This window comes from Sphaerisporangium sp. NPDC051017, assembly GCF_040683095.1.
Classification (GTDB): domain Bacteria; phylum Actinomycetota; class Actinomycetes; order Streptosporangiales; family Streptosporangiaceae; genus Sphaerisporangium.
Genome location: NZ_JBFBCI010000067.1, coordinates 1 through 43907, shown reverse-complemented (window position 1 = coordinate 43907; position 43907 = coordinate 1). Strand labels below are relative to the sequence as shown.

The 43907-nt window shown below is 71.5% G+C and carries 41 protein-coding genes and 1 pseudogene; 15 read left to right on the top strand and 27 right to left on the bottom strand.

Going from position 1 to position 43907, the window contains the following annotated elements; translation table 11 throughout:
• Window positions 1-369: 369 nt before the first annotated feature.
• Window positions 370-1407, bottom strand: coding sequence for an amidohydrolase family protein (locus AB0M95_RS34780; protein ID WP_363774070.1), 1038 nt, complete (start codon window positions 1405-1407; stop codon window positions 370-372).
• A 126-nt stretch (window positions 1408-1533) separates the two neighbouring features.
• Between AB0M95_RS34780 and AB0M95_RS34775 the strand changes: the two genes are divergently transcribed.
• A complete protein-coding gene (locus tag AB0M95_RS34775; RefSeq protein WP_363774067.1) occupies window positions 1534-2262 on the top strand; it encodes a TetR/AcrR family transcriptional regulator in 729 nt (242 codons plus the stop codon).
• 140 nt (window positions 2263-2402) lie between these two features.
• Here AB0M95_RS34775 and AB0M95_RS34770 read toward each other — a convergent pair.
• Together AB0M95_RS34770 and AB0M95_RS34765 are read right to left on the bottom strand one after the other, a co-directional pair.
• Window positions 2403-3000, bottom strand: a pseudogene (locus AB0M95_RS34770) (DUF4158 domain-containing protein).
• A 361-nt stretch (window positions 3001-3361) separates the two neighbouring features.
• Window positions 3362-3967: an ATP-binding protein gene (locus AB0M95_RS34765; protein WP_363774064.1), complete on the bottom strand. Its 606-nt coding sequence runs from the start codon at window positions 3965-3967 to the stop codon at window positions 3362-3364.
• 420 nt (window positions 3968-4387) lie between these two features.
• Here AB0M95_RS34765 and AB0M95_RS34760 point away from each other — a divergent pair, with 420 nt between their 5' ends.
• The 4 genes from AB0M95_RS34760 (at window position 4388) to AB0M95_RS34745 (ending at window position 6557) form a co-directional block, all read left to right on the top strand.
• Window positions 4388-5209, top strand: coding sequence for a helix-turn-helix transcriptional regulator (locus AB0M95_RS34760; protein WP_363774061.1), 822 nt, complete (start codon window positions 4388-4390; stop codon window positions 5207-5209).
• Window positions 5200-5412 carry a DUF397 domain-containing protein gene (locus AB0M95_RS34755; protein WP_363774058.1) on the top strand — a complete coding sequence of 71 codons (213 nt, stop codon included), beginning with the start codon at window positions 5200-5202 and terminating at the stop codon, window positions 5410-5412. Before AB0M95_RS34760 ends, AB0M95_RS34755 begins: the two co-directional genes overlap by 10 nt.
• Before the next feature lie 147 nt (window positions 5413-5559).
• Window positions 5560-5979 carry an SRPBCC family protein gene (locus AB0M95_RS34750; RefSeq protein ID WP_363774055.1) on the top strand — a complete coding sequence of 140 codons (420 nt, stop codon included), beginning with the start codon at window positions 5560-5562 and terminating at the stop codon, window positions 5977-5979.
• The gene (locus AB0M95_RS34745; RefSeq protein WP_363774052.1) at window positions 5976-6557 is read left to right on the top strand and encodes a TetR/AcrR family transcriptional regulator; all 582 of its coding nucleotides are present in this window, start codon (window positions 5976-5978) and stop codon (window positions 6555-6557) included. Before AB0M95_RS34750 ends, AB0M95_RS34745 begins: the two co-directional genes overlap by 4 nt.
• 43 nt (window positions 6558-6600) lie before the next feature.
• On the opposite strand, the gene AB0M95_RS34740 is transcribed toward AB0M95_RS34745, so the two are convergent.
• The 5 genes from AB0M95_RS34740 to AB0M95_RS34720 all read right to left on the bottom strand — a co-directional run bounded on the left by AB0M95_RS34740 (window position 6601) and on the right by AB0M95_RS34720 (window position 13314).
• Complete coding sequence (locus AB0M95_RS34740; RefSeq protein ID WP_363774049.1) at window positions 6601-9207, bottom strand: LuxR C-terminal-related transcriptional regulator; 2607 nt, start codon at window positions 9205-9207, stop codon at window positions 6601-6603.
• A 120-nt stretch (window positions 9208-9327) separates the two neighbouring features.
• Window positions 9328-10239 carry a BTAD domain-containing putative transcriptional regulator gene (locus tag AB0M95_RS34735; RefSeq protein ID WP_363774046.1) on the bottom strand — a complete coding sequence of 304 codons (912 nt, stop codon included), beginning with the start codon at window positions 10237-10239 and terminating at the stop codon, window positions 9328-9330.
• Window positions 10240-10398: 159 nt separating this feature from the next.
• On the bottom strand, window positions 10399-10647 hold the full coding sequence (locus AB0M95_RS34730) for a hypothetical protein (protein WP_363774043.1): 249 nt from the start codon (window positions 10645-10647) through the stop codon (window positions 10399-10401).
• Between the two features lie 490 nt (window positions 10648-11137).
• The gene (locus AB0M95_RS34725) at window positions 11138-11953 is read right to left on the bottom strand and encodes a response regulator transcription factor (RefSeq protein WP_363774040.1); all 816 of its coding nucleotides are present in this window, start codon (window positions 11951-11953) and stop codon (window positions 11138-11140) included.
• Complete coding sequence (locus tag AB0M95_RS34720) at window positions 11947-13314, bottom strand: histidine kinase (RefSeq protein ID WP_363774037.1); 1368 nt, start codon at window positions 13312-13314, stop codon at window positions 11947-11949. Before AB0M95_RS34720 ends, AB0M95_RS34725 begins: the two co-directional genes overlap by 7 nt.
• A gap of 542 nt (window positions 13315-13856) precedes the next feature.
• Here AB0M95_RS34720 and AB0M95_RS34715 point away from each other — a divergent pair.
• Window positions 13857-14711: a DUF998 domain-containing protein gene (locus AB0M95_RS34715; RefSeq protein WP_363774034.1), complete on the top strand. Its 855-nt coding sequence runs from the start codon at window positions 13857-13859 to the stop codon at window positions 14709-14711.
• A 236-nt stretch (window positions 14712-14947) separates the two neighbouring features.
• On the opposite strand, the gene AB0M95_RS34710 is transcribed toward AB0M95_RS34715, so the two are convergent.
• The 7 genes from AB0M95_RS34710 to AB0M95_RS34680 form a co-directional block, all read right to left on the bottom strand.
• A complete protein-coding gene (locus tag AB0M95_RS34710; RefSeq protein ID WP_363774032.1) occupies window positions 14948-15556 on the bottom strand; it encodes a hypothetical protein in 609 nt (202 codons plus the stop codon).
• Window positions 15553-16599 carry a PASTA domain-containing protein gene (locus AB0M95_RS34705; RefSeq protein ID WP_363774029.1) on the bottom strand — a complete coding sequence of 349 codons (1047 nt, stop codon included), beginning with the start codon at window positions 16597-16599 and terminating at the stop codon, window positions 15553-15555. The genes AB0M95_RS34710 and AB0M95_RS34705 overlap by 4 nt, the downstream gene beginning before the upstream one ends.
• A 207-nt stretch (window positions 16600-16806) precedes the next feature.
• Entirely contained in the window at window positions 16807-17958 is a 1152-nt protein-coding gene (locus AB0M95_RS34700; protein WP_363774026.1) for a hypothetical protein, read from the bottom strand.
• Entirely contained in the window at window positions 17955-19838 is a 1884-nt protein-coding gene (locus AB0M95_RS34695) for a protein phosphatase 2C domain-containing protein (protein ID WP_363774023.1), read from the bottom strand. The genes AB0M95_RS34700 and AB0M95_RS34695 overlap by 4 nt, the downstream gene beginning before the upstream one ends.
• The gene (locus AB0M95_RS34690) at window positions 19838-20503 is read right to left on the bottom strand and encodes a vWA domain-containing protein (RefSeq protein ID WP_363774020.1); all 666 of its coding nucleotides are present in this window, start codon (window positions 20501-20503) and stop codon (window positions 19838-19840) included. The genes AB0M95_RS34695 and AB0M95_RS34690 overlap by 1 nt, the downstream gene beginning before the upstream one ends.
• Before the next feature lie 277 nt (window positions 20504-20780).
• Window positions 20781-20933, bottom strand: a complete 153-nt coding sequence (locus tag AB0M95_RS34685) for a hypothetical protein (RefSeq protein ID WP_363774017.1) — start codon at window positions 20931-20933, stop codon at window positions 20781-20783.
• Window positions 20934-21292: 359 nt separating this feature from the next.
• A complete protein-coding gene (locus tag AB0M95_RS34680) occupies window positions 21293-22534 on the bottom strand; it encodes an NAD(P)/FAD-dependent oxidoreductase (protein WP_363774014.1) in 1242 nt (413 codons plus the stop codon).
• Between the two features lie 192 nt (window positions 22535-22726).
• Between AB0M95_RS34680 and AB0M95_RS34675 the strand changes: the two genes are divergently transcribed.
• The 4 genes from AB0M95_RS34675 to AB0M95_RS34660 all read left to right on the top strand — a co-directional run bounded on the left by AB0M95_RS34675 (window position 22727) and on the right by AB0M95_RS34660 (window position 26061).
• Complete coding sequence (locus tag AB0M95_RS34675; protein WP_363774012.1) at window positions 22727-23161, top strand: pyridoxamine 5'-phosphate oxidase family protein; 435 nt, start codon at window positions 22727-22729, stop codon at window positions 23159-23161.
• Window positions 23162-23622: 461 nt separating this feature from the next.
• A complete protein-coding gene (locus tag AB0M95_RS34670; RefSeq protein WP_363774010.1) occupies window positions 23623-23850 on the top strand; it encodes a hypothetical protein in 228 nt (75 codons plus the stop codon).
• Entirely contained in the window at window positions 23847-24875 is a 1029-nt protein-coding gene (locus AB0M95_RS34665) for a hypothetical protein (protein ID WP_363774008.1), read from the top strand. Before AB0M95_RS34670 ends, AB0M95_RS34665 begins: the two co-directional genes overlap by 4 nt.
• A 310-nt stretch (window positions 24876-25185) precedes the next feature.
• Window positions 25186-26061, top strand: coding sequence for a putative protein N(5)-glutamine methyltransferase (locus AB0M95_RS34660; protein WP_363774005.1), 876 nt, complete (start codon window positions 25186-25188; stop codon window positions 26059-26061).
• Between the two features lie 49 nt (window positions 26062-26110).
• On the opposite strand, the gene AB0M95_RS34655 is transcribed toward AB0M95_RS34660, so the two are convergent.
• The gene (locus AB0M95_RS34655; protein WP_363774002.1) at window positions 26111-27661 is read right to left on the bottom strand and encodes a glycoside hydrolase family 13 protein; all 1551 of its coding nucleotides are present in this window, start codon (window positions 27659-27661) and stop codon (window positions 26111-26113) included.
• A gap of 228 nt (window positions 27662-27889) precedes the next feature.
• On the opposite strand from AB0M95_RS34655, the gene AB0M95_RS34650 reads away from it, so the two are divergent.
• Complete coding sequence (locus tag AB0M95_RS34650) at window positions 27890-28579, top strand: GNAT family N-acetyltransferase (protein ID WP_363773999.1); 690 nt, start codon at window positions 27890-27892, stop codon at window positions 28577-28579.
• A 51-nt stretch (window positions 28580-28630) separates the two neighbouring features.
• Here AB0M95_RS34650 and AB0M95_RS34645 read toward each other — a convergent pair whose 3' ends face one another.
• The 9 genes from AB0M95_RS34645 to AB0M95_RS34605 form a co-directional block, all read right to left on the bottom strand.
• Window positions 28631-29404 carry a DUF427 domain-containing protein gene (locus AB0M95_RS34645; RefSeq protein ID WP_363773996.1) on the bottom strand — a complete coding sequence of 258 codons (774 nt, stop codon included), beginning with the start codon at window positions 29402-29404 and terminating at the stop codon, window positions 28631-28633.
• Between the two features lie 3 nt (window positions 29405-29407).
• The gene (locus tag AB0M95_RS34640) at window positions 29408-30442 is read right to left on the bottom strand and encodes a 2-oxoglutarate and iron-dependent oxygenase domain-containing protein (RefSeq protein ID WP_363773993.1); all 1035 of its coding nucleotides are present in this window, start codon (window positions 30440-30442) and stop codon (window positions 29408-29410) included.
• Window positions 30439-31308 carry an alpha/beta hydrolase gene (locus tag AB0M95_RS34635; protein ID WP_363773990.1) on the bottom strand — a complete coding sequence of 290 codons (870 nt, stop codon included), beginning with the start codon at window positions 31306-31308 and terminating at the stop codon, window positions 30439-30441. Before AB0M95_RS34635 ends, AB0M95_RS34640 begins: the two co-directional genes overlap by 4 nt.
• A gap of 29 nt (window positions 31309-31337) precedes the next feature.
• Complete coding sequence (locus AB0M95_RS34630) at window positions 31338-33416, bottom strand: ABC transporter ATP-binding protein (RefSeq protein WP_363773987.1); 2079 nt, start codon at window positions 33414-33416, stop codon at window positions 31338-31340.
• Complete coding sequence (locus AB0M95_RS34625) at window positions 33413-34246, bottom strand: ABC transporter permease (protein ID WP_363773984.1); 834 nt, start codon at window positions 34244-34246, stop codon at window positions 33413-33415. The genes AB0M95_RS34630 and AB0M95_RS34625 overlap by 4 nt, the downstream gene beginning before the upstream one ends.
• Window positions 34243-35196: an ABC transporter permease gene (locus AB0M95_RS34620; protein ID WP_363773981.1), complete on the bottom strand. Its 954-nt coding sequence runs from the start codon at window positions 35194-35196 to the stop codon at window positions 34243-34245. Before AB0M95_RS34620 ends, AB0M95_RS34625 begins: the two co-directional genes overlap by 4 nt.
• Before the next feature lie 6 nt (window positions 35197-35202).
• Window positions 35203-36864 (bottom strand): ABC transporter substrate-binding protein, encoded by a 1662-nt coding sequence (locus tag AB0M95_RS34615; RefSeq protein ID WP_363773978.1) that lies wholly within the window; start codon window positions 36862-36864, stop codon window positions 35203-35205.
• Between the two features lie 378 nt (window positions 36865-37242).
• Entirely contained in the window at window positions 37243-38568 is a 1326-nt protein-coding gene (locus AB0M95_RS34610) for an Nramp family divalent metal transporter (RefSeq protein ID WP_363773975.1), read from the bottom strand.
• 378 nt (window positions 38569-38946) lie between these two features.
• Window positions 38947-39522, bottom strand: a complete 576-nt coding sequence (locus AB0M95_RS34605; protein WP_358521128.1) for a helix-turn-helix domain-containing protein — start codon at window positions 39520-39522, stop codon at window positions 38947-38949.
• Between the two features lie 117 nt (window positions 39523-39639).
• Here AB0M95_RS34605 and AB0M95_RS34600 point away from each other — a divergent pair, with 117 nt between their 5' ends.
• Window positions 39640-40575: an SDR family oxidoreductase gene (locus AB0M95_RS34600; RefSeq protein ID WP_363773971.1), complete on the top strand. Its 936-nt coding sequence runs from the start codon at window positions 39640-39642 to the stop codon at window positions 40573-40575.
• Between the two features lie 497 nt (window positions 40576-41072).
• Here the strand turns inward: AB0M95_RS34600 and AB0M95_RS34595 are convergent, their stop codons facing one another.
• A complete protein-coding gene (locus tag AB0M95_RS34595) occupies window positions 41073-41636 on the bottom strand; it encodes a helix-turn-helix domain-containing protein (protein WP_363773968.1) in 564 nt (187 codons plus the stop codon).
• Between the two features lie 89 nt (window positions 41637-41725).
• Here AB0M95_RS34595 and AB0M95_RS34590 point away from each other — a divergent pair, with 89 nt between their 5' ends.
• Together AB0M95_RS34590 and AB0M95_RS34585 are read left to right on the top strand one after the other, a co-directional pair.
• Window positions 41726-42382 carry a DsbA family oxidoreductase gene (locus AB0M95_RS34590; RefSeq protein ID WP_363773965.1) on the top strand — a complete coding sequence of 219 codons (657 nt, stop codon included), beginning with the start codon at window positions 41726-41728 and terminating at the stop codon, window positions 42380-42382.
• A gap of 134 nt (window positions 42383-42516) precedes the next feature.
• The gene (locus AB0M95_RS34585) at window positions 42517-42810 is read left to right on the top strand and encodes a sulfurtransferase TusA family protein (protein ID WP_363773962.1); all 294 of its coding nucleotides are present in this window, start codon (window positions 42517-42519) and stop codon (window positions 42808-42810) included.
• An 84-nt stretch (window positions 42811-42894) separates the two neighbouring features.
• Here the strand turns inward: AB0M95_RS34585 and AB0M95_RS34580 are convergent, their stop codons facing one another.
• On the bottom strand, window positions 42895-43419 hold the full coding sequence (locus AB0M95_RS34580; protein ID WP_363773959.1) for a carboxymuconolactone decarboxylase family protein: 525 nt from the start codon (window positions 43417-43419) through the stop codon (window positions 42895-42897).
• A 255-nt stretch (window positions 43420-43674) separates the two neighbouring features.
• Between AB0M95_RS34580 and AB0M95_RS34575 the strand changes: the two genes are divergently transcribed.
• On the top strand, window positions 43675-43907 hold a 233-nt coding region (locus AB0M95_RS34575; protein WP_363773956.1), incomplete at its 3' end, for a sigma factor.

The window sequence follows — 43907 nt, the reverse complement described above, 5'->3', positions numbered from 1 at the left end:
CCTGGCGAACAAGATGACAAGAGCCCGGTGAACCGAGAGGTTCACGCCGGGATCCGTGGGGGCCGGGAGGGGAAGTTCCTCCCGGCTACCCGACCAGCAATCACCATCGGATCTGATTGGATTCGAGCCGCCGCGAACCCCCGGATTGCATGGGTTCGTTGGACGCGTCGGCCGTCTGTCGGCAAACGATCGTTTGCCGACAGACGGGGGGCGACTGTCCTGGCCCCAGAGCGCGGGAAGCCGTCAGGCGGGGATGGTGGGGACCGCGTTCGCCGCGGATCCGGCGTGCGCCGAGGTCCGCCTCGGTGGGGCCGCGAGGGCCGGCCGGAGCGCGCGGTGGCGTCCCGGCCGGCCACTGTAGGTGGCGCTTCAGGCCGTCGGGCGCTTGGCGCGGGCGGTGAGGCGTTCCCAGTTGCGGTGGCCGATGTCGGCCTTCTGCTCGTCGGTGAACGGTGAGTTCTCCAGGAAGGAGCGGGCTTCGCCGTTGCTGGTGTCGACGTAGGGGAAGCCGCCGGGGCGGAAGCCGTAGGTGAAGGGGTAGTCGGTGGAGTACAGCATCCGGTCGGTGCCCATCACTTCGGCGGTCCAGCGCAGGTAGCGGGGGCTGTTGGTGCCGCTGCCGGCGACCCAGAAGTTGTTTTTGAAGTAGTCCGCCAGGGGCTGGCGCAGGCGGCCTGCCTCGCCGTAGAAGCCGGTGTGGTCGAGGTAGAACATCACGACCTCGCCCCAGTGCCCGGCGATCACCTGCAGGTCGGGGAACCGGTCGAAGACCCCCGAGAAGATCATGCGCAGGTACTGGACGCCGAGGTCGTAGTACCAGCCGAGTCCGGCTCCGGCCAGTACGGGGCCCATGGGCTCGGGGAGGTCGGAGTAGTAGGCGTCGATGACGGGCTGGACCGGTGTCTGCGGGTGGAAGTGCAGCGGCACGGCGAGGCGCTCGGCCATCGCGTACAGCTCGTCGTTGTCCGGGTGGTCGGCCGGCTTGTCCCCGGTGCGGCCGTACAGCATGGCTCCGGGAAAGCCCAGCTCGCACACGGCGCGCTCCAGCTCGGCCGCGGCCGCGGCCGGCGACTGGGTGGGAATCGCGGCGAACGCCTGGAAGCGGTCGGGCCGGGAGGCGACGATCGCGGCAAGCTGGTCATTGGCCTCGCGCGCCACCGCCACGGCGTCGGCCTCCGGCAGGTCCTGCACGCCCGGAGTCGACAGGGACAGTACAGCGACATCGATTCCCTGATCGTTCATGTGCGCCAGCCGCTGCTCACCGACGTCGTGCAGGTTCTTCGCGATCGGGCTGTCCCCGAAGCCCCGCGAGAAGATCTGCGGCGATCCGGCCCGCTGGTACGCCTCGTAGACGGCGGGCACGACGACGGTCTCTTCCACCCCGATGATCCGCAAACGGTCGGACATGTCAGTTCTCCTCGTTCTTCTGTTTCCGTTGGAACTCTACCCACGATACCGCTGATATTTTCGACGGCAACATGAAGCCGATAACATCGATAGCACCTCAGTTCCGAGGCCGCTATCGTTGCTTCTATGCCTGTTGAACCGACCCTCACCCGGGGCGCCGCGGAGCCCGGCGCCGTCGCGCGAGAGCAGACGCGCTGCCGGATCATCGACGCCGCGACGGGCCTGCTGGAGCGCGGGGGCCGCGACGCGGTCACCACCCGGGCGGTCGCCGACGCCGCCGGACTGCAGCCGCCGGCCCTCTACCGGCTGTTCGGCGACAAGAAGGGGCTGCTGGACGCGGTGGCCGAGCACGGCTTCACCCGGTTCCTGGCAGCCAAGCAGCAGATCGAACCCACACCGGAGGACCCGGTCAAGGAACTGCGCGACGGCTGGGACACCGTGGTCGAGTTCGGACTGACCAACCCCGCGCTGTACACACTGATGTACGGCGAGCCCGCCCGGTCCACGACCGTGTTCCGGATCGGCCTCGAACTCCTTATGGACCGAATCCGTCGCATCGCCGGCGCGGGGCTCCTGCGCGTGGAAGAGGGACTCGCGGCCCAGATCGTCCACGCCACCGCCAGCGGCGCCGTCCTGACCTGGCAGTCCGTCCCCGAGCCCGAGCGAGACCCCGCGCTCCTTGTCGCCCTGCGCGAATCGATGATCACCACCATCACCACCCAGGAACCGGCTGTGGAGGAACCGGGGCCGGGCGGCGCTGCCCGTGCCCTGCGCGCAGCACTGCCCGGCCAGAAGGCCCTCAGCCAGGCCGAACAGCAACTTCTGACGGAATGGCTCCAGCGACTGTCCGCATAACCGCGCCCCACGACCGGACTCAAGTCCATGATCGTCGGATTGGCGGCAACCGCTGTTCCGCAAGGCCGATGTCGTCCGTGTCGGCGGCCGGCGCAGCCGCTCCAGCTCCGAGAGTCGGGAACCCTCCGGCGTCTTCAGCGTCACCACCAGGTCGCCCGGCAACACGGGGTCCGCACGGCGGGCGGCCCCCGCGACCGTGGCGTGCAGCCGCTTCTCCGCGACCTTCCGCACCTCCGACACCTGCCGGGCCAGCACCGACCCCCGGGCAGCAGAACCCGGTGACGGCGCAGCCAGCCCACCGCGTGGTCGAACAGCGCCTTCGGGCCCTCGGCGTGCGTCCACGCCCGCCCATGCAGGAACGTACGGAACCGCCGGCCCCTCTCGGCGTCCTCGTAGAGGTGGTAGCCGTAGGTGTCCCGGATCTCCCACGCGTGGTCGTACAGCGTCTGACGCCGTTCGACGTACCTTGACCACCGACGGGTCCTCGATGCCAAGCTGCGCGGCCAGGTGCTCGACCACCGGCCACGGCACCGCGAGCGGGTCCTCCAGGAACAGACCGACGTACCGCACCGTGCACATCTGGAGTGCGAACCCGAGCCGGTGATGCTTCGTCCGCCGCAGGGCGATCAGATCCCGGTCCACGTCGTCCAGGAAGAAGAACCGCTCCAGCTCGGGCCTCGTCGGTTCCTCGGCGAATGTCCCGTACGCCTCAGCCTGCTCATCACTCAGAAATTCCACCGGCACGAGCCGGACCGTAACCAGCCCTGGAGCAGGCCCGGAGTCGTTTCACCGAACCACAGCGGCGAAGTGGATCACTGTGCTAGCTGCCCATGATCGTTCTCACCGATAACCGCTGTACCGATGTTCCCCGAGGCCGGCCTACGGCTTCCGCAACCCGGAGAACCAGCGATTACGGACCCGATGCGCTACCACCCGGCGAGCCCGTGGATGCCTCAATCCCGATTAACTTCGAAGAGCCCGAAGAAGTCGATGTTCTCGCTATGGGCAGGGAGACTACCTCTCGGCTGATCCGGTGCGCCCGCGATGCACGTCGGCTCGCGGCGGTCTCGCCTGTGTTCACGCTGACCCCGTTCAACTGTCAGAGGGGCGGGGCAGACCCCAGCGAGCCCAGACGGTCTTGCCCCGGGGACTCCGGGAAAGGGATGACGCCCGATCGGTCGGCGAGGGCGTCGACGATCGTCAGGCCGCGACCATGTACGGCCTCGGCCCCGAGGTCGAGACGACGGGGTAGCCCCGGCCCGTGATCGGCCACCTCGATGACGAGCTCGCCACCCTCGTCCCGCAGCGAGACCCGCACGGGCGGCTCACCGTGGCTGATCGCGTTCGCGAGTAGCTCTGCGGCGGCCAGCACCACGTCGTCGGCCAGGGCGTGCAACGCCCAAAGACGCAGCACGTCGTGCATCATGCTGCGGGTCTTACCGACCATCGCGGGATCCTGCGGGAGGTCCCAGCTCACGGTACGCGCGTCGTCATCGGCTCGGGCCACGGTGGCTCCTGGGGAGTGCGGGGACTGCGGGGGTGAAGGGGGCGCGGGCCGCTCGGCCTCGCGCATCAGGTCACGCAGCTCGTCGGTGGTGCGGGCCTTGACGAGCAGGGGTTTCGGGGCGGTCCAGGTGGCGACGGCGTAGAAGTGCCGCGCCCCGACGCCGTACCACACGCACCAGACGGGTTCGGTCAGATCCACGTGCCTCGCCTCGGCCCGCTCGGCCGGGTCCCACCGCCGCGGCTCGACGTGGATGGCAGGCCCACCTCGCCGATGCCGCCCCTGTCGGCGTATCGGTTCGTCGCGGCCCGTCATACCGCCGCCCCAACTCGAACTCGCCCACGGAACCGGCAGTCTGTGTCGGAATTTTTCGTATTTGCGACGCCCACCTGTCACCTCTTATCCGGACTTTGTTGACGACTTAAAAGACGGTCGTGCCGAGCATTGGTGAATGAACAGGACTAATCGCCCGGCTTGCCTTGACTTTCTCGATCCACTTCACAGCTTGCCTTCAAGCGGCTACGTTGTGCATCGAAAGGCCCGCACATTGGCGGACAGTCTGTGGCGATTCCGTGTTAGGTGTGCGGGCGGTGTAGTGATCTCTTATCGGACGGAGTTGAAATGTCCGCGACCCCCGAGCCTGGCCCGAACATCAAGCCTCTGATCCTCTTTGGCGCAGAGCTGCGCAAACACCGAAAAAATGCTGATTTATCGCAAGAGCGACTGGCTGAGCTGATTCGATTCAGTCCGAGCCTGCTCGGTTTCGTCGAAAGAGGTCAGCGGACGCCAAGCCGGAACTTCGTGCAACGCTGTGACGGCGCGCTGGAACTGGACGGTGCGCTCCTCCGTCTATGGGCCAAGCTCACTGGTGAAGTGACTCCGGGCTGGTTTCGCGGGTGGCTCGGTATCGAGCAGGAAGCCCACACCCTGCACACTTGGCAACCGTTGTACGTACCGGGGCTGCTGCAAACAGAGGACTACGCGCGAGTCGTCATCCGAGGGGAGCCGGGAATCACGGACGAACAGGTAGAAAAACTCGTCGAGGGACGGTTGGAGCGACAGGCGATCCTTGCGAGCGATGGCGCCCCGCTCTTCCGTGCTGTGCTCGACGAGGGCATCCTTCACCGCCCGATCGGTGGTAAGGATGTAATGCGCGAACAACTGGGTCGGCTGCTGGAGGCGGTCAAGTCCCCCCGCATCGGTATCCAAATCGTGCCCTTGGCTGTCGGAGCCACTACTGGGCTCCTGGGCGGATTTGTCATCGCGCAACTACCAGATGGTGCGGATACGGTATATATCGACTCGGCAACTCACGGACATGTGACGGATCGGTTAGAAGATGTTCGGGCTGTTCACAGCCGATACGACACGATTCGAGCCGAGGCGTTGCCTCAGCATGTTTCGATCGAGCTGATCAGAGAGGCGGAGAAGCTATGGACCTGAGCGACGAGCTGGAAGCCGCGGCCTGGCGTAAGGCCACCAAGAGCGGATCAAATGGGGGTGACTGTCTGGAGGTGGCTCCGTTGTCCGGCGGGCGGGTGGGGCTGCGGGATACGGAGGCTCCTGAGAAGGCTCCGTTCGTGGTCAGCACCAGTGTCTGGGACGCCTTCATCGACGGGGCGAAGAAAGGTGAGTTCGACTTCTGACCCTGGACAGACGCTACGGGAGCGTCCTGGTGTGCAGGACGGGAGCCCCGGAGTGCCGGCTCCGGAGGGCTCCCTGCCCCGCAGACCCGGACGCTCTCGTGGTGGAGGACGGAGGCGTCCCCTGCCGGCGCATGTACCATTTGGTACATGCGGTTTGAATCTGCGATCACGATCGCCGCCGGCCCGCAGCGCGTGTGGGAGGTGTTCAGCGACGTGGAACGCTGGCCCGAATGGGCCGAGACCGTCACGTCGGTGGCGCTCGCCGAGCCGGGGCCGCTGAAGGTCGGGTCCCGGGCGAAGATCAAGCAGCCGAAGCTGCGGACGGCGGTCTGGGAGGTGACCGAGCTGGTGGAAGGGGAGTACTTCGTCTGGGTGAGCAGGAGCCCGGGGGTACGGGTCACCGGAGGCCACTGGGTGGAGGCGACCCCGGACGGTACGGTCGCCCGGTCGACCATCGACCAGGAGGGGCCGCTCAGCCCGCTCATCGCGCGGCTGACCGGCAAGCTCACCACCCGCTACCTCGCGCTGGAGGCCCAGGGCCTCAAGGCGCGCAGCGAGCGGGCGTGACCCCCAGGGAGAAGTGGCTGGCCCAGGCGATCGAGTACTTCGCCGCCAACGGGATCGGGGACGCCAGCCTCCGTTCCATCGCGGCCGGCCTCGGCACCAGCCACCGCGTGCTGATCCACCACTTCGGATCGCGGGAAGGGCTGCTCGCCGAGGTCGTACGAGCGGTCGAGGCGCGGCAGCGGGCGAGCCTCGCGGACCTGGCCGGGGACGAGTCGCCGCTGCGGGAGACCTGGCTGCGTTTCCGGGAGAAGGTGGTCGAGGCCGCCCTGGTCTACGGGCGTCTGTTCTTCGAGCTCTCGGCGCACGCGATGCAGGACCGTCCGTACGCGCGGGCTCTGCGGAACGATCTCATCGACGGCTGGCTGCCCCCGCTGACCGAGATCTGCCTGCGGAGCGGGATGGGCCCGGCGGAGGCCCGCGCGTACGCCCGGCTGAGCCTGGCCGCCACCCGCGGCCTCCTTTTCGACCTGCTGCTGACCGGCGACCGGACGGGCGTGGACGAGGCGTTCCTGCTGCTCGACCGGCTCCACCAGGAGCTGGTCGACCACCCGGCGGACAGCCCGCAGCTGTCATCGTGACCGCGAACCGCCGTGCGCCGGACGGAATCGTGGAGCGGTGGCCTCAGCGTGGGTCTCTTCCGGCTTCGCCATCCCCCAGGTTCATGCGGTGTGCGGCGGCTGCCGCCTGTGCGCGGTTGGCCACGCCGAGCTTGTGCAGTACCGCGGAGACATGATGCTCGACCGTCTTGGCCGACAGCGTCAGGCGCTGCGCGATCTGCGCGTTCGACAGCCCGTCGGCGAGCAGCGCGAGCACGTCGACCTGCCGCGCGGTCAGGCCGGCCACGTTGGCGGCGGTCGCCCGCCGGGGACCGCGCGGAATCCGGGAGAGTCCGCGCACGCGCAGCTCCGCCCGCAAATGCTCGGCGGCCACGGTGGCGCCGAGCCCGTCAAGGATCCGTAGCGCTTCGACCGCCGCGCTCCGGTCACCGCCCGAGAGCGCCTTGGCCCGTAAGAACACGGCGCCGCGCCGAGCCCATTCCTTGGCCGCGCCGTCCCAGTCGCCCGTGATCATCATCTGGTACGGCGCGGCGATGGTGGCCGGGAGCGGATCGGTGCCACCGGCCCGCCACAGGGCGTAGGCGATCCTCCCGATGACGAACGGCTGGCGGCTCACCGACAGTGCCAGGGCCAGCCCGCGACGGGCCTCTTCCTGGGCGCGTTCGACGTCGCCGTACCACAGGAAGTACTCCGATCGGGCTGCCGCGACGGGGAGGACGAACTGTGCGTCGCGGATCCCCGCCGCCTGGCGTGCCGCTTCGTCGAGCGTGGACAGCGCCTCGGGGTGGCCGCCGGCGGCCTGGATCCGGCCACGTACGATGAGCGGCCACACCGCGCCGACGCCGAGCAGACCCATTCGCCTCAGCGCCGCGTCGGCATCGGCCAGGGCGCCGCTCCAATCGCCGCGTTCCATGCGGATCCTGGCTCTCGTCCCGAGTATGTGGTGGATCCACCCATCGAGGTCGTGCCGCTTGGCGTATTCGAGCACGCGATCGATCGGCGAGGCCGCCGCGGCATACTGGGCGAGCTCGTCGGCCGCGATGTTGCCCAGATTGCTCAACGCGCGAGCGCCGTGTTCGAAGAACCCGTGCGCGGCCGCCCTCTCGTGTGTCTGTTCCATCGCCGTCCAGGCGTCGGTGTCGCCGTCGGCGAGCCGGGCGGTGTTCACATTGATCGTCACGTGGATGGCGGTGTCCAGATCGCCGAGCCGTTCGGCGAGCTCGCGGGCCCGCTCTCCCCATGTGACGGCCTGGTCGAACTTGTAAGCGAGCATGTAGAGCTGCGACTGATTGCTGTATGCCATGGCGAGCCGCCGGCTCGGGGGCCCGGCTTCGAGGAGGGTCACGGCCCGGGCCGCCGTCTCCCAGGCCAGCGCGGCGCGCCCGGTCAGCCACGCCAGCCGGGAGATCCAGCGCAGGTTCTCCCCGGCTTCTTCCGGTTGTCCGAGCGCCTCCCGGATGGCCAGGGCGGTCTGCCGCGCCTGCAGACCTTCCTTGTACAGCCCGGTCAGGTGGGCCTCGACCGCGTACGCTTCGAGTAACTCGGCCCGCTGCGGTTCCGGTAATCGGTCGGCGGTCGCCGCCGCGGCCTGGTAGTGCGCGGCCGCCTCCCGGTGTGCGCCCTGCCTGGCCGCGTCCGCTCCCGCGGTCCGCGCGTGCCGGAGTACGGCGGCGGAGTCTCCCGCGAGCCTCGCGTGGTGGACCAGCCGGGACGGGTCGATCCCGGTGACCTGACTCAGGATGCCCAGCGCCCGCTGGTGCAGAGAGGCCCGCCGCGCCGGTGACAGCGAGTCCTCCACCGCGTTGCGTAACAGCTCATGCCGGTACGACACGCCGTCGCCGGCCGGTACGAGCACCCCGGCGCCGATGCAAAGATCTACGAGTTCCGACGCGCCGGCCACGATGGCGGCATCCGCGCGGGTCGGAATCACCGCCACCAGCTGGGCCAGCTCCCGTGCGGGCGACGGCAGGGCTCGCAGCCGATCCAGAATGAGATCCTGCACGGCCTCGGGCACCGCATCGCCATCGGTCTTGAGCAACTCGGTGACCAGTAGCGGGTTTCCGCCGGTCAGCCTGTGGATCGTTCCGGCGTCTCGTCCCATCCGGCGCGCCTGTTCGGCCACGCACGCCTCCGACAGCGGCGGCAGCGTCACCCGTCGCACGATGGTGCTGGGCAAGGACGCGAGAGTGCCCCGCAGCGGGTGCTCGACCCCCACTTCGTCGTCGCGGTAGGTCACCACCAGCAAGGCCGAGAGTCGGCCGATACGCCGGCCGAGGAAGGCGAGCCAATCGAGCGTGGCCCCGTCGGCCCAGTGCGCGTCCTCCACCACGACCACCGGCCGGGGTCGCTGCCGCGGCCCGGTGAGCTCGTCCAGGAACGCCGTGAAGATCTCTTCCTGAGCCCCGTAGGCGTTCAGCCGGTCGGCGAGGAGTCCTCCCGTCTGCCGGCCGATGTCATGCAGAGGGCCGAGCGCGCGCGGCGTGACCATTCGATCGCAACCGCCCCAGAGCACGCGGGCTCGCGTGCCGCATCTCCTCGCGAACTCGGTGACGAGCGAGGACTTCCCCAGGCCGGCCTCGCCCGCAACGAGCGCGATGCGACCACCCCCGGAGCTGCCTCGCAGAAGATCATCAAGAACGTCCAATACCGAGGTGCGTTCCCACAGCTCCACGATCAGTGATGATATTGGCGTCCAGTGCCCGATCCAATCCAGCGTCGTGTAGTGCCCGGTCAGGATCCCCGCATCGGCGAGCGGTACGAATCGCCGCCGGACTCATCGAGCCGGACCACGTCATCTGCGGAGTGCGCCTCGGCTTGTGCGTTGAGGCAGGACATTGAGGATCCTCCAGTCCTCACTGCGGGCCGGATCACGAGACCAGCGGCTCAGCGTGCCGCTCGCCACGGGCAGGCGCGGGGACTGGAGGCCGACGTCGACGGCGCCCGCCACGATGGCGGCGCTGCCCGCTTCGAGTTGGGCGGAGGCCGCCGCCCGGCCGCCCAGCGGCAGCCCCCGGGGGGAGCCCGGGATCGCGGTCGCCATTTCTCGAAGCGCCGCGGAGACCTCGATGCCGAGTTCACGTCGCAGGATGTCTTGGCATACCGTGATCTGCCGCAGGGCCGCGGTTCGGTTCCCCGCCGCCGCAAGGGTCCGGACCAGCAACTCGTGATTGCCTTCGTCGAGCGGGTTGCAGGCCACCGCACGCGAGGCGTACGCGATCGCCTCGCGTGGCAGGCCGGCTGCCAGCAGGGCGACCGCCGCGTGGCGCAGCCGCGCCTCCAGCGTGGCCGAGACGCGGTGCCGCTCCACCAGCAGCCACGACTCGAATTCTGGGCTTGAGGCCAAGCTGACGCCTTCGAGCAGCTCGCCACCGAGGCCCAGGAGCGCGGCGGGGGCGGTGTGCTTGTCGGTGAGCCGGCGGACATCGACCACGACATCCTCATCGAGCGTTGTGACCAAGGGGTCGCCGTTGAGCATGTCGGGGAGGCCGAACGCCCGGCGTAGCTCGGCGAGTGTCCACCGCAGCGCTCCCAGCGGGTCGTTGGCGTCCCCGAAGAGCAGTTCGGCAAGGCGCTTGCGGCTGGGTGGCCGCTCCGCCAGCAGCAGGTAGCTGAGCAGAGCCCATGCCTTGCGGCCCCTGGGCGGACGGACCGGCCGGCCGTCCCGGAAGATGGCCGGTGGTCCCAGCAGCCGGATCGTCAACATGTACCGACCCCCTCAGTGTGATCGGCGTCCGACCATCTGGACGGACCCCGGCCGATCGATGCCCCGAGCGGCGGCCCACCATCGGCGTCCAGGGTGGAGAAGAGGGGGGTGGTGTCGACGCCGTCGCGCATCCGCTCGTTGACGGTGGCGGTCATTGCTTTAGTTGCCTTTCGGTGTGGTGATGCGCGGGCGTGCGGGCTTGCCGAGGCGCGCGATGAAAGTGCGGTCAGGCGCGAGCGAAGTCCCGATCGCCTGGAACGGGCGGGCGGCCATCTCCGCCGCCTCGACCTCGATGGCCATGCTGAGCCGCTTCCGCGGTTCGACGAACTTCGGTATGGCGACGAACTTCGGTATGGCGGATAGCCGGCCGACGACCACGACGACGTCGTGGTGGCTGTCGATAGGCACTGGGTGAGCTCCAGGACTGCTGGTCAGAAAGGACTGCTGGTCAGAGAGGAGGAGATCAGGCATGTGAATGGTCGGAGTGGCATGCAGTAGCTTCGGTGAAGCTCCGTTTTGGGACCCCACGTGCGAAACCATCTGTCAGAGCGACCAGATGGTTCCCGTACCGAGATAGGTCACGATTTCCTTCAGTGAGAGCCGTTCACAGGGAACGGTAAATCCACTGCCAGTCGCGACAAATGGGGGGATCTACCTAAATTCTGGCTTCCCCGTCCCTCAGGCTAATGCGGTGCGCGGCGGCTGCCAAGCAGTTAATGCGGTGTGCGGCGGCTGCCAGGCCGCGGTCAATGAACGGCCCGAACGTTGCCGGTAGAGGGTGAGGCGTTCGACGGCTTCTCCTCGCCGGTCTGCCGCCGCTTCGATCGGGTTCACGGCTTCCGCGAGACCATGCGGCAGGCGTGCACGAACGACGACCGGCAGGTACGCGGGCAGGCGTTCACGCGGGCAGGCGTGGCGGGTCGTTCGCCGCGACCGGTTTCACTAGGCCGGTCTCGTAGGCCAGGACGACGGCCTGGACGCGGTCACGGAGGCCTAGTTTGCCCAGAATGTGGCCGACGTGAGTCTTGATCGTGTGCTCGGACAGGACCAGCTCGGCGGCGATGGCCGCGTTCGTGAGCCCTCTCGCGACCAAAGTGAGGACCTCCGTCTCACGCGGGGTGAGCTCCGCCAGCCGTTCCGGGCGGACCGGCGGCGTCGTGCGGTCGGCGCGGAGAAAGTCCGCTATCAGCCGCTTCGTCACGCCCGGGGCCAGCAGAGAGTCCCCCGCCGCGACCACGCGCACGGCGTTGACCAACTCGCCGGCAGTGGCGTCCTTCAGCAGGAACCCGCTCGCCCCCGCCCGAAGCGCCTGGTAGACGTACTTGTCCAGATCGAAGGTGGTCAACACCAGCACCCTGAGCGGCCGCTTGTCATACGACGGCTCGGCACCCACCACGTGCCGGAACGACACTGCCAGGCGCCGGTCCGGTTCGACCTGGTCCGCAGTCGGCCGTGGTGGCGGCGGCAGTTGTCCGGATGACGGCGCGAGCAGGCGGCGGGTCGCCTCCAGGCCGTCCAGTTTGGGCATGCGGATGTCCATCATCACCACGTCGGGCCGCTCGCCCCGCAGGCTCAGCTCGGCGATCTTCGCCAGCGCCTCCGCGCCGTCCCCGGCCGTCCCCACCACCGAGAGATCCGGCTGCGCGTCCAGCAGGAACGTGAACCCCTCGCGCACCATGGCCTGGTCGTCCACGACGAACACCCGCGTCACCACGACGTGCCACCTCGCTCGCCCGTGAGCGGCACCGCGACGCTGACGGTGAACCCGCCGTCGGGCCGCGGCCCCGCGCGTAACTCGCCGCTCACGATGGCCGTTCGCTCCCGCATGCCCGCCAGGCCGTGACCAGGCCCTGCCGCCTCCTCCCGTAGGGCCACCAGGTCGCGGCCCGGCCCCGCCGTCCGGGCGGGACGGGGCGGCGGGTCGTTGTCCACCTCGACGCGCACCTGGTCATCCGAGTACCGCAGCTCCAACCGGACGGGCGCGCCGGGGGCGTGGCGACGTGCGTTGGTCAGGGCCTCCTGCGCCACCCGGTAGAGGACCAGGCCGACCGTGGACGGCACCGTCCGAGGGGCGCCGCACACGGTCAGCGTCACGGGCGCGCTGGAGGAACCGGCCTCGGCGACCAGGTCCTCGATGTCGGCCAGGCCGGGCTGCGGCGCGAGTTCCACCTCGTCGTCGTCCCGGCGCAGCACGCCGAGGAGCCTGCGGGTGTCGTTGAGCGCCTGGCGGGTGGCGTCGCCCACCGCGGCCAGTTCGGCGCGCACCGGATCGTCCTGCGGGGCCTGCCGCAGCGCCGCCAGCCGGTACGGCGCGGTCTCCGTCCGCACGGCGATGAGGGACAGATGGTGGGCTATGACGTCGTGCAGTTCGCCGACGATGCGGGCCCGCTCCTCCAGGACGGCCCGCCTGACCTGCTCCTCGGCCACCGACCGGCTCACCGTGTCGAGCCGCTGCTCGATGCGGTCCTGCCGCCCGACGCCGAGGCCGGCCAGCGTCGCCGCGCCCACCGCCAGAACCCCCGCCGCAGCGGCCCCGGACAGCGGCCCAGCCCCGGCCATCAGCCCGGCCGGGAGGACCAGGGCGAGGCTCAACCCGGCGATGGCCATGTCACACGGCAGCGGGGCGCGCGCGACCGCCATCATCACGACCGGGAGGTATAGCAGCATTCCGGGTGTCCAGGGCGAACCGATGGGGTACCCGGCGTCCCCGTGCGCGAGCATCGCCGCGAGGGCCATGGTCAGCACGGTGCCCGCCACGGTGAGCCGCCAGGCCGTCAGCGGCAGGCGCCGCATGAGCAGGACAGGGACCATGTGCAGCAGGATGACGACCGGGACGAGCGCGCCGCCCCGGTCGGGGAGCCAGCCGTTGCCGATCTCCCCGCTGAACAGAGCCGCCACCGCCACCACGAGCAGCACCCGCTGCGCGTACCGCCTGCGTCCGGTGCCCCACGCGGACGGCGGCAGGTCGCGGTCGCGCCCGGATACCAGGACGTACCAGACCGCCCGCGAGACCCGGGCGGTGAACCCGCCGACACCGGCCCGGGCGGTGAATCCGCTGGCATCGCCCTGGGGCATAAATCCACTGACACCGGCCTGGGTGGTGAAACCATCGACACCGACCTCTGGGGCCAACGCGCCGAGACCGGACTGTGGGGCGACCCCACCGAGCCCATCCCCGGCCGCCGTGCTATTCATATCGGCCCACGCTATTCGACCCGAAGGCCCTCCACATCGCTCTACGGAGTGATCCTGGGCATCACCGCGAGGTCGCGGATTCGCCTTCCGGCGGGAGGAAAGGGCCAGTCCGGAAATCGACCGGCTTACCGACGCGAACCAGCGGCCGTACCGTCCAGCCTGGGCACATGAACACCACCAAACCGCCCTCCTCAGCCACCGCGAGCCAGGCACCCGAAACCACCCCCGCGCGTGAGACCACCCCCGCGCCCGAGACCGCGGTGGCCGAGATTGAGGGGGCCACTGTGATTCCGATCGGGAGGACCGTCGGAACCGTGACGGCCAAGCCCTCGGCAGGAACCGCGTCCGCCACCCCTGCCACTGGAAGTGGCCCGACCGAGCCTGCGGCCGGAAACGGACCCGCCAGGCTCGCGGCCGGGAACGTGTCCGCAAAACCTGCCATCGGAAGTAGGTCGGCCAAGCCTGCGACCGGGACTACGATCAACTGCCCGACCGGGACCGCCGGTCGGACCCCGACCGTCAACTGGACTCCGTTCGTCGACCCGACCGAGACCTCCGACCCGACTTCGATCACGGGCCGGATCCGGATCGCCGGCCCGGCCCAGACCGCCGAACCCGCTGTCGGGGACCGGCTAGCACGGATGCTCGCCCGTGCTGGAGGGCTGTGGCTCGCGTGCGGGGTCGGTACCGCCGTCGCCAGCGAGCTGGGCCGCAGAGGCGGAATCGACCTGATCCGTCCCACGTTCAGCGAGCTGATCTTCACGAACCCCGGCACCCGCCTCGTCGGTCTCAGCATGGTGTCGCTCGCCTTCGCGGCCGTCTGCGTCGCCTTGGCGCTGGACGGCCTGCGGGCCCCAGCGGACCGCCTGACCTGGACGCTCGTCGGGGGATGGAGCGGCACCCTGATCGTGGCCGCGATCTTCCCGATGACGTCCGCCGGAGCCCCGCCCGCATGGCACGACTCGCTGCACCGCTACGCCGCGCTGGCCGGGCTTCTCTGTCTCCCCTTGGCGGGGCTGCGGCTGGCCCGCCGTTCCAAGGCCGATCCCCGCAGGTTGCCCGCGATGCCGCTGGTCCGGCTGCTCTGCGTGGCGAGCATGCTCGGCGTTGCCGCCTTCCTGGCCACGTTCGTTCCCGTGGGCCACCCGCTGTGGCTGCTCGGCGCGCGTCAGTACAGCGGCGTCACCGAGCGCGTGGCTCTGGTCGCCGACGTCGCGCTGCTCGCCACCCTGATGGCGGCGGCGCTACGTACGTCCGCTCGGTCCCGGCGCGGTTGACCCAGCTGGCGGGCCGCCGTCCGTCACGGCAGGAAGCACCTGCCGGGGGCGCGGACGACGCGGCCGTCGCTGGTCAGGCGCTTTGGGCGATCCGGCACTGTGAGTGATCGACCCAGGTCAGTGATGGGCGATGTGCGGAAAACGGGGCTAGGTGGGTCTGCAGTAGAGGTGGGGCGTCGTGCCGCCGACGTTATGCCCGGCGCCCTCCGCGGATTCGATGCCGTACGGTGACGCGGTCATGGTCGCGGTGCGTCCGCTCCATAGAGGAGGATCCCGTCACCGAGCCTGAGCTGGAGCGGCATGGTGAGTCTCGCCGTGTTCTGGGCCACAGGAAAGCCCTCGATGCTCCACGTTATGCTCGCCGTGCAGTCGCCCGTGCGCAGGCTCATCAGGCGACCGTTGCGAATGCTCGCCTGGAGCAGGACGATGTCGAACTCCAGGTCGATGCCGAAGTCGACGCGGGCCACGTGCTGGCCCTCGACGTACACGTCGACGTAGGGGGCGTGCTTCGACGTGATCGTGTGTCCGGCCAGCCGCACCATTTCAGTGCTTCCGGGTTGTTCGACGCTCCTGCGTGCGGCCAGCCTCAGTTCCCGGTACCGCTGCCAGCCGCCGAGCAGTACCGCACCCAGGTCGATGCCGCGTAGCAGTTCGCCGCCCGCTTCGGCGACCCTGCCGTTGAGCGCGTCGCGGAAGACCGAGCCCGCCCGCTGGGCGCCGTCCTCGACCCGCTCGAGCGTGCGGCGCGCGTCGAGGACCCGCGACAGCTCCGCCGCCGCGTTCCTCGGGTCCGCGAAGAGCAGGAGATCAGCGGTGCCCGGCTCGGTTTCGATGTGAACTGTCACGATATGACCTCTCTCAGTTCCTGGCGGCCGGGGTCCGCGAACAGCTCCACCCGAATGTCCGGCACCGGGGCGGACGGGGCCGCGCCCGGCGGGGGAGAGCCGGTCAGGCGGATCTCCAGGCGTGGGGCGGGATCGGGGTGCGGATCGCAGTGGATCGACGGCACCTGCTGGGGCTGGGTTTGGGATGGGAACTGGGGATACGGCTTGGTTTGGGACGGGGACTGGAACTGGGCCTGGTGCGGGTCGCTCGTTGGCACGGGACGGCGGGCCCGCAGGGTCCGGGCGACGAGGACGAGGGGGATGGCCAGTCCCACGAGAATGACCCATATGATCCCTGTGGGGACCGGCGGCGAAGAGGAGCCACTGTCGGTCACCGCAGGGCCCGTTTCGCCCCCGTCTCCACCGCCGCCCGGGTTCGGCGGCGGCTCCGTCACCGCCTCCCGTAGTGACACCGTCACGGTCGCGCCCTCGGGGACCTGGCTACCGGCCGCGGGATCCTGACTGCCGATCTCTCCCGTCTCGGGCGAATCGGGATCCACGCGGAGCACCAGGCCGACCTCCGAGAGCCGCCGCCTGGCCGCTGCCGGGCCGAGTCCGATCAGCGGCGGCACGGTCACTTGGGGCGACTTGACGGGTGCAGGAGTGGTGATCTCGGGCGAGGGCGGATTCGGGGAGACCAGGTCTAATCGCACGGTCGTGCCGAAGCTCACCAGTCGGCCCGCGGGCGGATCCTGTCCGGCGACCTTCCAGTCGGCGCTCGCGCTCGCCGGCTGCGGGTCCTTGCCCAGGCCGGCGGCGTCGAGGTCGGTTTCGGCGCGGGCGCGGGAAAGGCCTTGCACATCGGGGACCTTCGGGCCGACCTCGAGGATGACCGTGTAGACCACGTCGTCCGGGATGTTGCCGTTGATGCCCTGGGCCGCCGGCGGGCAGTTCTCCACCACGTAGTCGATGACGTAGGACGTCGAGGTCGGCAGGAGGGTCTCGGGAATCACCTGGACGTCGATGTCCGCGCCCGGCACGCTCAGAAGCGTGTCTTTCGCCACCTGGAGCTCCTGACCCCGTACGTCGGGTGGCTCACAGCCGCCGGGCACGATCGGCGTGGGGGACGGTGGCACCGGGCTTAGGAACACGGCCAATGACACGGCGAGTGTCGAGAGGTGGCGGAACATCGGCTACTCCGCGGGGGATCCGGTCATGACGCCCGGAACACGGCTGGTGCTTGGCATTTGATTCACTCCCCTTGAACGAGGTCACTTACCCAGGGCGATGATGAGGAAGAAGAGAACGATCAGCACGACCCCCGCCACGACCGCCCACTTCACTTTTCCTGCCGAACCTGCCGAACCTGCCGAACCTGCCGAACCTGCCGAGGTGATCGGCACCGAAGGCGTGGCCGGCCCCGGAGGCGTGGCAGTGATCGGGGCCGCCGGTGTCACGGCCGACTCGCCCGTGGGCCAGGGCTTCTTGATGAAGCCGTCCACGTTGACGTAGAGCCGCTCCCCGATGACCATCCTCGGCCACACCGCAGCCGCCTCTCGGAGTCGCTCCCGCACACCGGGCGGCGGCAGGGTACGGCTGCACTCGATGAGCGTGTCGGCGAGGGCCGACGGCATGACCCTCCGCAGGACCACCGGATCCGGCTGCCAGGTTTCGACCGTCTCCTGGACGCAGCGCACCACCGCCCAGGCGAACTTGTAGTAGTCCGAGGTCACGTCGAAGGGCACCCCACGTTGCTCCACCGGAAGCTTCCACTGCTCCGGGTCGACGGGAGGCATCGCGCCCTCGCCCAGGAGCGGCACGCAGGAGTCGCAGTCGAGGAGGTACGCCTTGGGACGCGGATCGATCGTGAAGACGGCGTTGCGCAATTGCAGATCCCCCACCGCGTACCCGTGCTGGTGCAGCCAGGTGACGGTGTCCAGCAGCTCACCGAGCACGGCCAGCTTGTACGGCGGCTCGTAGTACGCCTTCTTCACCTCGTACCGTTGCGCGATCCGCCTCGCACGGTCCGGGCTCCGCGTGAGTTCGTCGAGGTGACGCGGCGTCTCGGTCGTCTCGCCCAAGCCGGAGGTCCGCTGTTCGAACATCGACCCTTCGGCGAGCCTGATCAGTATGCCCTCGGCCCTGGCGGGCGTGCCCACGGCGGCGATCGGCCAGGCGCACCTCTCGTCCAGCACCGCACGCTCCTCGTCCGGGAGCTCTCTGCGCCAGCGGATCATGGAGTGCAGCGCGGTGACGCGCACCTCGTCGGCGGTCTCGGACTTGTACCTCTTGAACAGGTAGGTGCGCTGGTCGGGGGCGATGCAGAGCCGCAGCCCGTCCGTCTGCCCTCCGTCACGGAGCACCGGCCCCTCCCCGGTGAATGTCAGCTCGCCCATGCGGACGATCATCGGAAGATCCGTCATGGTACGGCCGTATCGTGGCGTCCGGCCCAGATCGCGACCACCGTCCGGTCGTCGTCGAAGGTGGAGAGGCGGAAGTCGACCTCCCGGACGAAGTCCACCAGGCTCGGCGGCGTGCGCCATGTCTGGGACAGCCGCTGGGTCAGCGGGGTCCGGCCGCCCGCGACGCCCCCGGCGAAGCCGTCGCTGCTGAGCACCAGCAGGTCACCCGCGCGCCACGAGAACACCTGGACCTGGATGTCGGCGAGGTCGCCCGGGATCGCCGCCGTCACGTTGTCGCCGCCTCCTCCCGCGCCCGCCAACGCCTGCCACTGGCCGCCGGTGACGAGGATGGCCGGGGAGTCGCCGACGGCGGCGCACACGGCTTGCCCCTCTCCCTCCGAAGGGAGGACGGCCACGGTCAGAGTGGTCCCGGGCCGTGCGGAAGGGACGCGTTCGGTATTCGTGCCAGGCCGCGGCGCGCCCAGGGACTCGGTGGTCCGCCGGACCGTGTCGGACACGTAGGCGAACACGGATTTCCAGTCCCAGCTCTGCGGGCGTTCACCGGACCGCAGAGCGGAGTCGATGCCGTCCAGCGCGGCCCTGACAGCGACCGTGGACGCGATCTCCGCGTGGCGCGCGCTGCCCAGGCCGTCGGCCACGACCGCGATGACCCACCGCTCGTCGCTGCTGAGCCGCACGCCGTATGCGTCCTGCCGGGTCTCGCCGCGGAAGCTGTGCGTGCGGCCCCGTACCGTGGCGGCGCGTACTGTCGTGCCCTTGACCAGGCCTCCGTCGAGCGCAAGCCCGGCATCGGCCGAGGTGGTGCTCCAGGGCAGGTGCACGGCGATCCGCCTGGGCTCGGGGCCGACGACCACGCGGGTGTCCTGCGTGGCAGCGGACTGCGGCGCATCGGTTGTCGCCACGTCCGGCTGCCTCCCCCCACGCACGGCGGTCGTCGCGGGACGCCAGCCGAGGCGGTAGAGCGCGGTGAACGCCACCGCCCCGCCCAGCAACAGGGCCAGGATCATCTGTGCCAGAGGGAACCCGGACGACGTCGGCACGTTGTCGCCCGCCCAGTCCCTCGCCACGTCGGCCGGCCTCTTCCCGTTGTTCTTCACCTCGGTGAGCAGACGGTCGACGACCTGCGAGGTGAGCGTGTCCGTCACCTCCTGGAGCACCCGCTCGGCCTCCGGATCCGCCTTGGCGACCTGGTCGCCGGCGAACACGCTCAGCGTCCGGGGGGGCAGGATATCGTCCGGGTCTTCGAGCGGGACGAGGTTCCCCTTCTTCGAGCCGGCCGGGACGATCGCGCCTCCCATGAAACCGGACCGTGTCAGGGCGGCGTCGAAGGCGGCCTGGTCGGCCTGATTGCTGACGGCGAGTCCCCGGTCGGTCAGCGCCCGGTTGAACACACCGAACTCTGGCGGGATCAGGACAGTGACGCGGGCCGTGTCGTTCTGGTACTTCTGCGCGAATTCGGCGATCGTCCGGACGTCCCGCCGCAGCGAGGGGGACACGGCGAGCACCGCGCTGCTCTGGATCGCCGCCCTGCCCACGAGTGTGTGCCCGGGGAGGGCGGTGGGGAGTCGCTGGTCGTCCGGCGTCGACGGGGCCGGCGACGCGGCCGCGAGCACGTCGAGATCGTAGTCGACGGCGACCCGTGCGTCGTCCGGCTGCTTGGCGTAGTCCGCGACCTCGGCCACCTTCTTGGCGACGCCGTCGGCGCCGGCCCGGTCGAGCGCGGCGGCGTAGATCTCGGCGACGAGCTGCTCACGCTCTCCCGCCCGCGCGTTGACGATGATCTGCCGCCCCGAGTCGCCGGACCCGCTGCAGCCCGCGACGGCGAACCCGATGACGAGGGCGGCGACCGCGCTGGTACGGACCCGGCCCGGCGGGCCCATCAGGAGCCTCCGCACGAGAGCCGGCGCATGCCGGCCGGAATCGGGATCACGAAGTCGGAACTCCTGATCGAGCTGCCAATGCTGTCCTGGACCGCCTGGGCTATCGCCGCCACCACCTTGACCGCCTGGATCGACTCGTCCGCGACGTACGCCAACGGGTTGTTCCGGAAGGATGTCGCCACCTGGCAGAGGGTCTGCTCGGTGACCTGGCCGAAGCCCATCGCCGTGATGTGCGGGCGGTGCGGGAACGCGGGGTCGGTCAGCCAGGCACGGGCGGGCAGCCAGACCTCGGCAGGCTGGCGGCCATTTCCGACGAAGGGCTCGCCGTCGGTGATGAAGAAGACCACCGGGGTCTTGAGCTGGTACTGCCCGGCCAGGCGGGCGCAGTCGGCCTGGATGAGGTGCCGCAGGGCCAGGAACACCTGCTCGTAATTGGTCTGACCACCCTTCGGCAGCGCGGGGATGTTGCTCGCGTCACAGGGCCGGGTGAGCGGGAGCACCACGTCGGCCCTGTCATGGAAGGCCACGATGGACACATGCGCGGCCTCGCTCACCCCCGGATCACCGGCCTCGAGCTGAAAGAGCAGCTCCCCGACACAGTTGGAAAGGATGTCGAACGGAGTCTGCCTGCCGTCCTCGCGGGGGGCGTGCATCGAGTGGGACACGTCGCACGTGATGTAGAAGGGAAATGCCCTCGGAAGGGCAAATGCCCTCGGAGGGGCATAATTGTAGACAGGCTCCGGAGAATGCGACACGGTGACTACTCTCCTCAAGATCGCTGACGCGGACGGCCCGAGGCGCGCGATACGGGCCCCCAGGGCGGGCCCCCTCACCCATTAGATACGCCGTGAAGGCCCCGGTATTACTCATTTTCGGGAATTCATAGCCGCGGCACGGTGACAGACTCTGACGACGCCGGTCTGAAAATTACTCAAGTTGAGGTCAGGTGGCGGTGGCAGGGGTGGGGAAGGCGAACATGTCAATGCCGTTCTTGATCAGGAAGAAGTGGACCATCGCGGTGTTGAACTCCAGTCGGCGGCCCGCGGGGACGCTGACGGCGTCGATGCCGTAGCACATTAGATGTCCCTTCATCATGATGCCGCCACTGTGAAATGAAGCCTCTAACTCGCTTCAAGTCGATGACCCGGCCACGCGGTGGAGCTGCACCTGGCCGACGGTGCGAAATCGCGACCTAGAGCGTGTCTGATAAATGATCAAGGTGGGTGCGGTTAGATGATCCCTCGTGGTGAGGCGTGGTGAGCTGACTGATAAGGCCTGGCAGCGGATCGAGCCGCTGTTGTACAGAGCCGAATGCGAGTGCAGGTTCGCAGCCGTCACAGGACGGATACGCCGTTCTATCCGGCGCGAACCTCGCGGCGGTCCTGCTCGCCCTGGCGGCGGCGGCCGCCGCGCACCTGTCATGGCGAAACAGGCGAGGCCCGGGGCCCGCCGCGTCAGCGCGCGTTCGTGAGGGCGCCGGACAGCCAGCGGCGCGCGACCGCGTAGGCCAGGGGGAGGGGGACGGTGCCGGCGCCCAGGCCGACGTCGACCAGGAGGTCGAAGACTTCGCGGCGGCGGGCGGCGGTGGCGATGGCGGCGTCGATGAACCCGGGGGACTGCGCGGCGCGTGACAGCAGGTCGGTGGTGCGCAGGTGGCGTCCGAGGGCGGCTCGCAGGCCACGCCGGTACGCGCGGAGCGGGTCCCCGGGCGCGGTGACGGCCGCCTCGCCCGCCAGCCGACCGGACAGCAGCGCGTAGTAGATGCCCTCACCGGTGAGCGGGTTGATCAGGCCCGCGGCGTCGCCGGCGAGCAGCACGCGGCCCGCGCCCGGCCTCGGCCGCCCGGGGGACAGGGGCAGGTGGTGGGCGCGCAGGTCGCGGGCGGGCAGGTGGGGGAGCAGCTCGGCCAGGCGGCCGTGCAGCACCTGGCGGCCGGGCAGGCCGGTGGCGCGCAGCCGGGGCAGCAGCATGCCGAACCCGACGTTGGCCGTCCCGTCGCCGACCGGGAACGACCAGGCGTACGCGGGCCAGCCGTCCCGCTGCATCGCGATGAACTGCACGTCGTCGTCGGCGGGCACGTCGGCGTACCCGCGTACCGCGATCGCGGTGTGCCGCTCCGGGCTCGGCGGCAGGCCGGCGAGGCGACGGACGACGGAGTTCGCGCCGTCGGCCCCGATGACCACCCGGGCGGCGAGCCCGCTGAAACCGTCCCCGAGGCCAGGGGAACCGCGGCCGTCCCTGGCGGCCGGCGTGTCGTCCGCGGGGCGGGGGCCGTCGGCGGCCGGTGTGCCGTCCAGCACGACGCGGTCGCCTTGGACGTGCAGCGCTCGGACGTTGTGCCTGCGCACCACCACCCCGCGCTCGCGTGCGGCCTCGACCAGGCGGGCGTCGAAGACCATGCGGGGGACGACGTAGTTGGGCCGGGCCACGGTGGCGTGGACGCGCGCACCGCCGGGGGAGATGACCTCCAGGTGCCGGGCCGGGCGGTGGTCGTCGATGAGGTCGGGGACGCCGAGCAGCGCCAGCTCGTCCCGGCCGTGGGCGGCGATGCCGTCGCCGCAGGCCTTGTCGCGAGGGAAGTCCGCCTTGTCCAGCAGGAGCACCCGCGCGTCCGGCCGGAGCCGCTTGGCGCGCAGGGCGGCCGCGGACCCCGCGGGACCGCCTCCGACGATGATCAGATCCCAGACGTCGTCCACGCGGCCCAGCCTCCCACGCCGCGGCCCACCGGGAACGCGCCGCGTGGCGAAGATCACCTCCGCGAACCGGGGAGGCGGGCCGCCGGGCGGGAGAGGGAGTTGTGGGCGCGTCGTGGCCGGGTAGGGCGTCAGAGGACGGGGTTTTCCCAGGCCAGGGCATTGGCCGGGCAGGATGTCGCGGAGGGGGAGCGCATGGACGACCGGAGCGGGGCGCCCGTGCCGGAGGAGATCGGCGCCGAGGAGTGCATGACGCTGATCTCCCCGGGAGGCGTCGGCCGGGTGGGCTTCTGCACGTCGGCGGGGCCGCTGGTGCTCCCCGTCAACTACACGACGCACCAGGGCGGCGTGCTGTTCCGCACCGCGTTCGGCGGCCCGATGGACGAACAGCTCGACACCGGGGTCCGGGGCGTCGAGTTCAAGGTCGCCTTCGAGGTGGATCGGATCGACACGTCGACCCGGGAGGGGTGGAGCGTCCTCGTCCAGGGGGGCGCGCACCGGATCGCCGGCGAGGACGAACTCACGGCCGCCAAGGCCGCCGCCGTCGAACCGTGGGCGGGCGGCGAGCGGCGGCTGTACATCCGGATCGACCCCGTGGAGATCACCGGCCGCCGCATCCGCAACCCCTGAGCCGAACTCACCGAGCGCGGTCACACCGGACGCGCGGGCGGTGGCGGGGTCGCGGGGACCCGGCACCGGTCGAGGGTGGCGTCAGGGCGGGACATGGGCGCGTGCCTGTGGGGAACGGGCCATTCCCTCGCGTTCCCGCCGGTGCCGGGGGCGAACGGGCCGGGGCCTGCTCGCAGCGTGCCGCACCGGGTCCCGTCGTGGCAATGAGCGGGCGCGATCGCGCCGACCCTCAGGCCGGTTCGGTATGACGGTCATCCACCGCAAGGTCCAATTCGAATGGAAGGCGGCCTCTCGTCGCGTCCTCGCCCGAACCCGGCGGCCATGGCCGGGATGGGATGGACGGAAGTCGTCGCAGGCCGCGACTTTCGTCCACGGCGCCGCCACCGGAACGCGACGACGGTCACCGCGCGAGATCCCCGAGCCCGATCCGCGCCCGGGCCCGCGGTTCCTAGCGTCGGAGCATGCGCAAACCCATCCAGTTCGCCGGGCTTTTCATGATCCTCCAGGGCGTCAGCGGGATCATCGACCACCTGTGGGTCCAGCCCTTCTTCGGCGTGGTGCTGAACTTCTTCAACCGCGTCGTCATCCCCCGTGTCGCCTTCCTGTCCGGCCATGAGATCTTCGCGAACCTGATCCTCGCGGCCCTGGGCGTGGTCGTGGTCGTGGCCGCCGAGCGGGCGGGGTCGTGACGGCGGACGGCGGGCCGGCGTGGTGGCGGCGCCTGGCCCCGGCGGCCGGGCTGTTCCTCCTCGCGCCGCTGATCGGCGAGTTCGTCCTCGGCAACGTCCCGCTCTCGGGCATCATCGTGCTGCCCTTCTACGCCCTGCTGTACGGCACCGGCGCGCTGCTGGTCCGGGAGGTGGCGCGCCGGACCGGTGGCGGGTGGCCGTCGATCGTCCTGCTGGCGGCGGCGTACGCGGTGATCGAGGAGGGCCCGGTCGACCAGTTGCTGTGGAACGACTCCTACGCCGGGCACGACTACCTGCACACCGCGTCCTACATCCCCGCGCTGGGGACGAGCGTCGCGGCCGTCCAGACGATCCTGTCGCTGCACACGATCTGGAGCATCTGCGTCCCGATCGCGATCGCCGATGCGTTCGTCCCGCGCCGGGACACCGTCCCGTGGCTGGGCCGCGCCGGCCTCGCCGTCGTCGCCGCGGTGTTCGTCCTCGACGCGGCCCTGGTGTTCTGGGCGACCTACGAGGAAGAGCGCTTCCTCGCCTCGCCGGCGCAGTTCGCGGGCGCGGGGGTCGTCATCGCGGGCCTGGTGGCGGCGGCGCTGCGCCTGCGCCGGCTCCGGCTCGGCCGGGTCGCGGGGGAGGCGCCGCCGGCGTGGGCGGCCGGGGCGGCGGCCCTGGCGGTGACCAGCCTGTGGTGGGGGCCCGCCGTGCTCGTGGCGGACGATCGGTACGAGTGGGCCGGCGTGGCGGTGTGGGGCGCGCTGGTGGTCGCCGGAGCCCTCGTCGTGTCCCGCTGGTCCCGGCGGCGGAGCTGGGGCGCGCGGCACCGCTTCGCACTGGCGGCGGGCGCGGCCCTCACGTACGTGTGGGCCGCGTTCCCGAACGTCCCGGAGGTGGGCGCGGGCACCCCGGCCGAGCAACTGGCCGGAGACGTGGTGTTCGGCGCGGTCACGGTCGTGATCCTCCTGGCGGCGTGGCTCCGGGTACGCGCACACGACCGCGACGCCGCGTTCGGCGGCCGTGACCCCCACTGACCCGCCGCGCCCCAGGACCATCACGCGGCGACCTGCCCGTCGTGGTCCGGCGAGTCGCCGAGACAGCCGGCGGAACCCTCACCATCGAGGACGGCCCGCGCGGCGCCCGATTCGTCCTGCGGGTGCCGCCGGCCCCCGAGATGCGGACGGAGCCCCGGCTCGGGTAATGTGCGTTTCCAGCGACGGACCTACCGGGGAGGTGAGACCCATTACCGCCAGATCAGGCTGGGTGCTCTCGCCTCACGGCCGTGCGGTCCACCGGCAGTAGTCCGGCCCGACGGAGCGCCCATCGGCACTCCGAAGGACTTACATGTCGGTTTCCCCTGCTTCTCTTCCTGAACTTCCCGAGCTTCCCGGACTCCCCGAGCCCTCCGAAGCAGTGATCGTCTCCACGCTCCGGGCCGCCGGCTGCGTCTTCGCCGAGGACGAGGCACGGCTGCTCGTCGAGACGGCCCGCACACCCGCGCACCTGGCCGGCATGGTCGAGCGCCGCGTGGCCGGGCTTCCCCTGGAGCACGTCCTCGGCTGGGCCGAGTTCTGCGGCCTGCGCGTGACCGTCGCCCCCGGCGTTTTCGTCCCCCGCCGCCGCACCGAGCTCCTCGTCACCCAGGCCGTCGAACACGCCCGGCGGGCCGCGTACGCGCCGGGGGCGATCCCGCGGCGGCCGGTGGTCGTCGACCTGTGCTGTGGCACGGGGGCCCTCGGCGTCGCGCTGGCCGCGGCGCTCGGCCCGGTGGAACTGCACGCGGCGGACATCGACCCCGTCGCCGTGGAGTGCGCCCGCCACAACCTCGCCGTCGTGGGCGGGCACGTCCACGCCGGTGACCTGTACGCGCCGCTGCCGGTCACGCTGCGGGGCCGCGTCGACGTCCTGATGGCCAACGCGCCCTACGTCCCGACCGGCGCGGTGGGCCTGCTCCCGTCCGAGGCCCGCGACCACGAGCCGAGGGTCGCGCTGGACGGCGGCGAGGACGGGCTGGACGTCCTGCGGCGGGTGATCGCCGAGGCTCCGGGCTGGCTGGCTCCGGGCGGCGTGCTGCTGGTGGAGACCAGCGAGCGCCAGGCGCCGCTGCTGGCCGAGATGGCCCGGGGCGACGGGCTGGCCGCCCGCGTCGTGGAGGACGACGAGATGGACGCCACCGCCGTCATGTTCGTCCGGCCCGGGGGCCGCCGGACACCAGCTTGAGTCGGCCTCGCCGCGTGGCCGCCCGGGGCGAGGACCGGGCGGCCGGAGGTCAGACCCTGAACCAGGCGGTGGAGGACGGGGCGACCGTGCCCGGCCCGGCGTCGGCCGAGGCGAGGAGCGGCTCGCCCCACGGCACGGCGTACGGCTCGTCGCCGAAGACCGTGACGCTGGCCAGATCGCCCCGCCGGAACGCGACGACGTCCCGGCGATCGGCCGGAATCCACTCCAGCGGCCCGCCGATGCCCCGGCGGATCTCCAGGGCCCGGCGGTGCAGCTCCCAGGTGGACCCGGGCCGGCCGATCTGCGGCTCGATGGCGAACTCACCGAACCAGTCCGGCTGCGGCAGCCACGTCCGTTCCGAGGAGGAGAAGCCGAAGGACGGCCCCGAGGCGGTCCACGGCAGCGGGACGCGGCAGCCGTCGCGCCCGTAGTCGGCCGTGCCCGAGCGCAGCCAGGTCGGGTCCTGGCGGGCCTCGTCCGGCAGGTCGAGCACCTCGGGAAGGCCCGCCTCCTCGCCCTGGTAGAGGTAGACCGAACCCGGCAGGGCCAGCAGCAGCATCATCGCGGCCCGCGCGCGCCGCACCCCGAGGGCGACGTCGACCGTGCCCCGGGGGCGCGTGGGCGGGCCGTCGGTGTAGGAGACCAGGCCGTACCGGCTGACGGTGCGGTGGACGTCGTGGTTGGCCAGCGTCCAGGTGAGGGTCGCGCCGGTGGCGGCGATCTGCTCCAGGCCGCCGCCGATCGAGGTGCGGAACCGGGCGGCGTCCCAGGGGCACAGCAGCAGGTCGAAGTAGAACGCCTGGGGCAGTTCGTCGGGCCGCAGGTAGAGCGCCAGGTCGTCGATCGTGGGCACCCAGACCTCGCCCACCAGCGTGAGGTCGCGGCCGTACCCGTCGGCGATCTTGCGCCAGCGGCGCAGCACGTCGTGCACCTCGGGCTGGTTCTGGGCGAGGATGTTGTACTCCGCGTGGTCCGGCCAGTCGGGCAGGTCGGCGTGCTTGAACATCATGTGCGCGACGTCGATGCGGATGCCGTCCACCCCGCGGTCGAACCAGAACCGCAGCACCTCCTCGAAGTAGGCGGCGACCTCGGGGTTGCGCCAGTTGAAGTCCGGCTGCCCGGCGTCGAAGCTGTGCAGGTACCACTCGTCCCCCGCCTTCGACCAGGCGGGGCCGCCGAAGGCCGACCGCCAGTTGTTCGGCGGCCGGTCGCCGGGACGGAAGATGAACCGCTCTCGGGCCGCGGGGTCGCCCGCGAGCGCCGCCTGGAACCAGGGGTGCGCCGCCGAGCAATGGTTGGGCACCAGGTCCATCAGCACCCTGAGGTCGCGGGCGTGCGCGTCGGCGAGCAGGCGGTCGAAGGCGGGCAGGCCGCCGTACCGGGCGTCGATGTCGGTGTAGTCGGACACGTCGTAGCCGTGGTCGGCGCCCGGCGAGGGATAGATGGGATTGAGCCAGAGCCCGTCCACGCCGAGGTCGCGCAGGTAGCCCAGGCGCAGGCGCAGCCCTTCCAGGTCGCCGACGCCGTCACCGTCGGTGTCGGCGAAGGAGCGCAGGTACACCTGGTAGACGACGGCGTCCTGCCACCACGATCCGTTCACTCGGCCTCCTCGGGAAGTCCTCGGGAAGATGGATGACGTGCCCGCGCGGGACGCGGCCACGGTACGTCCTTGCCCACCCGCCGCCTCCCTGCACGCCCCCGAGTGCGAGGGATGGGACACCACAGATTTGCCCGGGCCCCCGAGACGCCCGCGCGGCGGAGGAATACGGTGACCGTGGCGCGGATTCTCCCTGTTATTCCCGCCGGAATATCGTGGAAAGAGGTTCGGATGCACCCGCTGGACAACCCCGCGTGGGCCTCGCTCACGGGGCCCCACGCGCACTTCGCCGAGCGGCGCGGCAACGCGTTGCGCTACCCGGCCGAGGTCTCCCCGTTCGTGGCGCTGCCGACGACGCCCGAGGTCGCGGACTGGGAGGACATGGCCGCGCTGGCCGGTCCTGGGGGACTTGTCCCGTTCGCGGCCGTCGCGGCCACGCCCCCGGACGGCTGGGAGGTCGTGGACAGCTTGGACGGCGTCCAGTTGTCCGGCGAGGACGTGACCGGCAGGCCGGACCCCGAGGCGGTCGTGCTCGGCCCCGGCGACGTGCCCGACATGCTGGCCCTCGTCGCGCGCACCAAACCCGGCCCTTTCGCCCCGCGCACGTTCGAGATGGGCACGTACCTGGGCATCCGCCGCGACGGCGTGCTGGTGGCGATGGCCGGCGAGCGCCTGCACCCGCCGGGGTGGACGGAGGTCAGCGCCGTGTGCACCGACGAGGCGTTCCGCGGCCAGGGGCTCGGCTCCCGGCTCGTGCTCGCCGTCGCCGCCGGGATCCGGAGCCGCGGGGAGATCCCGTTCCTGCACGCCGCGTCCTTCAACACCACCGCGATCCGCCTGTACCAGGCTCTCGGTTTCCGGCTGCGCCGACCGGCGATGTTCCCCGCCGTGCGCGTGCCCGCCGATGTCCCGGTCGCGTAGACGCACGGCCGCCGCGACGGGCACGGGGCCCGCCGCGGCGGTCATCGGGCGTCAGGACGCGGCCAGGCGCTCGCTGAACACGGTGACCGGCCGGGCGAGCTTCACCCCGTCCACGATGATGTCGACGGCCTCGTTGTAGAAGGCGACGTGGTCCCTGATGCGCGCCGCCGCCGGGATCGGGTCGGGGTACGCCCACGCCACGTCGGGCGGCACGGCCGGTCCCGCGTCGCGTAGCGACCGGTAGGACGCCACGCCCTTGTACGGGCAGCGCGTGTGGCTGCCGGTGGGCTCGAGCAGGTCGAACCGGACGTCCGCCGGCGGGATGTAGTAGCGGATCGGCAGCCCCGTCTCGAACAGCAGCACCGGGGCGCGGGTGTCGGCGACCACCCGGCCCTCGATCTCGACCCGCACGTGGCGCGAGCTCGGGATCGGGTCCACCCGCTTGTACGGGTCGCGGGGGTGGACGAAGATCTCTTCCTCCTCTTCGTACCAGTGGTCGAACACCTCGCCGGAGTCGCCGCGCCACTCGAACGCGAGATGGCCGGGCAGGCCGGGGTACACCCAGGCGGCGTTCGGGACGGTCACGTCCCCGACCGTCAGGTCGAGGTACACCGTGGCGCCCTCGTGGAGGCCGGAGGGCGGGTTCGCGGCGGGACGCAGCAGGTCGGTGCGCACCTCGGCCTCGGGGAAGGCGTACCCGGGCACCGGGCGGCCCGACTCCCACACCAGCACGGGGTGGCGGCTGTCGACGACGGTGACGCCCGCCTTGACGGCCCGGACCCACCGCTCGCTCGGCTCCGAGGTGAACGTGTCGGACACGGGCATGATCTAGGCCTCCGCGAGCTGGGCGACGTAGGGACGGCCTTCCCGCCAGGCCGCGATCTGGTCCGGCCTGCCGAAGACCTGCAGGTACTCCTCGACCTGGCGGCTCGCCTGGTCCCACAGCAGGTAGGGCTCGAAGTCGGAGTCCTCGCCGGCGAAGGGAGGCAGTGGCTCGATCACCGAGTCCAGGCTCGGGTGCCAGAAGACGCCGGTCGAACGCCGGGTCACGGTGCCCCCGGCGACGACGCGGTGGCGGCCGGGACGCAGCCGCCCGTTGGTCCACGCCGTCAGGATGTAACCGGAGAAGACCTGGAGCGCGCCCGGGACGATCGGCACCGGCACCCAGCTCCCGTCGGGCGCCTGGCCCTGCAGCCCGGCGTAGTCGCCGCGCTGGTGCAGGACGGTCAGCGCCGAGCCGTCGGCGTGCTCCAGCAGGAGCAGCTTGTCGGCGTCCGCGACCTCCGAGGCGTCCGCGTTCCCGCCGTAGGTCCAGGTCGGGTAGTCGTTGACGACGAAGCTCGTGTGGTACGGCCGCCCCGACACCGGGAACGTGCTCACCGGCACGTCCAGCACGCGGGCGTACAACGCCAGCACCCGCTCCGCCACCCCGACCGACGCGTCGTGGTAGCGCCTGGCCAGCTCGCGCAGGCCCGGGTCCCCGGCCGGCCAGACGTTCGGGTGGGCGTACAGGGCCGCGTACTCCGGCCGCAGCCCGGCCGCCACCGCCTCCTCGGGCGTCTCGAACTGGCCGATCATGTACCGCTCCAGCTCCAGCCGCCCGAAGTCGTCCGGCCACTGCCGCCACCCCCGGTACGGGTGGCCGGTCGGGCTGGCCAGCTCGGCCTTCCGCTCCCGCGGCAGGGCCAGGATCGCGCCCACGCGGTCGTGGAACTCGTCGATCAGCTCCTCGGGGACGCCGTGGTTGACGACCTGGATGATCCCGACCTGCTCGGCCGCCTCGCGGGCGGAGGCGAGCAGCTCCTCGGGGGCGTCGCCGGAAAGGGCCAGGTCGAGGTCGATGACGGGGATGCGGGCGGTCATGAGGCGCTCCTTCGGGTCGTGTCGATGACGTCGCGTAGGTGTCCGGCGAGTTCGGGTTCGGTGACGGTCACGATGCGGGCCGCCGGGGCGTGGCGCAGGAGTTCCTCCACGGCCGTCTCGCCCGCGCGGGCGCCGGACGGCGGTCGCAGGAGGACGATCGGCACCTCCCGGGCGGCGAGACCGGCGAGCGGCTCCCACAGCGTCTCGTCGTCGGGCGCCGCGCCGGCGCGCGGGTCGTGGCGCCAGGTCCAGGCGCCACCGGGCTCCTCCACGGCCTCGTGCCGGAGGTCGAGGTCCAGGTCGCGCTCGGAGGCGTCCGGCCTGGCCTTGCGCAGCCATTCCAGCGCCTCCTCCCGCGAGGCGAGGCGGTCCGGGACGTCCACGGCGGGCGCGCCGAGGGATCCGGGCAGCGTATCCACCAGGACGAGCGCGCCCACCAGGCCGGGGGAGCGGACGGCCAGCGCGATCGCGGTGAGCGCGCCCAGCCCCTCGCCGAGGACGACCCGGGCCGCGGGGGCGAAGGAGCGGATCGCCTCGGCCACGGCGGGCGCGATCCTGCGCGGCGCGTAGACGCCGGACGCGCGCCGTCCCGACCGGCCGTGGCCGGGCAGGTCCAGGGCCAGGGCGGGCCGGCCGAGGCGCAGCAGCAGCCGGTCGAAGGACCGCGCGCCGCGGCGGGCGTCGTGCAGCAGGACCGCCTCGGGGGGATCCGCGCCCCAGGTGACCCCGCTGACGTGGCCGCCGCTCACGGTGGTGACCCAGCGGCGCTGGACCAGTCGGGGGGCCGGCGCGGGCAGGCCCAGGTCTTCGGCGAGCCCGGGAAGGGCCGCGAACTCGTGGTCGGATACGGGCAGGTTCGAGGACAAAGCGCCTCCAGGGTGTGGTCGGCCGGATGTCAGGGGTCGGGGGCTGAGAACTCCTCCTCGTCGCGTGGCGGGTGCGGGGCGGCGTTCGCGGGCGCGCGGGGGAGGTCGCGCGGGTCCAGGTGGCAGCGGACGCGGTGGCGGTCCCCGGCCGTCCGCAGCGGCGGGGGCTCGGCGTCGCACAACCCGTCGACGCGGGACGGGCAGCGGTCCGCGTACCGGCACCCGGTGGCGCGTACGGGCGCGGCGGGGGCGCCTGCCGGGTCCTGGCCGGGGCGCGCCGGAGCCTCGCCGAACCGGGCGAGCGACGCGGCGACCAGCGAGGACGTGTAGGGGTGGTGCGGGCCGCGCAGCACGCGCTCCGCCGGGCCCTCCTCGACGATCCGCCCCCGGTACATGACCGCGACCCGGTCGGCCAGGTAGCCGACCACCGCCAGGTCGTGCGAGATGAACAGGTAGGACGTCCCGGTCGCCCGCTGCCGCTCGGACAGCAGCCGCAGCACCCCCGCCTGCACGCTCACGTCCAGGGCCGAGACCGGCTCGTCGCACACCACCAGGTCCGGCTCGCCGGCGAAGGCCCGCGCGATGGCCACCCGCTGCTTCTGCCCGCCGGACAGGCGCGCGGGCCGGGTGTCCAGCAGGTGGGGGTCGAGCCCGGCGGAGGCCGCCAGGTCCTCCGGGGCCGCCCGCCCGCGCAGGCTGCGCAGGGCGCGGGCGAGGATCACGCGGACCGTGTGGCTCGGGTTGAGCGAGGCGTCCGGGCTCTGGAAGATCATCTGGATCCGGCGCCTGGCCCGCCCGTCCCGTCGTCCCACGGCGGCCGGCAGCGGCCGGCCGTCCAGCAGGATCGTTCCGGACCCGCGCGGCCCGAGCCCGGCGACGGCGCGCGCCAGTGTCGTCTTGCCGCTGCCCGACTCGCCGACCAGCCCCAGCACCTCGCCCCTGCCGATGGTGAGGTCCACGTCGTCCACCACGGCCGTCCTGCCGTACCTCCTGGTCAGGCCGCCGATCTCCAGCAGGGGCGGGCCGGGCTCACCGGCCGGCGCCAGGGCGGGTGGGGAGCCGGCGAGGCGCGGCTCGGGCAGGCGGGCGGAGTGATGGCAGCGCGCCACGTGCCCCGCGCCCCTGGCCTCGAGCGGGGGAGGGGTCCGTCGGCACAGGTCGTCGGCCAGCGCGCAGCGCGGGGCGAACGCGCACCCCGGCGGCGCGTCGCCGGGAGCCGGGGGCCGTCCGGGGACGGCCGTCAGCTCGCGGTCCCGCCGCGACTCGCCGAACCGGGGCACGGCCGCCAGCAGCGCCGCCGTGTAGGGGTGGGCGGGCGCGGCGAGCACGTCCCGCGCCCGGCCCTCCTCGACCAGCCGCCCGGCGTACAACACCCCCACGCGGTCGCACAGCCGGGCGACCAACCCGAGGTCGTGGCTGATCAGTACGACGGCCGCGCCGATCTCCGCGCGCACCAGCCCGATCAGCTCCAGGATCTCGTGCTCGACCGTCGCGTCCAGTCCCGTGGTCGGCTCGTCGAGGACGAGCAGCCGCGGTCGCCCGATGAGCGCGGCGGCGATGACGACCCGCTGCTGCTGCCCTCCGGAAAGCTGGTGCGGGTAGCGCCGCGCGATCGACGCCGGGTCGGGCAGCAGCACCCGGCCGAGCAGCCGCAGGACCTCCCGGCGCGCCTCGGCGCGGCCGTGCCCCCGCGCCCGCAGGATCTCCGCGAGCTGCGCGCCGACGCGCATCGTCGGGTCGAGCGAGCCGCCCGCCTCCTGGTGGACGACGGCCAGGGACGTGGCGCGCCAGGCCCGCAGCGCGGCGGGGGAGAGTTCGAGCACGTCGGCGCCGTCGAGGCGCACGGACCCGCCGGTGACGGCGCCCTCCGGCGGCAGGTGGCGGCCGAGCGCCCGGCCGAGCGTCGTCTTGCCGCAGCCGGACTCGCCCACGATGCCGTACGTCTCCCCGGGCGCGACGCGGAACGACACCCCGGTCACGGCCGCGGCCTCGCCGCGCCCCGTCCGGTAGGTGACGGAAAGGTCCTCGACGGCCAGGCCCGCGATCCCGGAGACGCTCTCGCGGGTGTCCCCGGCGATGTTCCCGGACGTGTTCCCGGCTGTGCTCACGACGCCTCCCAGCGGCCGCGCAGGGCGTCGGCGGCCAGCGCGATCCCGACGACCAGCGAGGCGATGGCCAGCGCCGGCGCGAGCACGGTCCACGGCGCCGGTTGCAGCCAGAGCCGGTTGTCCGACACAGACGCCCCCCAGTCCGGCGAGCCCGGCGGCTGCCCGAGCCCGAGGAACGACAGCGTGGCCGCCGCGAAGATGGCGTCACCGAACCGCGACGTCGCCTCCACCAGGACGGTGGGCAGCACGTTGGGCAGGATCTCCCGCAACGTGAGCGCCCGTTCCCCGCGCAGCCGCGCCGCCTCGACGTAGGCCTTCTCCCGCTCGACCAGCGTCGCGGCGCGCACGCTCTTCGCCACGATAGGCACGAACGACCCCGCGATCACCAGCACCACGACCGTCACCGACCGGCCGGCCAGTGCCACGAACAGCACCGCCGCGATGATCGCCGGGAAGACCACGACCGCGTCGAGCACCCGCATGACGATCTCGTCCACGAGCCCGCCGCGGCTCCCGGCGGCCAGGCCGACCAGCGTGCCGGCGACCACGGCCAGCGCCGTCGCGGCGGGGGCGACCAGCAGGACGGGCCGGGCCCCGGCGAGCATCCGGGAGAAAGTGTCGCGCCCGAACTGGTCGGTGCCGAGCCAGTGCCCGGGGCCGGGCGGCAGGAAGCGGTGCGCGGGATCCTGCAGCTCCGGGTCGTACGGCGCCAGGTGCGGCCACAGCGCCGCGACCACCGCCCAGGCCAGGACGATCGCCAGCCCGCAGGCCAGCGCCACCCGGTGACGGCGCGTCGCCGGCCGCGCCCGGGAGAGGGCGACCGCGCTCACGACGCCGTCCCCAGCCGCACCCGGGGGTCCAGCAGCCGGTACACGACGTCGGCGGCCAGGACGATGAGCATGTACAGCACGCCGAGCACCATCGCGCAGGCCTGCAGGGTGGGCAGGTCCTTCTCGACCGCCGACCGCAGCAGCAGCGCGCCGATACCCGGGTAGTTGTACAGCAGCTCGACCGCGACCAGCCCGCCCAGCAGGAACTGGAGCTGCACGCCGAGCGCGCTCGTGGCCGGGACGGTGGAGTTGCGCAGCACGTGCCGGCGTACGACCTGGCCCCGGGACAGGCCGCGCAGCTCGGCGGCGCGCGCGTACGGGCTCTCCACGGAGGCGACGGTGCTCGCCCGCACGTGCCGGGCCACGTAGCCGGTGCACAGCAGGACCAGCGAGAACGCCGGCAGCAGCAGGTGGCCGAGCCGCGTGAGCGGCCCCGCGTCCGGCGGGGCCTGGGCCGAGGCGGGGAACCAGCGCAGCCGCACCGCGAACACCACCAGCAGGACCACCCCGGTCACGAACTCGGGGATCGCGCCGAAGGCCAGGCCGGCGACGCTGATGACCCGGTCGGCGGGGCGGTCGTGGTTGACGCCCGCGACCAGCCCGAGGCTCAGCGCGACCGGCACCAGCAGGACGAACGCCAGCGCGCCCAGCAGCAGCGAGTCCGCCAGCCGGGACAGCACCAGCTCGCGCACCGGGACGCCCAGCAGCGTCGAGTCGCCCCACCGCCCGGTGGCGAATCCCTCCAGCCACGAGGCGTACCGGGCGAGGAGCGGCCGGTCGAGGCCCAGCTCGGCCCGCAGCCGCGCCACCGACGCGTCGCTCGCCTCGCGTCCGAGGATCGTCCGGGCCACGTCGCCGGGGATCAGCTCGGTCGCCGTGAAGACGAGCACCGACACCGCCAGCAGGGTGAGCGGGATCGCCGCCAGGCGCCGCACCAGGAATCGCCTCATGCCGGGCTAAACCTGGGAGACCGAGCTGAAGTCGACATAGCTCGACGGATGCGCCGCTATCCCGCGGAAGCGCTCGCCGTTGTACGCCCGCACCGCGCCGCTCCAGACCGCGACGATCACCGGGACGTCCTCGTGGAGGGCCTTGGCGATGATCTCCGCCTGCTTCTTGCGCTCGTCGTCGGTGGTGGCGGCGTCGTAGGCCTTGGCCGCCTCGTCCAGCGCCGGGTTGGCGTACTTCGATCCGTTCCACACCCCGCCGCTCTTGACCATGGGGATGATGAACTGGCTGGGTACCGCGCGGCCCGCCCAGCCCACGAGGTTGGCGTCGGTGAACAGCCACGGCGTGTCCTTGGCCTGGTCGCCGCCGTAGAAGTCCGCCGAGGTGCGCTGGTCCAGGGTGACCTCGATGCCCACCTGCTTGAGCTGGTTCTGCACGGTCAGGGCGTAGTCCTTGCTGGGCGGGTCGTAGGTCAGCGCGAAGGAGACCTTGCGCCCGCCGAGCAGCTCCGCCACCTTGGCCGGGTCCTTGGCCCGTTGCGGGATGTCCGTGGGCGCGGCCGGGAACAGCGAGGCGAGCAGGTGGTCGTTGCCGAGGGCGCCGACGCCGTCGTAGACGGTGGTGTTCACGGCCGGCCGGTCCAGGGCGTAGGCGATCGCCTGCCGCACCTCCTTGCGGTCGAACGGCGGCCGGTCCACGCGCAGGGTGAAGGCGGTGAGCCCCGTGCCGGCCACCTGGTCGACGACGATGCCGGCCGTGCCGTCGAGCGGGCCGGCCAGGGCGGCACGGCTGAGGATCTGCGCGTCGATCTCGCCGCTCTGCAGCGCCAGCAGGTCGGCCTGGTCGTCGGCGTAGAACTTGATCTGCACGCCGTCGAGGTACGGCTTGCCCGGCTCCCAGTACGCGGGGTTCCGGGTGAAGGTGGCGCCCGAGGAGGGGTCGTAGGACTCCAGTAGGAACGGGCCGGTGCCCACGGGGTTCTTGGTGAAGTCGCCCCTGTAGTCCTTCTTCAGGATCAGCGCGTTGTAGTTGCCCGCCGAGACCAGGTACGGGAAGTCGGAGAAGGCGCGTTCCAGCGTGAAGACGACCGTCGAGAGGTCTCGCACGCTCACGCCGCCCTCGCTGAGCACGGTGTCGAACGCCGAGAGCGCGGCCGACTTGCCGTCCGGGTCGAGCAGCCGGTCGAAGGACGCCTTGACGGCCTCGGCGTCCAGCGGGGTGCCGTCGGAGAAGGTGACACCCTGCCGCAGCGTGAAGACCCAGCGCTTGCCGTGCTGCTCGGGCGCCCACTTCTCGGCCAGGCGCGGCACCAGCGTGAAGTCCTTGTCGAGCCAGATCAGGTAGTCGGCGACGAGCTGCACGATGGCGATCGCGGACCCGTCGTACATGGTCAGGGGGTCCACGGCGGTGGGCGGCGGCGGCGAGCCGGCGCGCAGGATCCCTCCGCGCCTGGGGGACGGCGCCGCGGAGGCGGACGCGGAGGCGGCCGGTCGGGCGCCGCTCGTGCCGTCCTCGCCGGCGCAGGCCGCGAGGAGCGCGGTCACCGCGGCCCCGCCCGCCGCGCCGAGGAAGTGGCGCCGCGACAGGCCGGGCAGCCGGGACAGGACGTCCTCGCCGGGACGGGCGGGCGAAGGGGAGGCGGCGGCGTGCCGCTCGGGGAATGCCGGCATCGGAGGATCTCCTCCTGGTGAGGGGAGGCGGGGGTCGGGACGCTCCGGCCCGGTCAGGGGGCCGAAGGCATTGTCCACTATCTAGGTAGGAATAGTAGGAAGTCAACCACCAATCCGCCCGCGACGCGATATTTCATGAAAAGCGAGCTAGGCATGCCCGCCCTCTGCCGAACGGAGGTGCAGGCAGCTCGGAAATCTACAACGTAAAGGCGACGGACTCAGCGCCCCGGCGGCCGGCACGCGGGTCGGCTAGTGGGCGAAGGCCGAGGGCGACTCGGTGAGCGCCCTCAGCCTGACCTCGCGCAAGCGGTCCTCATCGCCCTCGCGCAGCCGCCTGATGTCCATGGGCCGGCACCTTGGACGACCCGGCGCGCGCGCTCACAGGGAGGGCACGGCCAGTGTGACCAGCACGACGTTCAGCGCGATGATCACCACGGAGGCCGCGGCGGCGGCGAGCGTGGTCGCGCGCCGGTTCGCCCACTCGCCCATCACGTCCGCGCGGCGCGTGAGCAGGACGAGCGGCACCAGCGCGAACGGGATGCCGAACGACAGCACGACCTGGCTCACCACGAGCGCGTGGGTGGGGTCGACGCCGAAGGCCAGCACCGCCAGGGCGGGGATGACGGCCACCAGCCTTCTTACCCACAGCGGCACCCGGCGGCGCAGGAACCCCTGCATCACGATCTGCCCGGCGTAGACGCCCACGCTGGAGGACGCCAGCCCTGAGGCGAGCAGGGCGATGCCGAAGAGCAGCGCGGTGAGCGGGCCGGACCCCTCGGCGAAGGCGGAGAACGCCCCGTGCAGGGTCGGCTCGGCGCCGGTGCCGTGCAGCAGCGACGCCGCCGACACCAGCATCGCCATGTTGACCAGCCCGGCCACACCCATGGCCAGCACCACGTCGAGCCGCTGCGCGCGCAGCAGCGTGCCGCGCTCCGGCTCGCGCACCCCGGCGAACCGTTCCTGCGTCAACGCCGAGTGCAGGTAGACGGCGTGCGGCATGACGGTCGCGCCGACGATCCCGGCCGCCAGGAGCAGGCTGGCCGGTCCGTCGAACCTGGGCACCAGCCCGCCCGCCACATCCGCAGGCGCGACGGTCGCGCTCAGCGTCTGGTAGAGGAACGCCCCGGCGACGATGGCCAGCAACGCGGTGATCGCAGCCTCGAACCGCCGGTGCCGGGCCGAGCGGACGGCGAGGACCACGAAGGACGCCACCGCGATCAGGATGCCGCCGTGGAGCATGGGCAGGCCGAACAGCAGGTTGAGCGCGACCGCGCCGCCGATGAACTCGGCCAGGTCGGTCATGATGACCACGATCTCGGCCTGGAACCACAACCCCCAGACGACCGGGCGCGGATACCGCTCGCGGCACAGCTCGGGCAGGCTGCGCCCGGTCGCGATGCCGAGCTTGGCCGACAGGTATTGCAGGAGCATGGCGACGACGTTGGCCGTCAGGACCACCCACAGCAGCAGGAACCCGAACCGCGCGCCGCTCTCGACGTTGGTCGCGAAGTTCCCCGGGTCGACGTAGGCGACGGCAGCGACGAACGCCGGGCCCATGAGGCCCACCACCCGCGCCCGTATCCGCCCGGGCGCGGGGAGCGGGGCCGGGGGAGCGGCCGCCGCCGGCGTCGTGGTCGAGGCGGGCTCGGGATCGGAGGTTCCCGGCGGGGGCTCGGGTTTCTCGGCACGCGGAACGGGATTCACAGCACCTGCCTTCGGGGTCGTGGGGGACTGCAGGAGGGCACGGCGAACGCCGGTGGTGAGGTGCGGTGGCTCGGGCTCGCGGGCGTGAACGATCCGGGACAAGCCGTCCGGGCGGCTTACACGCTTTGTTGTACTGCGTCGATGCATCAGCGTAACTAGGCGGCTACGCTATGTTCTGCTAACTGCGCCCCTTTCGCCGGCGCCGGAGTCCCACCAAGGCGCCGGCGCGAGACGCGGCCGGCCCCCGGCTCGTAGAGGCCTCGGCGAGGGCGGGGCCGTCATGCAGGGTGGTCGTGCGGGGCGGTCCTGCATGACGGGCCGTGCGGGACGGTCATGTACGGCGGCCCGATGTCCGTGCCCGGCATTCCGTCCCGGGCCTCACTTACCGGCGGTCACGGCCTTCAGCTCATCGAGTGACTCCCGGATGATGCGCGGCAGGTCCGGCTCGTCGGTCTCGTCGGTTTCGCCGATCCAGCGTTCGAAGGCGACCCTGAAGACGGCGATCCCCGCCTCGGCGGCCAGGCTCGCGGCCGGGTCCGGGACGCCGCGCAGGCGCAGCGCGCCGGCGAGCGCCGAGGCCAGCGTCGCGAGCTTGATGAGCTCGCGCTCGCGAAGCTCCGCGTTCGCGGCGATGACGGCCTGACGCCGCCGGGCGTGTTCGCGCCGCTCCTGGAGCTGGACCCCGGCGACCTCGATGGCCGCGGCGATCGCGTCGATCGGAGCGGCGGAGCCGGGCGCGCCGGCGACGGCGCTGACCATGTGCTCCTGCAGCGTGCCCGAGCCCCAGAAGAGGACCTCGCGCTTGTCGGCGAAGTGCCGGAAGAACGTGCGTTCGGTGAGCCCCGCCCGCTCGGCTATCTGCGCGACGGTGGTCTGTTCGTACCCGCGCTCGCTGTAGAGCTCCATCGCCGCCCGCTCGAGCCGGCCCCGCGCGTTCGGCTCCCATCGACCCATGGTCCGATCGTAGTGGATGACAGTGGCTGACATCAGGGCTATGCTGATGACAGCAACTGACATCAGTCGGCCCGCGTTCCCGTCCGAGGACGGGCCGGCTCATCGGGAGGTCTTCTCATGCGCGTTTTCGTCACCGGGGCGTCCGGCTGGATCGGCTCCGCCGTCGTTCCCGAGCTCATCGGCGTGGGCCACCAGGTCATCGGCCTGGCACGCTCGGAGGCCTCGGCCGAAGCCCTCGCCGCGGCCGGGGCGGAGGTCCGGCGCGGCACCCTCGACGATCTCGACGTCCTGCGGAGCGCGGCCGCCGCGTCCGACGGCGTGATCCACCTCGCGTTCAAGCACGACATCGCCTTCTCGGGGGACTTCCAGGGCGCCGCCGACGCGGACCGCCGCGCCGTCGAGACGTTCGGCGAGGCGCTCGCGGGTTCCGGCCGGCCGCTGGTCATCGCCTCCGGTCTGCTCGGTCTCGCGTCGGGGCGCACGGCGACCGAAGGGGACGGACGAGGATCCTCGGACGCGGGCCTGGCCGGCGGTCCCGGGACCCGTATGGCCACCGCGGAGTTCACGCTCTCCCTCGCCTCGCGCGGCGTCCGCTCCTCCGTCCTGCGGCTCCCCCCGACGGTGCACGGCGAAGGGGACAACGGCTTCATGGCGACCCTGACCGGCATCGCCCGGGACAAGGGCGTCTCCGGCTACATCGGCGACGGGTCCGCCCGCTGGCCCGCCGTCCACCGGCTCGACGCCGCGCACCTGTTCCGCCTGGCGCTGGAGAACGCCCCGGCGGGATCGGTGCTGCACGCGGTCGCCGACGAGGGCGTGCCGATCCGCGCCGTCGCCGAGGTGATCGGCCGCCACCTGGACCTGCCGGTGGTCTCGGTCCCCCCGGAGGACGCGGGCGAGCACTTCACCTGGCTCGCCCACTTCCTCGCGACCGACAGCCCCGCCTCCAGCGCCCTGACCCGCGAGCGGTTCGGGTGGCGGCCGGTCCAGCCAGGTCTCATCGACGACCTCGACAAGGGCCACTACTTCCACCGGTCGGCTTCTCGGCCGTGAACTGAACGACCGAGCTCGCAGCTCCTCGCCGCCGAAGGCTTCGAGGGTCCGGTCCGCGTCAGGCAGCGTGACTCACTGCCCATCCCGCCATACCGCGTGAGGCGATGTCGCGGGCTGCGTTGACGTCGGCGTTCTCAGCGAAGCCGCAACGAGGTACGGCAGAACGTTTCCCGGTCCGGCCGGTTCTTCCTGTCCACGTGCCCGCAGACCGAGCACTGCTGGGAGCTGCGGGCCGCCCCGATGACATTGGAGGCGCTGGTGGCCGGGTCCGCCGCCCTCGTGGAGCGGGTCTGTCCAAGCAAATCAATCAACCTGCGACAGAGCCGTTGTTCTCACAGTCCCTCGTCGGGCATCGTCGCCCCGGAGAGGTAAGGGCGCGGAGCCGATGCTCCGTGCGGCACAGGACACCCACGACGCGCCCGGCGGGGTTGCAGGACCAGACCTCGGTCAGTGCCAGAGGAGCCGGATCTACCGGGCGGCTTAGGCGGAGAGCCGGGCTATGGCGCAGGTGGCAGCCCCGGGGCGACGCCGGTCAGCCACAGGTCCATCAGTCTGAGGCCTCGCACGACGTCTTCGTCGACAACGATCGCGACACTCGTCGCGACGTCGACGAAATCCTCGGCAGTCACCCCGGGAGCCAGCGACTGTGCGACCGGCGAAAGAGCAAGCAGCTGCCGTGTCGCGTCGACGACGCGTCCACGGCATTGTGAATCCGCTACCGGCTCCAGTCCTGCGCTCAACAACGCAGCGCCGAGTCCACGGTCCGTGATGGCCTCTTGGACGAGCCGGTGCGCCCATGCCCGCAGAGCGGACGATGTCGGCTTGTTGCGTCCGAGCTCTTCCACGTACTCGGCCAGTGTGCCTGCCTTCGCGGAGAAGACCTGCCCCAGCAGGTGAGCGCGAGTCGGGAAGTGGCGATAGAGCGTTGCGGAACCCACGCCTGCTTCGCGCGCGATCCGGTCGAGGGACACTGCTGGACCGTCTCGGTCGATCACCACCCGCGCGGCGGCGATGATCCGCGCGCGGCTCCTGATGGCGTCTGCCCGCTGTGTTGCTCGCATGCGCGTCTCCGTTGCAATTGGGGAACTTCCCCATATAGTAGGAGATGTGGGGTATCTCCCCACTTACAGGATAGGTGAACGGAGCCATCGTGAAGAGTGCGGTTACGGCCCGAGTGGCTGTCGATGTCTGGGTGGACGTGCAGTGCTCCTGGTGCTACTTGAACAAGCGCCGGCTTGACGCAGCCATCGCCGAGGCCGGTGTACCGGTAGACGTCCGGTACCACTTCTTCCAGCTTGGACCTGATGCACCGGATCGCATCGACAAGGAACGATTCCTTCGCGAAGAACGTGGGATGGACGAGGCGACTCTCCGACAGGGCCAGGCGCATCTGAACAGGCTGGGAAGCGAGTACGGGATCAGCTACGACTGGGATCGCATGCTCCCGACGAACTCGCGCCGCGCGCACCGGCTTCTCTCCTGGGCTCAGGAGGAAGGGCGGCGGTCCGAGATGCTGGACCGCGCCTTCCGCGCCTACTTCACCGAAGGCGCCGATCTCGCCGACCCGGACACCCTGGCTCGACTGGCTGCCGACGCGGGTCTCGATGCTTCGCTTGCACGAGCCGTGGTGGATTCCGACGAGAGAGACGACTCGCTCGAACGCGACCGAGCAGAGGCACTCCGCCTCGGGCTCACCGGCGTGCCCCTCATCGTGATCGCGCAACGATACGGTCTGTCGGGTGCGCAGTCAGTCGAGGCACTGACGGGGATCCTCCGCCGCGCTGCTTCGGAGGCTGCTCATGGCTGAGGATCCTGGAGTCGGTCTTGTCTCTCTCGCTCAGGGCCCGACGTGTGTCGGCGGTGTCTGCGACGTCGACGTGAGCGTCGAAGCCGCCGCACTGGAGGACAGAACCGAGAGCCAGGGCGCCACCCGAGCGCCGCATGACCGGTGAGCGGGGCGACGGGCCGGTGGTGCTGGACGGGGGAGACCGCCGCTGTGTCGCGCTGCTCATCGAGCTGCGCCGCCTGGTCGAGGGCCTCGCCCCCGGCGCCGTGGTGCACCTGATCGCGAGCGACCCGGCCGCCCCGATCGACCTGCCCGCCTGGTGTCATCTGACCGGCCACGCCTACCTCGGCGCCGTGCTTGGCCACGATCGCCCCGCCTACGCCGTCCAAGTCCAGACCGGCACCCGCGCCACCCACGCGCAGTCCCCTTGGCGCCTCACCGACGACTGAGAAGCGCCAGGGGCGGCGTTGTCAGGCCGGCCGTGCTCAGGGTGAGGCACGAGCGCGTGTCCTCACCCTGAGCCTGTTGGGCGGTTACTTGTTGTAGTTCTTCCCGATGGGCTTGCCGGGGATCGGCTTGGCGATCAGGGCGACGGGGATGAAGAAGCAGATCTGGGCGATCACCAGGGTGAGCGTCCAGAGCGCCTTGTCGTCGTAGTGAGTGGATGCCTTGGCGTACAGCTCGTCGGGGACGCGCTCCCCGGACGGGTTCGGGGTGAGGACGGCCTCCACGAGCTCCAGCGAGACCCGTTCGGCGTCGGTGAAGTAGGGGGCGTCCCGCCATGACGACACGGCGGTGATGCGCTCCTCTGTTTCCCCGGTCTTGCGGAGGTCGTCGCTTTGCCGGACGGTGTGGTACGTGCTGCCGACGATCTGCCCGGCGCGGAGCTGCACCAGGCCGATGGTGGTCTGCGGAATCAACCCGTTGCCGATGGCCTTGGACATGCCTCCCGCGACTGCAGTGATCTCGGGAAAGAGCGGGATGGGGTCGGGCAGACGCGACTTGAGGTCGTCGAGTTCGGTCGTCGAGGGTGTCGAGGGTGTCGAGGGTATGGACATTGCGAGGTCTTCCCTTCTGAATCTCAGCGGTGCTCTGAGGCTTGCGACCTGGTGGGGCTGGTCTCCGTCACCGAGCGGCCGGCCGCGGGGACGATCACGCGTTCCGACGCGCGTTTCGACGGTGATCCGCATGCCGGCCGGGTCGCCGAGCCTTCCCGCGTACTGGCTGGTGTCTCAGTAGTCCGACGACACAGCCGCCGGGAATGTGAGGCGACGCGCCGACGTCACATTCAGAGGCGTCGTCTCGTCGGTCTGGTGAAGGCAGACACGACCAAGGGAGCCGTCGACATCATGACCACCCGATCCGAGCCAGGACACGGCCGGCCCGATGCGAGCCTGACCGTGATCATGAGCGAGCGGCGTCAGCTGATCAATCTGGCGTACCGGCTCCTGGGCTCCCTGGCCGACGCCGAGGACGTCGTGCAGGAGACCTACGCCCGCTGGTACGCCATGTCCCGGGAGCAGCAGGACGCCATCGCATCCCCCGG

Excerpts from the sequence above, each read along its gene's own strand:
- AB0M95_RS34675 (WP_363774012.1), top strand. The coding sequence starts at position 22,727 with ATGGACGACCGGAGCGGGGCGCCCGTGCCGGAGGAGATCGGCGCCGAG.
- AB0M95_RS34615 (WP_363773978.1), bottom strand. The coding sequence starts at position 36,864 with ATGCCGGCATTCCCCGAGCGGCACGCCGCCGCCTCCCCTTCGCCCGCC.
- AB0M95_RS34695 (WP_363774023.1), bottom strand. The coding sequence starts at position 19,838 with ATGGGCCCGCCGGGCCGGGTCCGTACCAGCGCGGTCGCCGCCCTCGTC.
- AB0M95_RS34685 (WP_363774017.1), bottom strand. The coding sequence starts at position 20,933 with ATGATGAAGGGACATCTAATGTGCTACGGCATCGACGCCGTCAGCGTC.
- AB0M95_RS34720 (WP_363774037.1), bottom strand. The coding sequence starts at position 13,314 with ATGCCCCAGGGCGATGCCAGCGGATTCACCGCCCGGGCCGGTGTCGGC.
- AB0M95_RS34650 (WP_363773999.1), top strand. The coding sequence starts at position 27,890 with ATGCACCCGCTGGACAACCCCGCGTGGGCCTCGCTCACGGGGCCCCAC.
- AB0M95_RS34660 (WP_363774005.1), top strand. The coding sequence starts at position 25,186 with ATGTCGGTTTCCCCTGCTTCTCTTCCTGAACTTCCCGAGCTTCCCGGA.
- AB0M95_RS34700 (WP_363774026.1), bottom strand. The coding sequence starts at position 17,958 with ATGACGGATCTTCCGATGATCGTCCGCATGGGCGAGCTGACATTCACC.
- AB0M95_RS34580 (WP_363773959.1), bottom strand. The coding sequence starts at position 43,419 with ATGTCCATACCCTCGACACCCTCGACACCCTCGACGACCGAACTCGAC.
- AB0M95_RS34775 (WP_363774067.1), top strand. The coding sequence starts at position 1,534 with ATGCCTGTTGAACCGACCCTCACCCGGGGCGCCGCGGAGCCCGGCGCC.
- AB0M95_RS34645 (WP_363773996.1), bottom strand. The coding sequence starts at position 29,404 with ATGCCCGTGTCCGACACGTTCACCTCGGAGCCGAGCGAGCGGTGGGTC.
- AB0M95_RS34670 (WP_363774010.1), top strand. The coding sequence starts at position 23,623 with ATGCGCAAACCCATCCAGTTCGCCGGGCTTTTCATGATCCTCCAGGGC.
- AB0M95_RS34735 (WP_363774046.1), bottom strand. The coding sequence starts at position 10,239 with ATGTTGACGATCCGGCTGCTGGGACCACCGGCCATCTTCCGGGACGGC.
- AB0M95_RS34755 (WP_363774058.1), top strand. The coding sequence starts at position 5,200 with ATGGACCTGAGCGACGAGCTGGAAGCCGCGGCCTGGCGTAAGGCCACC.
- AB0M95_RS34585 (WP_363773962.1), top strand. The coding sequence starts at position 42,517 with ATGACCGGTGAGCGGGGCGACGGGCCGGTGGTGCTGGACGGGGGAGAC.
- AB0M95_RS34595 (WP_363773968.1), bottom strand. The coding sequence starts at position 41,636 with ATGCGAGCAACACAGCGGGCAGACGCCATCAGGAGCCGCGCGCGGATC.
- AB0M95_RS34640 (WP_363773993.1), bottom strand. The coding sequence starts at position 30,442 with ATGACCGCCCGCATCCCCGTCATCGACCTCGACCTGGCCCTTTCCGGC.
- AB0M95_RS34620 (WP_363773981.1), bottom strand. The coding sequence starts at position 35,196 with ATGAGGCGATTCCTGGTGCGGCGCCTGGCGGCGATCCCGCTCACCCTG.
- AB0M95_RS34605 (WP_358521128.1), bottom strand. The coding sequence starts at position 39,522 with ATGGGTCGATGGGAGCCGAACGCGCGGGGCCGGCTCGAGCGGGCGGCG.
- AB0M95_RS34760 (WP_363774061.1), top strand. The coding sequence starts at position 4,388 with ATGTCCGCGACCCCCGAGCCTGGCCCGAACATCAAGCCTCTGATCCTC.
- AB0M95_RS34750 (WP_363774055.1), top strand. The coding sequence starts at position 5,560 with ATGCGGTTTGAATCTGCGATCACGATCGCCGCCGGCCCGCAGCGCGTG.
- AB0M95_RS34600 (WP_363773971.1), top strand. The coding sequence starts at position 39,640 with ATGCGCGTTTTCGTCACCGGGGCGTCCGGCTGGATCGGCTCCGCCGTC.
- AB0M95_RS34780 (WP_363774070.1), bottom strand. The coding sequence starts at position 1,407 with ATGTCCGACCGTTTGCGGATCATCGGGGTGGAAGAGACCGTCGTCGTG.